The 43,374-nt window shown below is 65.3% G+C and carries 42 protein-coding genes and 2 pseudogenes (1 of these 44 running past the window's edge); 22 read left to right on the forward strand and 22 right to left on the reverse strand.

Annotated features, from left to right (window positions below; all coding sequences use genetic code 11):
* Together AWC27_RS01285 and AWC27_RS01290 are read left to right on the forward strand one after the other, a co-directional pair.
* A protein-coding gene (locus AWC27_RS01285; RefSeq protein WP_085668700.1) for a haloacid dehalogenase-like hydrolase crosses the window boundary here: on the forward strand, window positions 1-147 show its final stretch. It extends 1,131 nt beyond the left edge of the window; 147 of the gene's 1,278 nt are visible here — the last part of the coding sequence; its start codon lies beyond the left edge, outside the window; its stop codon occupies window positions 145-147.
* Between the two features lie 192 nt (window positions 148-339).
* Window positions 340-1,929 (forward strand): stealth family protein, encoded by a 1,590-nt coding sequence (locus tag AWC27_RS01290; protein WP_085668702.1) that lies wholly within the window; start codon window positions 340-342, stop codon window positions 1,927-1,929.
* On the opposite strand, the gene cpdA is transcribed toward AWC27_RS01290, so the two are convergent.
* The 3 genes from cpdA to purL are packed head-to-tail and all read right to left on the reverse strand — an operon-like array spanning window position 1,874 to window position 5,752.
* A complete protein-coding gene (cpdA, locus tag AWC27_RS01295; protein ID WP_085668840.1) occupies window positions 1,874-2,830 on the reverse strand; it encodes a 3',5'-cyclic adenosine monophosphate phosphodiesterase CpdA in 957 nt (318 codons plus the stop codon). The two genes, AWC27_RS01290 and cpdA, sit on opposite strands and share 56 nt — an antisense overlap.
* A gap of 55 nt (window positions 2,831-2,885) precedes the next feature.
* Window positions 2,886-3,479, reverse strand: coding sequence for an Rv0804 family intramembrane glutamic endopeptidase (locus tag AWC27_RS01300; protein WP_139836700.1), 594 nt, complete (start codon window positions 3,477-3,479; stop codon window positions 2,886-2,888).
* Window positions 3,476-5,752: a phosphoribosylformylglycinamidine synthase subunit PurL gene (purL, locus tag AWC27_RS01305; protein ID WP_139836701.1), complete on the reverse strand. Its 2,277-nt coding sequence runs from the start codon at window positions 5,750-5,752 to the stop codon at window positions 3,476-3,478. The genes AWC27_RS01300 and purL overlap by 4 nt, the downstream gene beginning before the upstream one ends.
* Before the next feature lie 152 nt (window positions 5,753-5,904).
* Here purL and AWC27_RS01310 point away from each other — a divergent pair, with 152 nt between their 5' ends.
* Both AWC27_RS01310 and AWC27_RS01315 read left to right on the forward strand, forming a co-directional pair.
* Window positions 5,905-7,509, forward strand: coding sequence for a PE family protein (locus AWC27_RS01310; protein WP_085668704.1), 1,605 nt, complete (start codon window positions 5,905-5,907; stop codon window positions 7,507-7,509).
* A gap of 82 nt (window positions 7,510-7,591) precedes the next feature.
* The gene (locus AWC27_RS01315; RefSeq protein WP_085668706.1) at window positions 7,592-8,236 is read left to right on the forward strand and encodes an acetyl-/succinyl-CoA transferase; all 645 of its coding nucleotides are present in this window, start codon (window positions 7,592-7,594) and stop codon (window positions 8,234-8,236) included.
* Here AWC27_RS01315 and AWC27_RS01320 read toward each other — a convergent pair.
* Entirely contained in the window at window positions 8,230-8,577 is a 348-nt protein-coding gene (locus AWC27_RS01320) for a VOC family protein (protein ID WP_085668708.1), read from the reverse strand. The two genes, AWC27_RS01315 and AWC27_RS01320, sit on opposite strands and share 7 nt — an antisense overlap.
* A 14-nt stretch (window positions 8,578-8,591) precedes the next feature.
* Window positions 8,592-9,860, reverse strand: a complete 1,269-nt coding sequence (locus tag AWC27_RS01325; protein WP_085668710.1) for a M18 family aminopeptidase — start codon at window positions 9,858-9,860, stop codon at window positions 8,592-8,594.
* 42 nt (window positions 9,861-9,902) lie between these two features.
* Here AWC27_RS01325 and AWC27_RS01330 point away from each other — a divergent pair, with 42 nt between their 5' ends.
* Genes AWC27_RS01330 through AWC27_RS01340 form a run of 3 tightly spaced genes read left to right on the forward strand, consistent with a single transcriptional unit; the run spans window position 9,903 to window position 12,469 of the window.
* The gene (locus AWC27_RS01330; RefSeq protein ID WP_169726685.1) at window positions 9,903-10,928 is read left to right on the forward strand and encodes a Dyp-type peroxidase; all 1,026 of its coding nucleotides are present in this window, start codon (window positions 9,903-9,905) and stop codon (window positions 10,926-10,928) included.
* On the forward strand, window positions 10,925-11,728 hold the full coding sequence (locus AWC27_RS01335; RefSeq protein ID WP_085668713.1) for a family 1 encapsulin nanocompartment shell protein: 804 nt from the start codon (window positions 10,925-10,927) through the stop codon (window positions 11,726-11,728). Before AWC27_RS01330 ends, AWC27_RS01335 begins: the two co-directional genes overlap by 4 nt.
* 3 nt (window positions 11,729-11,731) lie before the next feature.
* Window positions 11,732-12,469, forward strand: coding sequence for an SDR family NAD(P)-dependent oxidoreductase (locus tag AWC27_RS01340; RefSeq protein ID WP_308207085.1), 738 nt, complete (start codon window positions 11,732-11,734; stop codon window positions 12,467-12,469).
* A 96-nt stretch (window positions 12,470-12,565) separates the two neighbouring features.
* On the opposite strand, the pseudogene AWC27_RS33085 reads toward AWC27_RS01340, so the two are convergent.
* Both AWC27_RS33085 and AWC27_RS01350 read right to left on the reverse strand, forming a co-directional pair.
* Window positions 12,566-12,670, reverse strand: a pseudogene (locus tag AWC27_RS33085) (hypothetical protein); the annotation flags it as partial.
* Between the two features lie 213 nt (window positions 12,671-12,883).
* Window positions 12,884-14,560 (reverse strand): MOSC and FAD-binding oxidoreductase domain-containing protein, encoded by a 1,677-nt coding sequence (locus tag AWC27_RS01350; RefSeq protein WP_085668717.1) that lies wholly within the window; start codon window positions 14,558-14,560, stop codon window positions 12,884-12,886.
* A 125-nt stretch (window positions 14,561-14,685) separates the two neighbouring features.
* On the opposite strand from AWC27_RS01350, the gene AWC27_RS01355 reads away from it, so the two are divergent.
* The 6 genes from AWC27_RS01355 (at window position 14,686) to AWC27_RS01380 (ending at window position 19,937) form a co-directional block, all read left to right on the forward strand.
* Window positions 14,686-15,552, forward strand: coding sequence for an alpha/beta fold hydrolase (locus AWC27_RS01355; RefSeq protein WP_085668719.1), 867 nt, complete (start codon window positions 14,686-14,688; stop codon window positions 15,550-15,552).
* Window positions 15,553-15,629: 77 nt separating this feature from the next.
* A complete protein-coding gene (locus AWC27_RS01360) occupies window positions 15,630-16,319 on the forward strand; it encodes a TetR/AcrR family transcriptional regulator (RefSeq protein WP_085668721.1) in 690 nt (229 codons plus the stop codon).
* Entirely contained in the window at window positions 16,320-16,955 is a 636-nt protein-coding gene (locus AWC27_RS01365) for a TetR/AcrR family transcriptional regulator (protein ID WP_085668723.1), read from the forward strand.
* A gap of 72 nt (window positions 16,956-17,027) precedes the next feature.
* Window positions 17,028-18,086: a zinc-binding alcohol dehydrogenase family protein gene (locus AWC27_RS01370; RefSeq protein ID WP_085668724.1), complete on the forward strand. Its 1,059-nt coding sequence runs from the start codon at window positions 17,028-17,030 to the stop codon at window positions 18,084-18,086.
* 51 nt (window positions 18,087-18,137) lie between these two features.
* Window positions 18,138-18,812: a haloacid dehalogenase type II gene (locus tag AWC27_RS01375; RefSeq protein ID WP_085668726.1), complete on the forward strand. Its 675-nt coding sequence runs from the start codon at window positions 18,138-18,140 to the stop codon at window positions 18,810-18,812.
* An 18-nt stretch (window positions 18,813-18,830) separates the two neighbouring features.
* Window positions 18,831-19,937, forward strand: coding sequence for a hypothetical protein (locus tag AWC27_RS01380; RefSeq protein ID WP_085668728.1), 1,107 nt, complete (start codon window positions 18,831-18,833; stop codon window positions 19,935-19,937).
* Window positions 19,938-19,954: 17 nt separating this feature from the next.
* Here AWC27_RS01380 and AWC27_RS01385 read toward each other — a convergent pair whose 3' ends face one another.
* Complete coding sequence (locus AWC27_RS01385) at window positions 19,955-21,820, reverse strand: PPE family protein (protein WP_139836685.1); 1,866 nt, start codon at window positions 21,818-21,820, stop codon at window positions 19,955-19,957.
* Window positions 21,821-21,974: 154 nt separating this feature from the next.
* Between AWC27_RS01385 and AWC27_RS01390 the strand changes: the two genes are divergently transcribed.
* Entirely contained in the window at window positions 21,975-23,456 is a 1,482-nt protein-coding gene (locus AWC27_RS01390; RefSeq protein WP_139836686.1) for a dihydrolipoyl dehydrogenase family protein, read from the forward strand.
* Window positions 23,457-23,464: 8 nt separating this feature from the next.
* Here the strand turns inward: AWC27_RS01390 and AWC27_RS01395 are convergent, their stop codons facing one another.
* Window positions 23,465-23,767, reverse strand: coding sequence for a putative quinol monooxygenase (locus tag AWC27_RS01395; protein WP_085668851.1), 303 nt, complete (start codon window positions 23,765-23,767; stop codon window positions 23,465-23,467).
* 72 nt (window positions 23,768-23,839) lie between these two features.
* On the opposite strand from AWC27_RS01395, the gene AWC27_RS01400 reads away from it, so the two are divergent.
* From AWC27_RS01400 to AWC27_RS01415, 4 genes are read left to right on the forward strand one after another with little or no spacing between them, the layout of a single operon-like run.
* A complete protein-coding gene (locus tag AWC27_RS01400; protein ID WP_085668730.1) occupies window positions 23,840-24,649 on the forward strand; it encodes an Rv0792c family HTH-type transcriptional regulator in 810 nt (269 codons plus the stop codon).
* Entirely contained in the window at window positions 24,646-25,650 is a 1,005-nt protein-coding gene (locus AWC27_RS01405; protein ID WP_085668731.1) for a TIGR03560 family F420-dependent LLM class oxidoreductase, read from the forward strand. The genes AWC27_RS01400 and AWC27_RS01405 overlap by 4 nt, the downstream gene beginning before the upstream one ends.
* Window positions 25,638-26,372 carry a transglutaminase-like domain-containing protein gene (locus AWC27_RS01410; RefSeq protein WP_085668733.1) on the forward strand — a complete coding sequence of 245 codons (735 nt, stop codon included), beginning with the start codon at window positions 25,638-25,640 and terminating at the stop codon, window positions 26,370-26,372. The genes AWC27_RS01405 and AWC27_RS01410 overlap by 13 nt, the downstream gene beginning before the upstream one ends.
* 44 nt (window positions 26,373-26,416) lie before the next feature.
* Window positions 26,417-26,884: a YbjN domain-containing protein gene (locus tag AWC27_RS01415; RefSeq protein WP_085668853.1), complete on the forward strand. Its 468-nt coding sequence runs from the start codon at window positions 26,417-26,419 to the stop codon at window positions 26,882-26,884.
* Window positions 26,885-26,913: 29 nt separating this feature from the next.
* Here AWC27_RS01415 and purQ read toward each other — a convergent pair whose 3' ends face one another.
* The 6 genes and pseudogenes from purQ to AWC27_RS01445 all read right to left on the reverse strand — a co-directional run bounded on the left by purQ (window position 26,914) and on the right by AWC27_RS01445 (window position 30,527).
* A complete protein-coding gene (purQ, locus tag AWC27_RS01420) occupies window positions 26,914-27,588 on the reverse strand; it encodes a phosphoribosylformylglycinamidine synthase subunit PurQ (protein WP_085668734.1) in 675 nt (224 codons plus the stop codon).
* Window positions 27,585-27,824 carry a phosphoribosylformylglycinamidine synthase subunit PurS gene (gene purS / locus AWC27_RS01425; protein WP_085668736.1) on the reverse strand — a complete coding sequence of 80 codons (240 nt, stop codon included), beginning with the start codon at window positions 27,822-27,824 and terminating at the stop codon, window positions 27,585-27,587. The genes purQ and purS overlap by 4 nt, the downstream gene beginning before the upstream one ends.
* An 84-nt stretch (window positions 27,825-27,908) precedes the next feature.
* Complete coding sequence (locus tag AWC27_RS01430) at window positions 27,909-28,337, reverse strand: 6-pyruvoyl trahydropterin synthase family protein (protein ID WP_245846757.1); 429 nt, start codon at window positions 28,335-28,337, stop codon at window positions 27,909-27,911.
* A 102-nt stretch (window positions 28,338-28,439) separates the two neighbouring features.
* Window positions 28,440-28,880 (reverse strand): 6-pyruvoyl trahydropterin synthase family protein, encoded by a 441-nt coding sequence (locus AWC27_RS01435; RefSeq protein ID WP_085668750.1) that lies wholly within the window; start codon window positions 28,878-28,880, stop codon window positions 28,440-28,442.
* 104 nt (window positions 28,881-28,984) lie between these two features.
* Complete coding sequence (locus tag AWC27_RS01440) at window positions 28,985-29,737, reverse strand: LLM class flavin-dependent oxidoreductase (RefSeq protein WP_085668760.1); 753 nt, start codon at window positions 29,735-29,737, stop codon at window positions 28,985-28,987.
* 56 nt (window positions 29,738-29,793) lie between these two features.
* A pseudogene (locus AWC27_RS01445) lies at window positions 29,794-30,527 on the reverse strand (ATPase).
* On the opposite strand from AWC27_RS01445, the gene AWC27_RS01450 reads away from it, so the two are divergent.
* Window positions 30,504-31,142, forward strand: a complete 639-nt coding sequence (locus AWC27_RS01450; RefSeq protein ID WP_085668763.1) for an MBL fold metallo-hydrolase — start codon at window positions 30,504-30,506, stop codon at window positions 31,140-31,142. The pseudogene AWC27_RS01445 and the gene AWC27_RS01450 overlap by 24 nt on opposite strands.
* Window positions 31,143-31,164: 22 nt before the next feature.
* On the opposite strand, the gene AWC27_RS01455 is transcribed toward AWC27_RS01450, so the two are convergent.
* A complete protein-coding gene (locus AWC27_RS01455) occupies window positions 31,165-32,835 on the reverse strand; it encodes an FAD-binding dehydrogenase (RefSeq protein WP_085668765.1) in 1,671 nt (556 codons plus the stop codon).
* A gap of 46 nt (window positions 32,836-32,881) precedes the next feature.
* Entirely contained in the window at window positions 32,882-33,586 is a 705-nt protein-coding gene (locus AWC27_RS01460) for a DUF2334 domain-containing protein (RefSeq protein WP_085668767.1), read from the reverse strand.
* Window positions 33,587-33,719: 133 nt separating this feature from the next.
* Between AWC27_RS01460 and AWC27_RS01465 the strand changes: the two genes are divergently transcribed.
* Window positions 33,720-35,276 (forward strand): DHA2 family efflux MFS transporter permease subunit, encoded by a 1,557-nt coding sequence (locus AWC27_RS01465; protein ID WP_139836688.1) that lies wholly within the window; start codon window positions 33,720-33,722, stop codon window positions 35,274-35,276.
* Between the two features lie 16 nt (window positions 35,277-35,292).
* On the opposite strand, the gene AWC27_RS01470 is transcribed toward AWC27_RS01465, so the two are convergent.
* On the reverse strand, window positions 35,293-37,443 hold the full coding sequence (locus AWC27_RS01470; RefSeq protein ID WP_085668769.1) for a S9 family peptidase: 2,151 nt from the start codon (window positions 37,441-37,443) through the stop codon (window positions 35,293-35,295).
* On the reverse strand, window positions 37,440-38,333 hold the full coding sequence (locus tag AWC27_RS01475; RefSeq protein WP_085668771.1) for a phosphoribosylaminoimidazolesuccinocarboxamide synthase: 894 nt from the start codon (window positions 38,331-38,333) through the stop codon (window positions 37,440-37,442). The genes AWC27_RS01470 and AWC27_RS01475 overlap by 4 nt, the downstream gene beginning before the upstream one ends.
* Window positions 38,334-38,385: 52 nt before the next feature.
* Between AWC27_RS01475 and AWC27_RS01480 the strand changes: the two genes are divergently transcribed.
* A complete protein-coding gene (locus tag AWC27_RS01480; RefSeq protein WP_085668773.1) occupies window positions 38,386-39,003 on the forward strand; it encodes a hypothetical protein in 618 nt (205 codons plus the stop codon).
* On the opposite strand, the gene AWC27_RS01485 is transcribed toward AWC27_RS01480, so the two are convergent.
* The 3 genes from AWC27_RS01485 to purB are packed head-to-tail and all read right to left on the reverse strand — an operon-like array spanning window position 38,984 to window position 42,629.
* Window positions 38,984-39,970 carry a tellurite resistance/C4-dicarboxylate transporter family protein gene (locus AWC27_RS01485; RefSeq protein WP_139836689.1) on the reverse strand — a complete coding sequence of 329 codons (987 nt, stop codon included), beginning with the start codon at window positions 39,968-39,970 and terminating at the stop codon, window positions 38,984-38,986. The genes AWC27_RS01480 and AWC27_RS01485 overlap by 20 nt on opposite strands.
* On the reverse strand, window positions 39,967-41,205 hold the full coding sequence (locus tag AWC27_RS01490) for a cytochrome P450 (protein ID WP_085668776.1): 1,239 nt from the start codon (window positions 41,203-41,205) through the stop codon (window positions 39,967-39,969). Before AWC27_RS01490 ends, AWC27_RS01485 begins: the two co-directional genes overlap by 4 nt.
* A complete protein-coding gene (gene purB, locus AWC27_RS01495; protein ID WP_085668778.1) occupies window positions 41,202-42,629 on the reverse strand; it encodes an adenylosuccinate lyase in 1,428 nt (475 codons plus the stop codon). Before purB ends, AWC27_RS01490 begins: the two co-directional genes overlap by 4 nt.
* A gap of 353 nt (window positions 42,630-42,982) precedes the next feature.
* Here purB and AWC27_RS01500 point away from each other — a divergent pair.
* A partial coding sequence (locus AWC27_RS01500; protein ID WP_139836690.1) for a PE family protein occupies window positions 42,983-43,374 on the forward strand: 392 nt, incomplete at its 3' end.

Raw genomic sequence — 43,374 nt, forward strand, 5'->3', positions numbered from 1 at the left:
ATCAATCCGCTTGGCATGAGCCCGCCCTATCCATGCGCGACCCAGGGTTACGACGAGCCCGACGGCGGTCAGTCGCCGCTGCGGATACCCACCGGGCCCGACGGGAAGCTCGTCCCCGACCAGCCGGACCGGGTGTACCGAATGTGACGCAGCTGCGACGGGCGGGTTTCCAGAAGGTGTCTGCCGCACGCTAAATCCACTGTCCTGCAAGAGTTATCGCTATAACCGCATAACTTCTTGTGAATCTTTGTAAATGCCTGGTCGCCGCGGTGCGCGGGCGACGGATGTGTGAGATCCTCTCCGGTGCCGTACTCCCAACTCACTAAGGCGGTGTTCCGAATGCCCAAATTCATGTCGCACGAAGGCGTTCCGCCCGCCATGAATCCCATCATTGTAACTAGGCGCGGCAAGATCGCCCGCCTGGAATCCAGCCTGACCCCGCACGAGGCCCAGATCGAGGACCTGGTGTTTCTGCGAAAAGTATTGACCAAGGCCGACATTCCGTTCCTGCTGATCCGCAATCACAAAGGCCGCCCAGTGCTGGCGATCAACATCGAACTGCGCCCCGCGGTCGAACGCGCGCTTGCCGCGGCATGTGCCACCGAGCCGATGTACGCCAAAACCATTGACGAGCGTGGTCTTTCCCCGGTCCTGGTGGCTACGGGCGGGCTCTCTCGGCTGGTCGATCCGCACATCGTGCGGCTATACCGGCGCCGGATCGCGCCGGGGGGATTTCGCTACGGGCCGGCCTTCGGTGTGGAGATCCAGTTCTGGGTGTTCGACGAAGACTTGATCCGTTGCCCGGTGGAGAATTCGCTCACCCGCAAGGTGCTGCCCCGCGCGGAGCTGGTCCCGGCGACCGTCAAGCTGCACGGGTACAAGTGGGCGACCATCGAGGGGATGTTCACCCCGCATGCCAGCGACGTGACCTTTGACATCGACCTGGTGTTCTCCTGGGTCGACGGCAACGACCCCGAGTTCCGTGCGCGCCGCGCCGCGCAGATGTCCCAGCACGTGATCGGCGAAGGCGACGACGCCGACGCCCGCATCCGCCAGATCGACGAGCTGAAATATGCGCTGCGCTCGGTGAACATGTTCGCGCCGTGGATCCGTCGCATCTTCATCGCCACCGATTCGGCACCGCCGCCATGGCTGGCCGAACACCCGAAGATCACCATCGTGCGTGCCGAGGACCACTTCTCCGACCCGGCCGCACTGCCCACCTACAACTCGCACGCGGTGGAAAGCCAGCTGCACAACATTCCGGATCTGGCCGAGCATTTCCTCTACTCCAACGACGACATGTTCTTCGGGCGACCGCTGAAGGCCAGCATGTTCTTCTCACCGGGCGGGGTCAGCCGGTTCATCGAGGCCAAGACCCGAATCGGGCTGGGCGCCAACGACCCCACCCGCAGCGGCTTCGAGAATGCCGCCCGGGTGAATCGCGGGCTGCTGTACGAGCGGTTCGGGCAGGTGATCACTCGTCATCTCGAGCACACCGCGGCACCCTTGCGCAAGAGCGTGCTAACCCAGCTGGAGCGGGAATTCCCAGAGGAATTCGCGCGCACGCAAGCCAGTGCATTCCGTTCGGGCACCGACATTTCGGTGACCAATTCGTTCTATCACTACTACGCGCTGATGACCGGTCGCGCCGTACCGCAGGAAAAGGCGAAGGTGCTCTATGTCGACACCACCACCTATGCGGGCCTGGGATTGCTTCCCGAATTGCGCAAGGGACGCGGATACGACTTCTTCTGCCTCAACGACGGCAGCTTCCCCGAGGTTTCCGCAGCCGAGCGTGCCGAACTGGTAATCACCTTCTTGGAGCGGTACTTCCCGATCCCCGCACCCTGGGAGAAGGTGGCCGCCGACCTCAGCCGGCCGGATTTTGCGGTCCCGACGGTGTCAACACCATCGGAGGGTGGCTGAACAGCGAATCCCGCCGGGACGGCTCAATAAAGATGCCGCTCTGGGTGATTTCGCGTTTCGACTGCTCGGGCGAGACGAAGGTGCCCACCGTCTGACCCCCGCCAAGCGGAACCACCGAGTGCACGACGGTGTCCTGGTAGACGTGCACCAGGTTGCAGCCCTGGGCGCCGTCTCGGCCGCGGGTACCTCCGGCGGCCACAGTGAGGTCTTGGGTGTAGCAGGTGGCCGAGGCCACCGACACCGGGATGCCGACGAAAGTCGCGTTGGTTGAGTAATGCAGGTGCCCGCCGAGAATCGCGCGGACGTCGCTGCCCTTGAGCACCCGCCCCAGCGCAGCCTGGTCGCGCAACTCCACCGTGACGGCCATGTCCAGCACGCTCGGAATCGGTGGATGATGCAGCGCCAGAATGGTGCCGTCCGGCACCGGCGTCGCCAATTCGGCGGCCAGCCAATCCAATTGGGCCGCCCGGACTTCACCGTAGTGGTGTCCGGGTACCGAGGTGTCCAAGGTGATGATGCGCAGGCCGTCGATCATCCGCACCCGGTCAAGGGGGGCCATCGACGGCGCCTCGTCCAGCAGGAACCTGCGTAGTTCGGCGCGATTGTCATGATTGCCCATCACCCAAACAAGTTCGGCGCCAAGCGCTTCGGCGAACGGCTCGACCAGGTCGCGGAGCTTGCGGTAGGCCTCCGGCTCACCCTGGTCGGCCAGGTCGCCGGTGAAAACGATTGCGTCGAAACGCAGCCCGGAAGCTTTTAACTGGTGAAGCAGGTCGCCCAGCCGGTCGTCGGCGGCTACCGCACCGTAGAGCGGGCGATCCCCTGCGATGAGATGAGTGTCGCTGATATGTAGGAGAACGTAATCCGGCCGCGGATGCTCCGCGGCCCTAAGTCTGTGCACCGGAGGTGCCACACCCTTTCATTGCTTGTTGAAGCTTGTCGATTTTTGACGCGGGCTAACGAGTATAGCGGCGCTGGATGACCAAAGCGGCCATCGCGCCGGTCTCGTTGATGGCCAGGTGCACCAACATCGGTGCGGCCAGGCTGCCGCAACGTCGCGCCAGCCAGCCGAACAACCAACCGGCAATGCCGGTGACCAGGACCGTCGGTAGCAGCGGCTGCCCCGTCGCGCGCGCGTCCGGGATGTGGGAGAGGCCGAACGCGGCGGCTTGCAGCATTTGCCCGCCGGACGAAGCCAGCGCCCCGCGAAACGCGGTCTCCTCGGCCCAGACCGTGCCCAACGGTATCTGCACTGCCAGCCAGCCACGTACCGACGACGGCATTTCGCGCGCCGACATCGCGAGCCGAACCGGCGACATCGACGTCGAGGCCGCGATGGCGGTCACCACCACCGCCGCGACCGCTGACCCCAGCCGCAACCCCGCCCACAGCCGTGGCGGTTTCAGTCCCAGCGGCGCCCGGGTGGCAACTACCAGCGCGGCTCCGAGAGCGGCTTGCAGCGGTGTCCGCCACCCGGTTGGAAGCCGTGGGCTGGCGAAACTCCAAGCGACCAGGCCCGCGGCCAGGCTCAGCGCACTCGGCCGGCTTATCCGAAGAATCGCGGCAGCACCGCCTCGGACGTCGCACGCAGTTCGGCCAGCGACACCGTGAACAGGCCCTGCACTTCGATCTCGTCGGAGGCCTGGTCGACGACACCGATACGGACCGCGGGCAGGCCACGCGCCTCGCACATAGAACGGAATCGACTCTCCTCGGTGCGCGGCACGGCGACCAATACCCGGCCCGCCGATTCGGAGAACAGCAGCACGAACGGATCGTGGTCCTCGGGAAGTACTATCCGACAGCCGGTTTCGCCGGCCAGCGCAGCTTCCACGATCGCCTGGGCCAGGCCGCCTTCGGACAGGTCGTGCGCCGCGGACACCAGCCCGTCGCGCGATGCCGCCGTCAGCACGTCGGCCAATAACTTCTCGCGTGCCAGATCGACCGAGGGCGGCAGCCCACCCAGATGGTCGGCCGTCACCTGCGCCCAGATCGATCCGTCGAACTCGTCGCGAGTGTCCCCCAGCAGTATCAGCGTTTCACCCGGCTCGGTGCCCAGCCCGGTCGGAAGACGTCGGCTCACATTGTCGATGACGCCAAGCACTCCGACCACCGGCGTGGGCAGGATGGCCATAGATCCGGTTTGGTTGTAGAAGCTGACGTTGCCGCCGGTTACCGGAATCCCAAGGGCCGCACAGCCGTCGGCCAGGCCACGCACCGCCTGGGAGAACTGCCACATGACCCCCGGGTCTTCGGGCGAGCCGAAGTTGAGGCAGTTGGTGACCGCGACGGGTGTGGCGCCGGTGGCGGCGACATTGCGGTAGGCCTCGGCCAGCGCGAGCTGGGCACCGGTGTAGGGATCGAGCTTGGTGTAGCGGCCCGAGGCGTCGGTCGACAGCGCAATGCCGCGGCCGGTGGACTCGTCGATGCGCAACACACCGCCGTCGGCATGCTCGGCCAGCACGGTATTGCCACGCACGTAGCGGTCGTACTGATCGGTGATGAACGCGCGGCTGCACAGGTGCGGACTGTCAAGCAGCGCTAGCAAAGTCGCGCGCAGCTCGTCGCCGGTTTTCGGGCGCGGCAACCCGGCCGAGGTATCGGCGTTGAGGGCGTCCTGTGATTCCGGACGGGCCACCGGGCGCTGATACACCGGGCCCTCGTGGGCGACCGTGCGCGGCGGCACGTCGACGACGGTCTCGCCGTGCCAGGTGATCTGCAGCCGGTCGCCGTCGGTGACCTCGCCGATCACGGTGGCCAGTACCTCCCATTTACGGCACACCGCGAGGAAGGCGTCCACGTTTTCCGGCGCGACGACAGCGCACATGCGTTCCTGCGACTCGCTGCACAGCACCTCGGCCGGTGTCATGTCCTTGGCCCGCAGCGGCACGGTGTCCAGCTGGATGGCCATGCCGCCATCACCCGCCGAAGCCAATTCCGATGTGGCGCAGGACAACCCGGCACCACCCAGATCCTGGATGCCGATCACCAGGCCGCCGGCGTAGAGCTCCAGGCAGCACTCGATGAGCACCTTCTCCATGAACGGGTCGCCCACCTGTACCGAGGGCAGCTTTTTGCGGGCCGGCCCCCCGCCGTCTTCAATATCAAAAGTGTCCGACGCCAGTACCGACACGCCGCCGATGCCGTCCAGGCCGGTGCGCGCGCCGAACAGGATGATCTTGTTGCCGGCGCCCGAGGCGAACGCCAAATGCAGGTCCTCCTGGCGCAATACGCCCACGCACATCGCATTGACCAACGGGTTGCCGGCATAGCTCGCGTCGAAGACGGTCTCGCCGCCGATGTTGGGCAAGCCCAGCGAGTTGCCGTAGCCGCCGATACCCCGGACCACGCCGTCGACCACGCGACGCGTATCCGGAGCGTCGGCAGCGCCGAACCGCAACTGGTCCATGACGGCCACCGGACGGGCACCCATGGCCATGATGTCGCGGACGATGCCGCCGACGCCGGTGGCCGCACCTTGGTACGGCTCGACGTAGGACGGGTGGTTGTGCGATTCCACTTTGAACGTGACGGCCCAGCCGTCACCGATGTCGACGACGCCGGCGTTCTCGCCGATGCCGGCCAGCATGCCGGCGCGCATCTCGTCGCTGGTCGTCTCGCCGAAGTAGCGCAGGTGAACCTTGGAGGACTTGTACGAGCAGTGCTCGCTCCACATCACCGAGTACATGGCCAGCTCGGTGTCGGTGGGCCGGCGCCCCAGGATGTCGCGAATACGCTGGTACTCGTCATCTTTCAGGCCCAGCTCGTGAAACGGTTGCGGCTGGTCGGGAGTGGTGGCGGCATGTTCGACGGTGTCGGTCACATGCGTGGGCGCGCTCGTCACGGACACAGTCTAGAGAAGATGTCTGCTGCACTTGCCGGCCAAAGCTGTCATAACGGCCGATCAACACTCCTAGGATTTGCTGGTACCGAATTTTTCCCACGGTGCCTGGACCGGACTCAATGGGAGAAGCAATGTCTTTGGTGATTGCGTCGCCGGACTTGGTGGCGGCAGCGGCCGCAGATCTCGCGGGTATTCGTGCGTCAATCAGCTCCGCCAGCGCCGTTGCGGAAATCCCGACTACGGGTGTCATGGCTGCCGGCGCAGATGCGGTGTCGGCGGCCATCGCGGCGTTGTTCGATACGCACGGGCAGGCGTATCAGATGTTGAGCGCTCAGGCGACGGCGTTCCACGACCAGTTTGTCCAGGCACTCGGCGTGGGCGCCAGCTCCTACGCTGCAGCCGAGGCGGTCAACGCAGCTCCGCTGCAGGCGATACAAGTCGCGGCGCAAAACGTGCTCAATGCGGTCAATGCGCCCGCCCAGGCGGTATTGGGCCGACCACTGATCGGCAACGGCACCGACGGGATGCCCAACAGCGGGCAGCCCGGCGGAGCGGGCGGATTGTTGTACGGCAACGGCGGTAACGGCGGGTCCGGCGCCGCGGGTCAGCCCGGCGGTAACGGTGGAGCGGCCGGGTTGATCGGCAACGGTGGGCGCGGCGGGGCCGGCGGGCCGGGCACGGTCAGTTCAGCACCCGGCAACCCGGGCGGAACCGGCGGGACCGGCGGCTGGCTGTTCGGCAACGGAGGTGCCGGCGGCCCCGGTGGCGTTGGAGCGAGTGCCGTCGGCGCCAACGGAGGGCAAGGCGGCGCCGGCGGCAATGCCGTCGGCCTGTACGGCAACGGTGGCCTCGGAGGTACTGGCGGCATCAGCGGACCCAATGGCGGCAACGGAGGAAACGGCGGCAGCGGCGGCCACGCCGGCTTGTTGGGCCAGGCTGGCGGCGGCGGTGACGGCGGCATCGGTGACGACAACGGCGGATCGGGCGGTAATGGCGGCAACAGCGGGCTGGTGGGTTACGGCGGTGCCGGCGGCAACGGCGGCTTCGGCAGCAATGGCGATGGCGGTGACGGCGGCCATGGCGGCACGAGTGGCCTGATCGGGAGCGGCGGAGGCGGCGGGATTGGTGGGTCTGCCGGCACCATTAACGGCAACGGCGGCAACGGCGGTGGGGGAGGCAACGGCGGGATGTTCGGCGACGCCGGCGACGGCGGCGATGGCGGCTTGGGCTTCAGCGGAGGGCTTGCCGGCAATGGAGGCAACGCATCGTTATGGGGCGACGGTGGTGCCGGCGGCAACGGGCAATTCGGCGCCGGCGGAACCTCCTCCGCCGGAGGTACCGGCGGTAACGGCGGCACCCTCGTCGGCAACGGCGGCGCGGGTGGCTCAGGTGGAGCTGGAATCCCGGGCGGCAAGGGCGGTAACGGCGGCAACGCGATCGGCTTATTCGGGTACGGCGGGGCGGGCGGCGTGGGCGGGGCTGGCCTAGCCGGCGGCATCGGCAGCAACGGTGGTGACGGCGGCAACGGCGGCACCGGCGGGCTGATCGGCGGCGGCGGCGCCGGCGGTGACGCGGGCACGAGTCTGGGGCTGCCGGCGGCCGGGGGTAACGGCGGTAGCGCCCAGTGGATCGGCAACGGCGGAAACGGCGGGGACGGCATCTTCGGCGGAGCTGGTGGTACGGGCGGTAAAGGCGGACAGCAGTTCGGCTCCGACGGCACGCCCGGGGCAAGCTAGCGTACGACCTGGTCTAGGGAGCCGACGAAATTGGACTGACTACCTCAATAGGGCAGCCGATGTAGTCCTGAATAATGATCCGATGTCCCGCCACTGGCCGCTGTTCGACCTGCGGATCACTACCCCGCGGTTGCAGTTGCGGCTGCCCGACGAGGAGCTGACCGACCAGCTGATCGACACCATTCTCGGTGGCGTGCACGACCCGGACCGGATGCCGTTCTCCATTCCGTGGACGCGAGCTCCGCAAGCCGACCTTCCGTTCAACACGCTGTCGTACCTGTGGCGGGAATTGGCTGGCTTCCGATGGTATGACTGGGCGCTGCCGCTGGCCGTCGTCGTCGACGGAAGAGCCATCGGCGTACAGGGGCTGCGAGCGAAGGACTTCCCCATCACCCGCCAGGTCGATTCCGGCTCGTGGCTCGGCCTGAACTATCAGGGCCAGGGCTATGGAACCGAAATGCGGGCAGCCGCCCTGTATTTCGCGTTCACCGAGCTCGGCGCGGCGGTGGCGACATCAGCGTCGTTCGTCGACAACCCGGCCTCTATCGCGGTGTCGCGGCGCCACGGCTACCAGGACGACGGCGCGGACCGATTGGCGCGCGACGGCGTGATGGTCGAGCAGCTGCGGTTTCGGCTAAGCCGCGACGAGTGGCAACGGCACCGTTCGGTCGACGTGCGGGTGGACGGATTCGACCGCTGCCGACCGCTCTTTCGACTCGACTACTGACCCACCACGCAGAACACGTTGCCTTCGGGGTCGGCCAGCACCACCCAGCGGAAGTTCTCGCCGACCTGGTGTCGTTCGACCTCGGTGGCACCGGCCGCGGTCAGCCGCGCCACTTCGCCGTCCACGTCAGCGGCGCTGAAATCGAGGTGCACCCGGTTCTTCCCGGGCGTTGGATCAGCGACCTTCTGGAAACCGAGCCGCGGGCCGTCGGGCCGTGCCACCGCGAAGAACTCGCCGGGCAGTAGCTCGTGCGTGGTACCACCGAAATTCTCGGCCCACCACCCGGACAACTTCGCCGGGTCGCCGGAGTCGAACGTCACCATCTCTACGTTGAGTGCCATGGCCGGATCGTAGGTCAGGCCGGTGACAAGAACGCCTGCAGCGCCGCCGCGTAGGCGGCCACGTCGTGAGCGCCCATCAGCTCACGCGCGGAGTGCATGGCAAGCTGCGCAGCGCCGACATCGACGGTGGGAATGCCGGTCCGCGCCGAGGCGAGCGGGCCGATCGTCGAGCCGCAGGGCAGGTCGGCGCGATGCTCGTAGCGCTGCAGCGCCACCCCGGCCTGCTCGCAAGCCAGTGCGAACGCCGCCGCCGTGCGACCGTCGGTGGCATAACGCAGGTTCGGGTGCACCTTGAGCACCGGGCCCGCGTTCACCTCGATCAGATGGTTGGGTTCGTGCCGCTCCGGATAGTTGGGGTGGGTGGCATGCGCCATGTCGGCCGAGGCGAGCAGCGACTCGGTCAGCTGTCGCAGGTAGTCCTCCCGGGTGCCGCCGGCCGCGAGCACAATGCGTTCCAGCACCGTGGACAGCAGGTTGGATTGGGCGCCATGCGCGGAGGATGAGCCGACCTCCTCGTGGTCGAAGACCACCAGCACCGGCAGGTACTTTTGCGGCTGCGCGGCCAGTAATGCTTCCAGACCCGCATAACAGCTGGCCTGGTTGTCCAGCCGCGGCGCACTGAGCAGGCCGGCATCGGCACCGATCACCGCCGACGGGGTTAAGTCATGGGTCATCAGGTCGGCGGCCAAGACGTCGGCTTCGGCGACTCCGGCCCACTCGGCGACATAGCCGAGGAACGAACCCACCTGCTGGCCCACGCCCCATACCGCGTTGAGGTGTCGTTGCGGATCCAGCGTGACGGACTTGCGGTCGTCCGCCAGATGGATGGCGAGCTGCGGGACGCGCAGGATCGGATCGTCTATCCGAACCAGCAGGTGTCGTACACCCCCGCCCTCGCGCACCGAGAGGCGCCCGCTGATCCCCAGGTCACGGTCCAGCCAGGAGTTCAGCCAGGCGCCGCCGTACGGCTCCAGGGCCACCACCTGCCAGCCGGCCACCGTGCGGTCGGGATGCTGCTTGACGCGCAGGTTGGGACTGTCGGTGTGGGCGCCGATGATCCGGAACGGGCCGGGCGAGCCATCGGACTGCCCGGCCGAATCCCAGGCGACCAATGACCCGGCTCGGACGGTGAAGTAGCGGCCCGGCTCTTCCGGCCAGCGGTCGGCCTCGTTGAGTTCGGTGTATCCGGCCTCGAGCAGCCGCGCGGCCACCGTCAGGCAGACGTGAAAAGGCGAGGGCGATACGTCGACAAATTCGCCCAGGCCAAGGGCGGTGGCCACCATGCACCCATGTTTAGCACCCGCCGGTGTCAAGACGTTAGGGTCGTGGCTGTGCCCGCTGTCCAGCCTCAGCCGGTTCTCGCGCCGTTGACGCCTGCCGCCATCTTCCTGGTGGCCACCATCGACGAGGGCGGTGAAGCGATCGTGCACGACGCGCTACCGGACCTGTCGGGGTTGGTGCGCGCGATCGGCTTTCGTGACCCGACCAAACGCCTATCGGTCGTCGCTTCGATCGGATCAGACGCCTGGGACCGATTGTTCGCCGGACCGCGACCCGCCGAACTGCATCCGTTCATCCCACTGGCCGGTCCGCGGCACGTCGCGCCGGCCACACCGGGTGACCTGTTGTTCCACATCCGCGCCGAAACGTTGGACGTCTGCTTCGAGCTGGCCGGCCGCATCCTGAAGTCGATGGCCGGCGCGGTAACGGTGGTCGACGAGGTGCATGGCTTCCGGTTCTTCGACAACCGGGATCTGCTCGGCTTCGTCGACGGCACCGAAAACCCGGACGGCCCAGTCGCCGTCAGCGCGACCGCGGTCGGCGACGAGGATCCGGACTTCGCCGGCGCCTGCTATGTGCACGTGCAGAAATACGTGCACGACATGCCGTCCTGGGACTCGCTTTCGGTCACCGAGCAGGAGCTGGTGGTCGGCCGGACCAAGCTGGAAGACATCGAACTCGGCGACGACAAGAAGCCGGCGAACTCTCACATCGCACTTAACGTCATCACCGACGATGACGGCAACGAACTGAAAATCGTGCGGCACAACATGCCGTTCGGCGAGGTCGGCAAGGGCGAGTACGGAACGTATTTCATCGGCTATTCGCGCACACCCGAGGTCACCGAACAGATGCTGCGCAATATGTTCCTGGGCGATCCGCCCGGTAACACCGACCGCATCCTGGACTTCTCCACCGCGATCACCGGTGGCATGTTCTTCTCGCCCACCGTCGACTTCCTCGACGATCCGCCGCCACTTCCTGGCCCGCAGGTGACCACTATTGCCGTTACGCCTGCATCTGACGACGGATCACTTTCGATCGGCAGCCTGAAAGGAACCTCCCGATGAACAATCTGTACCGCGATCTGGCACCGGTCACTGAAGCGGCTTGGGCCGAAATCGAATTGGAAGCATCGCGTACCTTCAAGCGTCACATCGCTGGGCGCCGGGTGGTCGACGTCAGCGAACCCGGTGGGCCGATCACCGCCGCCGTCAGCACCGGACGGCTGATCGACGTGGAGGCGCCCACCGACGGCGTCATCGCCCACCTGCGCGACAGTAGACCCCTGATCCGGCTCCGCGTTCCATTCACCCTGTCGCGCAACGAGATCGACGATGTCGAGCGCGGCTCGAACGACTCGGATTGGGAACCTGTCAAGAAGGCCGCCAAGAAACTGGCCTTCGTCGAGGATCGCGGGATCTTCGAGGGTTACGGCCCAGCGTCGATCGAGGGTATCCGGCGCGCCAGCTCCAACCCGACGCTGACGTTGCCCGACGACCCGCGCGACATCCCCGACGTGATCAGCCAGGCGCTGTCCCTGCTGCGGCTCGCCGGTGTCGACGGTCCGTATTCGGTACTGCTGTCTGCCGATGTATACACCAAGGTCAGCGAGACCACCGAGCACGGGTATCCGATCCGCGAGCATCTGAACCGGCTTGTCGACGGGGAGATCATCTGGGCGCCGGCCATCGACGGCGCATTCGTATTGACCACTCGCGGCGGTGATTTCGATCTGCAGCTGGGCACCGACGTCTCAATCGGCTACCTCAGCCATGACGCCGAGACCGTGCAACTGTATCTGCAGGAAACCCTGACGTTCCTGTGCTACACGGCCGAGGCGTCGGTCGCGCTGGGTCCGGCGGAGTAACTGGTGGTGCGACTGGCTGGTTCTGTCGCGCTGGTCACCGGCGCCACATCCGGAATCGGGCGCGCGATTGCGTTGCAACTCGCCGCGCGGGGTGCCGACGTGGTGGTACACGGACGCAGCGCCGAGCGCGGCGGCGAGGTGGTGCGCGAGATCGAAACGGCCGGCGGCAAAGCGCGTTTCGTCGCGGCCGATCTCAACCAGCCCGACGACGTTCGACGGCTGGCCACAGCGGCGGGGCGGGTGGACGTCTTGATCAACAACGCCGGCATCTTCAAGTTCGGCGGGACGCTGGAGACCGACGACGCCGTGTTCGACGAGCATGTGAACGTCAACATGCGCGCCCCGTACATCCTGGTTCAAGAATTGGCACCGGGAATGGTCGAGCGAGGGCAGGGTGCGATTGTCAGCCTGAGCACTATCGCCGCCTCGACGCCAAAACACAAGGGCGGCATATACGGTGCTACCAAGGCGGGCCTGGAACTGTTGACCCGGGTCTGGGCAGACGAGTTCGGCGCGTCCGGCGTTCGGGTGAATGCGGTGGCCGCGGGACCTACCGACACACCCGGAACCGAAGCCACACCGGGCCTTCTCGAAGAGTTGGCGAAGATCACCGCCTTGCGCCGGGCAGCAGATGCGAGCGAAATCGCGAGCGCCGTAGTCTTTCTCGCTTCGGAGGATGCCAGCTACGTCAACGGTGCCATCCTGAACGTAACCGGTGGCGAAAGCTCCTTTGCCCCGTAGTTAGGCTGTGTCGTCATCGTCATCGCGTCGCAGAGCAGTTTCTCTGGATGATGGAAGGTATTCGTTCGGGGTAGGCCGTGGTCAAGATGGAGCGGTGGGATCGGCTAGGCGTTTGGTGTGGTAAAGCGCGACGGCTTCGCCGTTTTCGAAGATGGCCAAGTAATGGTTGGCGTGACGACCCAGGCGGATGACGTCGGACCGGGTACCCGCAGCCGCCGCGCCACGCGTTCCAGGCGTTCCAGCGCCCGCAACCGCTGCGGCGTGGTCAGCACGTCAAACGTCAATCCGCACAAGCGATCCAGGTCATCGTCGAGCGCGTCGAAGACCTCCACGATCTCTTCACGCGTGCTCGAACCCATGCCTGAATGCTATGGGTGGGTACCGACAAGAATCCGGCCGTGTTGAGGCAGCCAGCTAGAGGTCTAGCACGACATCGCTTTCCGGCGCCGCCGAACAGATGAGCACCTCGCCGGCACCCGGCTCCTCCAGCGGCGCGTGAACATAGCGTGTCGCTCCCGCCACGACTCCGGTGACACACACATGGCAAACCCCGCTGCGGCAAGAGAACCGGGTGGGCACGTCGCAGGCTTCAGCAAGCTCGAGAATGCTGTGGTAAGCCGGTGACCAATTGACGGTAAGACCGCTGCGCGCGAAGGTAATTGACGGTCCTGCGCCGGGCTCGCCTACGGGTAGGTGCGGCGGCGTGCACACACCGGTGTTGACCATACCCGGATTGATGGCCGGCAGGGCTCCGAACAGTTCGCTGTGGATGGCACCGGCCGCAAGCCCGATAGTCGTGAGATGGCCGCACATGTCAGACATGAATTGTGCTGGGCCGCAGAGATACACCGTGGCGTCCAGCGGCAGACCTAGTTCGGCGAGTGATTCCAGCGTCAGGCGACCTTCCGCTTGCGTATAGAAGATCCGCAGCACCGCCTGCGGCAACGACACGGCCAGATCCTCGACTTCGGTTGCAAAAACCTGACTCTCGCGGTCGCGCGTGACGTGCACCCACCAAATCCGGCGACTACTACCCGCCGCCGCCAACGCATGCAGCATCGCCAACACCGGCGTGATCCCGATTCCCGCAGAAATCAGCACAACCGGACTAGCCCCGTCCACCAGATAGAAGTCGCCGCGTGGCGCCGCGGCCTCGACCACCGAGCCCGGTCCGATGTGCTCATGAAGCCAACGGCTTACCAATCCGTGTTCTTCGCGTTTGACGCTGATGCGGTAGTCACCCCAGCCTGGATCACCCGAGAGGGAGTAGCTGCGCATCGGGGCGGGGGTGCCGACGTCCGGAATACGCACGGTCAGATACTGACCCGGTAGCGACCCATTGGCGTCGGCCGCAAGCCAGATCGACAACACACTCGCGCTCTCCCGCCGCGTTGCCCTGACCCGCAACGGGCGAAATCCGTTCCAGGCGGGCAAGGCTCGACCCGACGGCACCGCCGTCAGCATTTCGGTGAACGATTGTCGCCACCCCGGGCTCAACGCCGCAACATCGACGATCTTGCGCAATTGTTCGGCATTGCGGTTGGGCAGATACAGCAATGCGTCGACGTCGGCCACACTGAGTTCGTGCTGGCCGCGGCGGGTGCGCACGATCTCGTCGCCGGCGCAGACCTCCCCCTCGGCGATGACGCGGAAGTAGAAGCCCGGACGATGCTGCGCGACAAGCAGATTGGGCATGTCAGGTTCGTCGAGGCGCATGCCGACCCGAAAGCAGGTGACGCGCGGCTGGGTGACTTCGAATTCGGCGTTGCCAATGCGGTAGCGGTCCCCGATGCAGACTTCGTCGTCGCCGAGACCCGCGACGGTGAAGTTCTCCCCGAACTGCCCGGGCTCTAAGTCGTCGCGGTGCAAAAAATCCCGCCAGAAGTCGTAGGACTCCAGCTGATACACCATGACCGCGCGCTGCTCACCGCCATGGCCGGCGAGATCGCCCTGGCCGTCGCCATCAATGTTGTTGCGGCGCACCATCACCGGACCATCGACCGGCATTTTCCATATCCCGGTGTGGATGGTTCTGCCCTGCCATTGCACATCCTTGGGCATGCCGACGTTGACCGAAACGAGCGTGCCCAGTTACGCCTCCTCACCGCGCCGAAAAAATGGGGGAGCTGACCCAGAATATGTGCCCTAGGCCTGGCGGTCAACAGCTGCCGGATGCATAATGGGTTATATAACCCAGAAAACGCGGAGGTTGTCCCATGCCGGCTGTCCATCATCGCTACGCAACCATCGACGGTCGTCGGCTGTTCTTCCGCGAAGCCGGCAATCCCGATGCGCCCGCAATCGTGCTGCTGCACGGATTCCCCACCAGCTCCTACATGTTCCGGCAGCTGATTCCGGCGCTGGCGGACCGCTACCACGTGATCGCACCGGATCATTTGGGGTTCGGCCTCTCCGACGCACCGCCCGTCGAGGAGTTCGATTACACATTCGACGCTCTCGCCGAATTGACCGCCGGCTTGCTGCGCGAACTCGGCATCGACAGGTACGCAATGTACGTCCAGGACTACGGCGCTCCGATCGGATGGCGATTGGCGCTGCGGGATCCGGCCGCCGTCACGGCGATCATCACTCAGAACGGCAACGGTTACGACGCCGGATTCGTCGAGGACTTCTGGAAGAACGTACGGGCGTATCAAGAAAACCCGGACGACGAAACCGCGGTTCGGCAGTTCCTCACCCTGGACGCCACCCGCTGGCAATATCTAACCGGCGTTGCCGACGAGACACTGGTCGATCCCGAATCCTGGTATCACGATTACGCATTGATCTCGCGCCCCGGAAATGACCGGGTACAGCTGAAGCTTTTTCGCGACTACGCGACGAATGCGCCGCTGTATCCGCGCCTGCATGAGTATTTCCGCGACAGCGGCGTCCCGCTGCTGGCGGTGTGGGGCCGCGGAGACGAGATATTCGGCCCGGCCGGTGCGCAAGCGTTCGCCGACGACCTCCCGCGTGCCGAGATCCACCTTCTGGACGGCGGACATTTCCTGCTGGAATCCGCCTTGCCGAGAGTTACCGAACTCATTCGCGGCTTCCTGGCGAAGATCCACGTGCCCGCCTGAAGCAAAGCCCGAGCCGGGTGACGGCAAATGGGCTGGATATCCCATAATCAACACCACCGACGGGTTAGCCTGTCTCGATGGCTCAGCCTGACGATCCCACCGCGAAGCGGTTGACCCCTAAGGGGCGCGCCACCCGCGATCGGATCGTGCTGGCCGCCGCCGAATTGATCGTCAGCCATGGGTTGCGCGCGTTGAATATGGATCGTGTGCGACAGGCCGCGTCGGTGAGCGGCTCGCAACTCGCCCACTATTTCACCGCTAAGAGCGCGTTGATCCGGGCGGTCGTCGCCCGCCAGATCGGCGTGGTGCTGGACTTTCACCAGCAGCCGCAGCTGGGTGGCTTGAATTCGTTCGACGACTTCGAACGTTGGGTCGATCTCAACATGCGCTACCTGCGGCGCGTCGGCAACACCGGTACGCCCACTTACCATGCGCTGGCCGCGCAGCTGGCAAAGTCCGACGACGCGACGCGAGAAGCGGTGGCCACCGGCTACTGGCAGTGGATAGCGTTGCTGGAAGCGGCAATTCGGCAAATGGTGGAAAACGGCAGCCTCGTCGCGGACGCCGATCCTCGCCGAATTGCGATGGTGATCGTGTGCGCGCACCAGGGCGGCGCCACGCTGGCCTACACCTACCGAGCCGAATGGCCGCTCGCAGAGGCCATTCGCTTCGCCGTCAACTACCTGCGCACGTTCGCCGCCGATCCCGCCGAACGACTCCCGCGCCGCCGCCTGCGTCCCAGGCGCCCACGAACGAGAGCCTCCTGAGTGTCCAGGGATTCCCAGCTCACCCGCAAAGGTCTGGCGACCCGGGCACGCATTATCGGCGCCGCCGCCGCGCTGGTGTTCGAGCGCGGCGTTGCCAACGCCAGCATTGACGAAGTGCGGACCGCCGCCGGGGTCAGCGGATCGCAAATCTCGCACTACTTCGGCGACAAACGCGATCTGATCCGCCAAGTAATCGCATCCCGCCGTGCTGACGTGGTGGCGTTTCATACGCAGGCACGGCTGGGCGAACTCGACAGCATTGAAGCGCTGCAGGAGTGGGCCGCGGCCTGCGTTGCCGACATCGAATCCGTATATCGCCGAGGGGGTTGCGTCTACGGTTCGCTGGCCGGCGAACTGATCGACGAGGACGACGAAATCCACGCCGATCTCTCCGCGGGATACGACCAGTGGATCGAGCTTTTTCGCGGTGGACTCGCCGCGATGCGCCGTCGGGGCGAATTGCACCCCGACGCCGATCCCAGGCACCTGGCGGTATCGCTGGTCGTCGCGCACCAAGGCGGCGCCATGCTCACCCATGCCACTGGCGACCCCGAACCACTGCGCGCGGCTCTGGACGCAGCAGTCGCCTATGTGCGCTCCTTCGCGCCGCAATGCACGAAGCACAAGCGTTCTTGACCCTGGACATGTTTGGGTCACAGGGCCCATAATAATGGGACATCTAACCCATTCATTGCGGAAGCCATTGCTATGAGCACAGTTGCGCAGCCGTCCACTTTGCCCAGCGCGCCAGCAGTACTCCGGGAAACCCACCGGGGCGAAACCATGCGGGCGATCGTGCTGGAAAAATTCGGCGGCCTCGACAGCCTGGTCTACACCGAGATCCCAAAACCGTTGCCGAAGGACGGCGAAGTCGTCATCAACATCAAGGCTTTCGGGATCAACCACGCGGAATTGCACATGCGCCGTGGCGAATGGGCGGAAGCGGCCGAAGTCAGCGGCATCGAGTGCGTAGGCGTCGTCGATTCCTGTCCCGGTTCAGAGTTCCCCGTCGGCGCCAAGGTGGCCGCACTCATGGGCGGTCTAGGACGAACGATCAATGGCAGCTATGCCGAGTACACCCGCGTGCGCGCCGCGAACGTCGCGCTCATCGAGTCCGACCTGCCGTGGTCACAGCTGGCAGCACTGCCCGAAACCTATGCTGTCGCATGGACATGCCTGTTCCGCAACCTCGATCTGCAAGCCGGACAGACACTGGTGATTCGTGGCGCGACGTCTTCCTTCGGCCAGGCCGCACTCAAGTTGGCGGTCGCGGCCGGTGCGAACGTCATCGCCACCGCACGTAATCCCAAACGGTTTTCGATGCTCGAAGAGCTCGGCGCGGCGCGCGTGGAGGCGGAAAGAATCGACTTGGCCGGCCACCTACCGGAAGCCCAAGGCGCCAAGCAAGTTGACGCCGTACTCGACCTCGTCGGCAACAGCACCATCCTGGACTCCCTCGACATGCTGCGCCGCGGCGGCACCGCATGCTTGGCCGGGTGGCTTGGCGGCTTGGCGCCTATACCGGATTTCAATCCGTTGCTACGCATGGCAAGTGGTGTGAACCTGACGTTCTTCGGCAGTTTCGTGTTCGGCACCCCGGGGTTTCCACTGTCCGACGTGCCGCTGGCCGAGATCGCCAACCAGGTCGCGGACGGCAGGCTCGATGCACGGCCGTCGCGTGTCTTCGCTTTCGACCAGATCCATGAAGCGCACAGCGTGATGGAAGCCGGAGAAGCCGGTGGCAAAATGGTCGTCGTCGTCGAATGAAGTCCCGGTGGATGGGACCTGCGCGCAACGATTGAAAGCCGAGGCCTATTCGTGCCACCGCCTGTACTGGTGTTTGACGTGAACGAGACACTGCTCGACATCGATTCCATTGCACCGCTTTTCGCGGAGTTATTCGGCTCGCAGCGGGTGTTGCGCGAATGGTTCGGTCAGCTCATCACGTACTCGATGACGGCAACGCTCACCGGCGAGTACGTGGACTTCTCCACGCTCGGACAAGGTGTCTTGAGCATGGTGGCCGATATCCATGGGGTGGACGTCACCGCGAATGACGCGGCTCGACTCAAGTCGGCGATGCGGACGATGCCCGCCCATCCCGACGCGGCTGCGGGGCTGACGGAGTTGCGCGCCAACGGATTTCGACTGGTCACGCTGACCAATTCGCCACCCGGCGAGGGCGCCAGCCCGCTCGAGAACGCCGGGCTGGCAGAATTTTTCGAGCACCAGCTGAGCGTCGATTCGTGCCGGGCATTCAAGCCCGCGCCGGCCGTATATCGGCATGTGTGCCAAGTCATGGACGTGGCGCCCGGCGATTGCATGATGGTGGCCGCGCACGTATGGGATCTGCTCGGGGCGCAACGGGTCGGTTTCAGCTCGGCGCTGATCACCCGTCCCGGCAACCGGCCGCTACCCGTTTGCGATCAGCCCACCCTGGTTGTCCGCGACCTACGCGAGCTTGCCGGGAAACTGGGCAGCCAGCTGCGGTAGAACTGCTACTCTCTCGGAGTGCGGAGCAATTGTTCCATCCTGCTGGCCCTGGTCACGACGCTGCTCGCGTTCGCCGCCCCGGCGGGCTTGCCTGAGCAGAGATACCCGGTCCGGCTGACCGACAGCGCGGTCAAGGAGCCGCTACGGGGACTCATCTCCATGGGCGCCTACAAGTTTGCGCCGGTCCTCGGCGAGCCCGACAACTCCCTCGACACGGTGCGCCGCAAGAGCGGACTACTACAGGGCATCGTCATCCTGGCATCGTGGCGCTCGCTGGTGCCGACGGCCACGTCCGGTCTCGCCGACAACAACGAGATCGACCAGGGTTTGGAAGCCGTCCGGAAATACAACCAGGACAATCCGAAAACGCCGCTCGCCGTGAAGATCCGGGTGTGGGGCGGCTTCTGGGCACCCGACTGGGTGATGGAGGCCAGCGGCGGCAAGGTCCCCGTGGTGCACACCAACGGCCAGGGCAAGTCCAAGGACCGCAACCTGGGCCATGTCTGGAGCGATGCCTACCACAAGGCATGGGCGCACCTGCAGGAGTTGCTCGCCGCCAAGTACGACGGCGATCCGCTGGTCCACGAGGTCGCGGTCACCTCCTGCATGATGTTCACCGCCGAACCGTTCTCCATCGACACCCATCCCGGCGCGCTCGATCCGCTGCGCAAAGCCGGGATGACCGACGCCAACTACAAGGCCTGTCTCAACAACATCGTCGACGACTACGCCCCTTGGAAGACAACGCGTTTCGAGACACCGCTCAACCCCTTCAAGGACACCGACAGCGGTAAGCCGGTGCACGATGTGAACTTCACGCTGTCGTGGATGGACGACTGCCGCAAGCGTGCCGGCGAGCGCTGCGTCTTCGACAACCACGATCTCGACGTACCGGCGAAGGTGGACAAGGACCTGCAGACCATCTACGCGGCGATGAAGCGCAGCGGCGCGGAGGTGGAATTCCAGACCGGCCCGGCGTCACCGCCCGACCTCGGCGGCGTCATCGGCTACGGCCTCTCCAACGGCGCAACCAGCATCGAGCTCTATCAGGATTACGGCGGGTTCACCCTGGTGCCCGACGCGGACCTGCGTAAGTACTCAGCGATGCTGATCAATAACCACTGAGCTATCGGCTGTGCAACTCAGCGGTGGAAGAAACCGGAATGTCCGCTGTCGGTGCCGGGGAAGACACTCACATTGCCGACGCCCGAGTTACGTATGCCGGTGTTGAAGAACCCCGATTGCTGGAAGCCCGCGCCGTCGTTCACGCTGTTGAAGAAGCCCGATCCCCGATCGCTGGAGTTCGAGACTCCCGACCCGCCGAAGCCGGAGTTATTGAGGCCCGATGCAGTGGGAGCCTGATTGCGCGCTCCCGACGTGTCATCGCCGGCATTCGTGAATCCCGAGGCACCGTTGCCGGCGTTGAAGAAGCCCGATGTGCCGGTGCCGGTGTTTCCGAACCCGGAGCTGGGTCCTGTGCCGTCGGACACGTACCCGAATCCGGTGTTGAGGTTGCCCGAGCTGAAGCCGCCGGTGTTGACGTTGCCCGAATTCCCCCACCCGGTGTTCAGTTCGCCGGCATTGGCCCACCCGGTGTTGGCGTGGCCGGAGTTGAAGAAGCCGGTGGCGGTCTTGCCCGAGTTGAACATTCCGGTCACTTCCTGGCCGGAGTTGAAGAATCCGGTTGTGTAGCGGCCGGAGTTGAATGCGCCCGTCACTTCGCCGGCGGTGTTTCCGACGCCGGTGGCCTCCAAGCCGGTGTTCCAGAAGCCGGTGTTGGTGCCACCGGGGTTCCATGAACCGGTGTTGTTGGTACCGGCGTTTCCATAGCCCACGTTCTCGAAGCCGGAATTGAAGATGCCGACGTTGCCGGTACCGGAGTTGAAGAAGCCGATGTTCCCGGTGCCCGAGTTGCCGAATCCGATGTTGCCGCTGCCGCTGTTCAGGCCGCCGATGCCGATTTGGTGGTCGCCGGTGAGCCCAAAGCCGATGTTTCCGGTGCCGGTGTTGGCGAAGCCGATGTTGCCATTGCCCACGTTGGCGAAGCCCCAGTTGGAGTCGCCGATGTTGGCGTTGCCGCGGTTGAAATTGCCGATGTTTCCGCTACCGATGTTGGACTGGCCGGGGGTTTCCGTCGGGCCGACGTTTCCGAAGCCGATGTTGCCATCGCCCTTGTTACCGCCGCCGAAATTCGCTTTTCCTTCGTTTCCGAAGCCGACGTTCTGGTTGCCGCTATTGCCGCCGCCCACGTTGCCGGTGCCGTGATTGCCGCCGCCGACGTTCGAGTCGCCGGTGTTGCCGCTGCCGATGTTGGAATTGCCGAGGTTTCCGCTGCCCACGTTGGAACTGCCGGTGTTTCCGCTGCCAACATTGGTATTGCCGAGGTTGCCGTCGCCGGCATTCTGATTGCCGGTATTGCCGCTGCCGACGTTGCCGTTGCCCTTGTTGCCGATACCGAGGTTCCCGGAGAGGCCGAACAGGTTCTGCAGCGACTGCTGCCACGACGTCAGCTGCGCGGCCGCCGCAGATGCGCCCGAGTGGTAACCGACCATTGCGGTCACGTCCTGGGCCCACATCTCCTCGTAGATGCTTTCGGCTGCGGCGATCGCCGGGGCGTTCTGGCCGAATAGGTTCGACAACACCAGCGACACGATCTGAGAGCGGTTGACCGCCACCGCTATCGGTTGCACCATCGCCGTCTGTGCCGCCTCGAACACGCCGGCGACGGCCCTGGCCTGCCCGGCGGCGCCCGCGGCCCGCCCTGCCGCCGCATCCAGCCAACTCGCATAGGGCCCGGCAACCGCCGCCATGGCCTCCGATGCCGGACCTTGCCACGCCTGACCCGCCAACCCGGAAGTCACCGCATTGAACGAGGACGCCGCCGACCCCAGCTCGGCAGACAACCCCTCCCAGGCCACCGCGGCTTCCAACAAAGGTCCCGAACCCGCACCGGTGAACATCAGCGCCGAATTGATCTCCGGCGGCAACACCGCGAAATTCGCCAGCATCACGACTCCTCGCCTCGCCCCCACCGCGGCAGCCACTCGGCGCGCGGCTGCACATAACCTAGCGGCCCCGGGCTCCGACCGTGAGCAAATCGGCCAATCCCCTTGAACCCCTTGGAGCAATGGTCGTTTGGCGACGCGCGTAGCGTCATTTGTTGTGACTACGCAAACGGATCAACAGGAACACGACTCCGATCTCTCGGTGGACGTCGTGGTGCTCGGCGCCGGGCCGGTCGGCCAGAACGCCGCGGACCGCGCCGCGGCAGCCGGGATGCGCGTCGCTGTCGTCGAACGCGAGCTTGTCGGAGGCGAATGTTCGTATTGGGCTTGTGTGCCGAGCAAAGCACTGCTGCGTCCGGTCATCGCGGTCTCCGACACGCGTCGAGTGGACGGGGCGCGTGAGGCGGTCACCGGTTCTATCGATGCCACCGGTGTCTTCGGCCGGCGCGATCGCTACGTAAGCGACTGGGATGACACCGGCCAGGCCGATTGGGTGCGCGGAATCGGCGCGACGCTGATCCGCGGGCACGGACGGTTGGACGGTCCGCGCCGAGTCAGCGTCACCACCGCCGGCGGAGAAAGACGGCTGCTGACCGCCGAGCATGCGGTCGTCGTCTGCACCGGAAGCCGGCCGGCGCTCCCGGATCTACCCGGCATAGCCGAAGCCCGGCCGTGGACGAATCGCCAAGCCACCGATAGCAGTTCGGTACCACGACGCCTCGCGGTGATCGGCGCCGGCGGCGTGGGCGTCGAAATGGCAACGGCCTGGCAAGGATTGGGCTCCTCGGTAACTCTGCTGGTCCGCGGATCTCAATTGCTACCCCGGATGGAGCCATTCGTGGGGGAATTCATCGGACGCGGACTCGCCGAGGCAGGCGTTGAGGTGCGCACGGGTGTCAGCGTGCGCGCGCTGCGCCGCCCCGACCCCGATGGGCCGGTGGATCTCGAACTGGACGACGGCACCGTATTGCAGGTCGACGAAGCTCTGTTTGCCACCGGCAGGGCTCCGCTGACCGGCGACATCGGCTTGCAGACAGTGGGACTGACACCGGGCGACTGGCTGGACGTCGACGACACCTGCCGCGTGCGGGCCATCGACGACGGCTGGCTGTACGCCGCGGGCGATGTCAATCACCGTGCGCTGCTGACACACCAAGGCAAGTACCAGGCCCGCATCGCCGGCGCCGCAATCGCCGCACGCGCCAGTGGGCGGCCGCTGGACCCCACCCCGTGGGGCACCCATTCGACCACCGCCGACCATCACGCGGTGCCGCAGGCTTTCTTCACCGATCCCGAAGCCGCCGCAGTGGGACTGACGGCGGAGCAGGCCGCGCAGTCTGGTCATCGGATCAAGACGATCGACGTCGAAATCGGCGATGCGGTAATGGGAGCCAAGCTCTACGCCGATGGGTATACCGGGCGGGCGCGCATGGTCGTCGACGTCGATCGGGGCCATTTGCTCGGTATGACGATGGTCGGTCCCGGCGTGACGGAGATGCTGCACTCGGCCACCATCGCCGTGGCGGGCCAGGTGCCCGTCGAGCGGTTGTGGCATGCCGTACCGTGCTTCCCGACGGTCAGTGAGTTCTGGCTGAGACTGCTCGAGGCGTACCGGGATTCGTTCTTCACCGTCGTTTAGCCGCTCGGTCAGCAGGCCTCGTCGACGACGTCGAGGACGTCGACCTCGATTGGGCCGGTCAGCAATTCGGTGACCCGTGCGCGGTAGTCCACATAGTGCGCCGAAGCCCGGTGCGCCTCCAGTGCGTTGCGGTTGCGATAGCGCTCGAACAGGACAAAGCCGCCGTCGTCGGCGCTTTCATAGAGGTCGTAGGTGCGGCATCCATCCTCGGACCGGGTCGGGGCAACCATCGTTTTGAGCAGTGCGCGTAAGGCCTCGCGAGAACCGGGCCGGGGCGCGAATCTTGCGATGACCGCTATCGGGCGGGACAGGACGCAGGACATGGCGGACCTTTCTAAGTGGGACTCTTGACTAACTCGACTTAAGACGTTTTAATACGTCTTATGACCTCTGTCAAGCTGGATCTGAATGCCGCCGATTTGCGGATTTCGCGGGGCAGCGTGCCGGCCAGCACCCAGCTCGCCGAGACACTCAAGGCGCAGATCGTCGCGCAGCAGCTGCCCCGGGGCGGTCGCCTGCCCAGCGAGCGCGAGCTGATCGAACGCTCGGGCTTGAGCCGGGTGACGGTGCGCGCGGCGGTGGGAATGCTCGAGCGCCAGGGCTGGCTGATTCGCCGGCAGGGGCTGGGCACGTTCGTCGCCGATCCGGTGAAGCAAGAGCTGTCTTCGGGTGTGCGCACCATCACCGAGGTGTTATTGAGTTCGGGTGTCACCCCTCAGGTAGAGGTGCTGTCTCATAGCACTTGCGCAGCACCGCAATTCGTCGCCGAGGCGCTGGGGCTGGCCGAGGTGCTGTGTATTCGCCGGCTGTTCCGGGCCGGCGAGGAGCCCCTTGCGTTGGTGACGGCGTACCTGCCACCGTGGGTGGGCCATGCGGTCGAACCGCTGCTGTCGAGTGCGGCCGACACCGAAACCACATACACGATGTGGGAGCAGCGGCTTGGCATCCAAATTGCCAGGGCCACCCATGAAATCCACGCGGGCGCCGTCGCTGCGGAAGTGGCCGAAGCGCTTGGTCTGCAGCAGGATTCGCCGGTATTGGTGCTCGAACGCACCAGCTACGACAAAGACGACAAGCCACTCGAGGTGGTCGTGTTCCACTACCGCCCTGAGCGCTACCGGTTCTCCGTCACATTGCCCCGGACAATGGCCGGTCCGGGCGCCGGAATCATCGAGAAGCGAGAAGTCCAATGAAACCCAGCGAAACCCAGGTCGGCCTCATCCTGGCTCTTACGGTCAATGGTCTGGCGGTGAGCAACTACCCGGATATGGTCACCGTCTCCCAATCGGCGGAGGAATACGGCTTTGATTCGGTGTGGTTGTGCGACCACTTCCTCACCATCAGCCCGGACGACTACGTCAAAGACGCCGGTATCGCCGCTGACTCCGGCCACGGCCCGTCTGCAAGCCCGAAATCAATGCCGTTGCTGGAATGCTGGACGGCCCTGACCGCACTGGCCCGCGACACCACCGTGCTGCGCCTGGGCACCAGTGTGCTGTGCAACTCCTACCGTCATCCCGCGGTGCTGGCCAAGATGGCGGCCACGCTCGACGCCATCTCCGGGGGCCGGCTGGATCTGGGATTGGGCGCCGGCTGGTTTCAGCGCGAGTTCGAGGCCTATGGGATTCCGTTTCCGCCTGTGCGTGACCGGGTGTCCGCGCTTGACGAGGCGCTGCAGGTCATTCGGGCGGTGTGGACCGAACCGAACCCCACCTACTCCGGACAGTTCTACACCCTGGACGGCGCGATCTGCGATCCGCCGCCGGTTCAGCGGCCGCACCCGCCGCTGTGGATCGGCGGGGAAGGCGATCGGGTCCACCGCATCGCCGCCAGGCACGCGCAGGGCCTGAACGTGCGCTGGTGGTCGCCACAGCAGGTGACGCAGCGGCGCGATTTCCTGGCCCGCGCGTGCGAGTCGGCCGGTCGTGCACCGGAGAGCCTGCGGTTATCGGTGACGGCTCTACTGGCGCCGACGGAGTCGGCGCAGGACGAGTCCCGGATCCGGGCCGAGTTCGCGTCCATTCCCGAATCGGGGCTAATCGTCGGCTCGCCCGAGCGGTGTATAGCGCGCATTGAGGAGTACCAGGACGGCGGGATCGGCCAGTTTCTGTTCACGGTCCCGCACGTGGTGAGATCCGATTATCTCCACGTCATCGGACGCGACATACTTCCGGCGATCAAGTGCGCGAGCTAGAGCAATTCCTTTCTCCCACTGCGTATCTCGACTCGGCTCATCCGCTGGTTCGGGCGACGGCCGCAAAGCTGGTGGCCAGCAGCTCATCCGAGATCGATCGCGTCGGGCGGATCTATCACTACGTGCGCGACCTGCCCTACGACATCCTGGCGTCCTTTCGCTACCTGGCGCAGGGACAACATCGTGCCAGCGACGTGATCGGTCATGGCGTCGCCTTCTGCATGGGCAAGGCCAGCTCGTTCGTCGCCCTGTGCCGAGCCGCGGGGGTTCCGGCGCGCATCGCCTTCCAGACCCTGGACTGTCCGGATAAGGAATTCCTATCCCCCGAAGTTCGCACGTTGTGGGGCGCGTCTCGGCCACTGCCGTGGCATTCCCTCGGCGAGGCGTATCTGGGCGGGCACTGGATCAAGCTGGACGCCACCATCGACGCGCCCACCGCTGCCCGCCTCGGCAGGCCCTACCGGCAGACGTTCGACGGCAGCACCCCGATAGCGACTGTGGAGGGCCCCATCCTGCGGGAGAACGGCAGCTACGCCGACTACCCAGCTGAGGTCGCACAGTGGTACGAGCGAATCGCCCGCGCGGTCCTCGCGGCGCTGGAATCCGCCGAGGTGGGCGCGCAGGTAGCCGGTGACAACGAATTGTGGGCCGGTCCCCCGCTCGAGGCGGTAGCGCGTCACTCAGCGAATTCTCAACTGATTCTTCGGCGCCACATTCCTTAGTTCAAAGGATCTGCATAGGCGCAGGCCGCAGCATTACTCGCATGATGACTGAGCCGCTCTCGGCAACCCTGATCGAACGCTATCTGCGCACCCGCGGGCGCCGGTATTTCCGCGGCCAGCATGACGGCGAGTTCTTCTTCGTCGCCGATGTGCACCTTCGCCGGCTACACGTCCATCTCGAGATCTCGCCGGCACACCCCGACGTCCTCACCATCCGGGTCACTCCCGCCTGCTTCTTCCCCGCCGACGACTATGCCTGGCTGGCCCAGTTCGCCGACACCTGGAACGAGAGGCGCCGCGACATCACCGCGATCGTGCACGGATCCTCCGACCCGCGACGCATCGGAGTCGAAGCCCAGCAGTGCCGATGGTTTACCCAAGAGGTCACCTTCGAGGAATTCGCGGAGTTCGTCGACCGCACGCTGACGGCTGCGATCGGTCTCTTCGCAGGCCTGGCACCGGTTCCCGGATTGGCTTCGCCCACCAGGCCTTTGGTGTTAGATGCCGGTTGACAGCGCCGCGCGTGAAGTCTGACGAGCCATCAGGCCGCCAGTACGGCGTCCAGCGCCGAGTAAAACAGGCCGAGGCCGTCCTCGGACGGCCCGGTGAGCGCCTCGATGGCATGTTCGGGGTGCGGCATCAGGCCGACGACACGCCCATTGGCTGAACTGATCCCGGCGATGTCGCGCAGCGAGCCGTTGATGTTCTCGTGGTAGCGGAACACCACCCGGCCCTCGCCTTCCAGTTCGTCGAGCACCTGCTGCGACGCCACATAACGGCCCTCGCCCGATTTCAGCGGAACCAGCAGGTCCGCATCCGGCTCGAAGCGTGACGTCCAGGCAGTCGACGTCGACGCCACCCGCAACCACACGTCGCGACACACGAAGTGCAGCCCCACATTTCGGGTCAGCGCGCCAGGGAGTAGCCCGGCCTCACACAGCACCTGAAATCCGTTGCAAATTCCCAACACCGGCATCCCGCGACCGGCCGCGGCGACCACTTCACCCATCACCGGAGCGAATCTGGCGATCGCACCCGCCCGCAGGTAGTCACCGTAGGAAAAGCCGCCGGGTACCACCACGGCGTCCACACCTTTGAGGTCGGCGTCGGCGTGCCACAGGCTGACCGCCTCCGCGCCCACCCGCCGCGCCGCGCGTGCGGCGTCCACATCGTCGAGCGTGCCCGGGAAAGTGATGACCCCGATGCGTGTCGTCACTGAGCCTCCCGGCTGATGGTCCAGTCCTCGATCACCGTGTTCGCCAGCAGTGACTCGGCGATCTCGGCGAGGGTGGAATCGTCCACGGTGTCGTCGACGTCCAGCTCAAACCTTTTGCCCTGGCGTACATCTGAGATCCCAGGATGGCCGAGGCGCCCGAGCGCACCGACGATCGCCTGACCCTGCGGGTCCAGAATCTCCGCTTTGGGCATCACGTGCACGACCACCCGGGCCACCGGCGTTCCTCCTCAGGGCATAACGGTCGAAGATCGACGCCAACTCTACCGGCGACCCGTTCGCGCAGCGCGCGCTACTCGCCCCTACGCACCGGAGTAAGTGGCCTCAACCGTCTGTTCGCCAAGAACTTTCATCTCTTTGATCCGCAGCTGGTCGGACAGGCCCTTCTCCTCAATGACCGCTTGGAGGCGGTCGTAGAAGTGCCGCACCAGCGCCTCAAAGGTCGGTGAAAAGTCCACCGTGCACAGCTTCAGTCCACCTTTTCGGGTGATCGCAGCGATGTCCTCATAGAGCGGGTCGTTCTTATCGACGACGAATGCGTGGTCGACTTCGTCCAGAATGGGCCGAAATGCGTTCTCCAACAGGTCGGTATCCAGGAGGAAGTACTGGTCGTCAAGAGTGTCACCGGTAAGCGTTACCGATACGAATATCGTGTGGCCGTGCAGGTTGGCGCATTTGTTTGCCACCAATTCCGGGGTAAAAAGCTCACTTCCGCCCCGGCTGGTCCGCATGTCGTGAGTCCATGTCCGATGACCCATTTCGAGGCGAATAGTCTGCTTGATGGTGTAGGCCATACCTGCTCCCTGGATGTATTCGGTTAGGACTGACTTCGCTTAGTTAATGCCATAGCTGGCATTGAGAGTGGATGCGCAACGAAGTTCCGCGCGCTTGAGCACGCAGCCGTCGACATGCAGCTTGCCGCTCACCTGCTCGTATATGTGCTGCACCAGACCCTCGATGGTGGGGTTGAAGTCGACGGGATACACCTTGTCGGCCACGTCTGCGAGCTCACAGAGCTTCACAAACTCGTCAAATATCGGGTCTTCGGTCCAAATGATGAACGAGTGATCCAGAGCGTCGATGATGGGCCGGACAACCACAGCAAGTTCATTGGTATCGAACACAGTCTTCATGCCATCGAGCTCGAGCTCCGACTCAAGAATGAGCTTTAGCTCCCAGGTGTGGCCGTGGATGGTTTCTTCCTTCTTATAGTCGAAACCCAGGGATCGGTGGCCGGCATCGAATCGAAAGGTCTTCTCGATCGTGCGTGTCATAGGTTCTCCACCTCCGGGGCCGACAGCCGAACCCGGACACCGCGGGCTGTTACCGGTTTCGCCTAATGAATGTTAGATCCCCGGCCATGCCCGGCCAAGACCTATTAGCCGGCCAGAATTAACCGGTGACCGCCAAGCTCATCGATTCGCCGCTGTGCTACCCCGTGAGAATCCAGCGAAGCGTCGCTGAGGTCGGTCCACGCGCTGAGATCAAGCGGCGCCGACGGGTTCGCGGACTGCGCTCGCGCATCGCGTGCGGCCTGGAAGAACTCCTCGATTCGAGGGTGTTCGAGCCGGACATTGACGGCCTGGCACCGGGCACCGGCCAGTTTGGCCAGGGCAACGCTGTTTACCCCCAGCAACACCGGGGGGCGCGGCGAAGGTAGTGGAAAGCCGTTCCACTTCGCGTCTCGATTCGGATCCCACAGCACGTCGCACAAGTCGAGAATGCTGACGAGGTGCGCGTGCCGATCCTGCATCGAGTCGTGCAGCGGAATGCCGAGCACCTCGTGTTCTTGCGCCCAGCGGCTGCCCGGGGCGGCGCCGGCGCCCAGACCGAATATGAAACGTCCCTCGCTGATTTCCTGCACCGAGGCGGCGGCAACCGCCGTCATGCCCGGCGTCCGGTTAGCCGCGTTGACCACCAGCGTGCCGATGCCGATCGTGGAGGTGGCCGCCGCCAACGCGCCGGCGAGCGTAAAGCATTCCAGCATACGGTCACTCGACAACACCGAGCCCGACATGTGGTCGTAAACCCATGCGGTTCCGAAACCTTCGCCTTCGGCCCGCAACACGTTCTCCCTCAGCTCCGGCCAGGAGTGCATGGCTCCGCTATAGAGAACGTCGACTGTGACCATGGGCCGAACCTACAGCAGAATGACAGTGCCAGAGCCGATTTCCTGCGCACAGCTCCTCAGCACGAACCGATGTAGGCCTCGCACAGCGGGGCGGTCATGGCGTCCAGGACCGCGGTGTCGGAGATTACCGGCCACTGCACGACCGGCGCCGACGACCACAGCGTGAGTTCGCTGAGCGTGCTGCTGGCTACGTGCGCGACAAGATAGGTATGCATGACAACCGGCCCGCTGATCACCGCGGCCATCCGCGTCGGTTCGTCGTCGGTGACCGACGGCGATTGCGCCGGTGCCCCCAGCTGGCAGGCGCGCAGTGCGGCAACGGCCGCGCCGAATACTCCGGCCGCTATCGCGCCCCCGCGGGCGGTGTCGCCACGCCAGTGCAGAATCTCGGCCTGCAGCTGCCACTGACCGTCGGGGTGGGCCACTGTCACCCGGCCGGCCACCGCTGAGTTGCGGCTGTCCTGTGGAAAGGCCGGCGTGCCACACACCTCCTCGAAGCGGAATCGGGGCGTAGCCCCGGTTGTCACGACGGCCGCTCCGGCCAGCGCGGGCCAGCCGTACACCGAATCCAGTGGGATCGCCCGCTTATGCATCCATGCGGTACGGGGAATCTGGTCACACACCGGCGGGCAGGTCTCCGGCTCCGCGTGCACGGGCGGCACCACCAGCAGAGTGACCACCAAACTGCCGGCGACCAAGATCGCTGCCAGTATCACCCGCATGTGCACCATCTCATTCGGGGCCTCATCAGTGCACAATCGTAAACATGCAACTGACGCATTTCGGTCATTCCTGCCTGCTCGCCGAGTTCGGCGCAACAAAGGTGTTATTCGATCCCGGTACGTTTGCGCACGGCTTCGAAGGCATCACCGGCCTGTCCGCGATCCTGATCACCCACCAGCACCCCGACCATGTCGACACCGCACGACTACCCGCACTGCTGGACGGCAACCCCGATGCCGTGCTGTACGCCGATTCGCAAACCGCGGCGCAACTCGGCGAGCCGTGCCGGGAAGTGCACGTCGGTGACGAACTGCCGGTGGGCGAGGTGACCATCCGCGCGGTCGGTGGCCGGCACGCTGTGATCCATCCGGAAATCCCTGTGATAGAAAACCTTTCGTATTTGGTGGACGACGGCGAGCACCGCGCCCGGCTGATGCATCCCGGTGACGCATTGTTCGTGCCCGACGAACCGGTGGACGTGTTGGCCAATCCGGCGGCGGCGCCGTGGATGCGGATCTCCGAGGCAATCGACTATCTGCGGGCCGTAGCCCCCGCCCGCGCGGTGCCCATTCACCAAGGCATCGTCGCCCCCGATGCCCGGGGAATCTATTACAGCCGGTTCACCGAGATGACCGAGGCCGATTTCCAGGTGCTGCCGGAGGAGACCGCGGTCACCTTCTGAGCGGTCGCGTACCCGCCGCGAGCTAGGAGATGTCGTCGGCGGCCCCGCGGCCGGCGGCCCGGCCCGAGAAGATGCAGCCACCCAGAAAGGTTCCCTCCAAGGCCCGGTAACCGTGGACACCGCCGCCACCGAAACCGGCTACCTCGCCGGCGGCGTACAGGCCGCTCAGCGGCGTCCCGTCGGACTTGAGCACTCGTCCATCGAGGTCAGTTTCGATGCCGCCCAAGGTCTTCCGGGTGATGATGTGCAACTTGACGGCGATCAGCGGCCCGGCCTTCGGATCGACCAGCCGGTGCGGCGCCACCACCCGGCCGAGCCGGTCGCCCAGATAGCCTCGGGCGGCCCGGATCGCGGTGATCTGACCATCCTTGCTGAACTTGTTGACCACTTCACGATCACGGGCGGTGACGGCGGCCTCCACGGTGTCGTAATCCAGCGGAACCACGTCGGGGAGCTCGTTCATGCCGTCCACCAACTCACTCAAGGTGTTCGCGCTGACGAAGTCCACGCCTTTATCGATGAAGGCCTGCACCGGATCCGGTGGGCCCGACCGGAGCCGCGAGCTCACTAATCCGCGCACGCTCTGGCCGGTCAAGTCGGGATTCTGCTCCTGGCCGGACAGCGCGAATTCCTTCTCAATGATTCTGGCGTTCAACACAAACCAGGTGTAGTCGTACCCCGACTGGGTGATGTGTTCCAGCGTTCCCAAGGTGTCGAAGCCCGGATACAACGGAACCGGCAACCGATTGCCCGCCGCATCCAGCCACAACGACGAGGGGCCCGGAATGATCCGGATACCGTGCAGCGGCCAGATCGGGTCGTAGTTGGTGATGCCTTCGGTGTAATGCCACATCCGGTCGGGGTTGATCACCCGCGCGCCGGCCCGCTGCGAGATGCCGATCATCCGGCCGTCGACGTGCGCCGGCACACCGCTGAGCAATTGCCTTGGGACACGGCCCATCCGCTTCGGCCAGTTCTTACGCACCAGATCATGGTTGCCGCCGATGCCGCCGCTGGTCACGAGCACCGCCGAGGCGCGAAACTCAAATTTCCCCAGTGCTTTTCGTGAGGATGGCGCACCCCGCGGCTCGTCCGAGGGTTCCAGCACGGTGCCCCGAACACCCGTCACCGCATCACCCTCGACGATCAGCTTGTCGACCTGGTGGCGGTGGGCGAACCGCACGTTGGGCCGGTTGCGCAGCCGGCGCGCGAAGATCTCGACCAGCGCCGGCCCGGTGCCCCAGGTGATGTGAAATCTCGGCACCGAGTTGCCGTGTCCCTGTGCGTCGTAACCACCGCGCTCAGCCCAGCCCACCAACGGGAAGATCTTCAGTCCTCGCGCACGCAGCCAACTGCGCTTCTCCCCCGCCGCGAAATCGACGTACGCATGTGCCCACTGCTCAGGCCAGTAATCCTCTGGGCGATCGAAAGCCGCTGTCCCCAGCCAGTCCTGCAAGGCGAGTTCATGACTGTCGCGGATGCCCAACCGGCGCTGCTCTGGGCTGTCCACGAAGAACAGTCCACCGAAGGACCAGTAGGCCTGGCCGCCCAGATTGGCACTGTTCTCCTGGTCCACGATCAGCACCCGCAAGCCGCGGTCGGTCAGTTCGCAGGCGGCTACCAGGCCCGAAAGGCCGGCGCCGACGATAATCGCGTCGGCGGTGAACCCGTCCGGCACAGCAGAATCGCTCATGTCGGTACAGGGTAGTGGTACCGGTTACCCCGGCGATCGCAAGGTTTTAGGCAGCGTCGAGGATCGCCTTGTCACGCCGCCATTGGTAGACCGTCGGCGCGCAGCCGTGCATCAAGGCCAGATCGACGGCATCCAGCATCGCCTGACGCGGCCCGGGCTTGCGCAGATGGTGGGCGGCCACCGCGATCCGCACCACACCCTCGCGCCGGGCGATGCGCTCGGCCGACATGACCACCATCCGGCACCACCAGGGCTCTGCCAGAAACCCCTCCCCGATGCCGAGCACCCGGGCGCGCACCGTGGACTGACGGACCAGATCGGTGATCCCGTGGAAATCGGCCAGCATCCGAAAACCGTTGCTCGGCAAGGCCTTCACCACCCCGGGCGAGACCAGCCAGCCCGGTGCGGCAAACAGCCGGGTACGCAGCCCGAGATGCTCAAGGACCCGGTCGGCGGCCATCAGCCGCAGGTTCGCCTCATGGGCGTGCAACGTCGCGAACTCGCCACGCCGCCTCTTGGTCGCGGCCTCGTCGTACCCGTGCAGCACCAGTGCATCGCCGCCGGAACGCCGCCCGGCCAGCCAGTCAACGGTCTGCGCGTCCCGGTCAAGCCGGTACTCACCGCGCAGGCGCGGAGACACCAACAACGAAACGGGTACCGAGCGGGCATCCATCTCCCCGCAGAATGCGTCGACTTCGGCCAGGGTGTTCACGCCTATCCCCGATACCGAAACGATCAGTTTTCCAGACACGCTTGTAGTTTGCCGATCCCAGGTTTCGGGACGGTGAAGTACATGCAGACAATAGACGTATATCCAGCCCATCTGACCAGCGCAAAGAGCGGCCCTGCGCAGGGTTGGGCCGGTAGCTGCCGCCCCTCCCGATATGCTCAGCAACGCCATGAAAGAGGCGCGAGCCGCAGCAGCAGATTCCGGGCTGCCCACCAGCACGGGGCAGTCGCACCCCGGCGAAGACACCCATCCCGACAAGCTCGACGCCGGGACACTCCGGGTCGCCGGGGTATGCGTGCTGGCCGCGCTGATGTCGATCTTGGACACCACCATCGTCAACGTCGCGCAACGCACGTTCATCGTCCAGTTCGGTTCCACTCAGGCCGTTGTCGGCTGGACCATGACCGGCTACATGCTCGCGATGAGTACGGTGATCCCGATAACCGGTTGGGCGGCCGACCGATTCGGTACCAAACGGATCTGGATGGGTTCGGTTCTGGCGTTCGTCCTCGGCTCACTGTTGTGTTCGTACGCGCCGAACATCCTGCTGCTCATCGTCTTTCGGGTGGTGCAGGGAATCGGTGGTGGCATGTTGATGCCACTGGGCTTCATGATCCTGACTCGGGTGGCCGGACCACGACGGTTGGGCCGCATGATGGCGGCCGTGGGCGTCCCGATGCTGCTCGGGCCGATCTGCGGACCGATCGTGGGAGGCTGGCTGATCAGCGCATTCAGTTGGCCGTGGATCTTCCTGGTCAACGTGCCGATCGGGATCACCGCGCTGATCCTGGCGACATTCGTGTTCCCCAAGGACCAACCCGTGCCGTCCGAGACGTTCGATCTGGTGGGAGTACTGCTGTTGTCGCCCGGTCTGGCCACGCTGCTCTTCGGCGTGTCGTCCATCCCGGGTCGCGGCACCGTGGCCGACCGGCATGTCTTGATCCCGATAGCCGTTGGCCTGGCGTTGATCATCACGTTCGTCCTGCATGCCTGGTACCGCGTGGATCATCCGCTTGTGGATCTGCGGCTGTTCCGCAATTTCGTGTTCACCCAGGCGAATGTGACGCTGCTGGTGTTCGCGACCGGGTTTTACGGAACCGGCCTGCTGCTGCCGAGTTATTTGCAGCAGGTGCTGCACCAGACGCCGTTGCAGTCCGGGCTGCACCTGATCCCTCAGGGGGTTGGCGCGATGCTGACACTCCCCTTCGCCGGTGCCTTCATGGACAGGCGCGGTCCGGGTAAGAGTGTGTTACTCGGCCTCACCCTGATAATCATCGGGCTGGGCACGTTTACCTTCGGTGTGGCCAAGCACGCGGACTATCTGCCGACGCTGATGGTCGGGCTGGGAATCATGAGCATGGGTATGGGCTGCACGATGACGCCGCTTTCCGGAGCCGCGATGCAGACGCTGGCTCCGCGAGAGATCGCCCGCGGTTCGACGCTGCTCAGTGTTAACCAGCAAGTGGGCGGCTCAATAGGAACCGCGTTGATGTCGATGGTGCTGACCAATCAACTGAATCGCAGCGAAAACATCGCCGCGGCGAACAAAGTGGCCTCGGAAGTACCGCGACGTCCCGTCGACCCGGAATTGGCCAGTGCTGCGCTGCACGACCTGTCCCACGCCTACACGGTCGTGTTCGCGCTCGCGGTCGTGCTTTTGGCGCTGAGCATCATTCCGGCGACGTTCTTGCCCAAACGGCCGGCCGGCTGATCACCGCCCACGGAGATCAAAGACTCAAGCGATTCGTCCACAGGCCGCCTTCCCCGCTATCGCAGCCCGCGGTAGCGAGCAGCCAGGCATATTGGAAAGCGGTTTCCTTCCAGCGTTCATAGCGGCCGCTGATGCCACCGTGACCGGCGTTCATCTGGGTCTTCAACAGCACCGGGCTGCCTCCAGAGCTGATGTCACCGTTGGTGTGCCGCAGCGCCGCAACCCATTTGGCCGGCTCGACGTAGTAGACCCGGGTGTCGTTCAGCGACGTCATCGCCAGGATGGCCGGATACCTTCTGGCCGCCACGTTTTCGTACGGCGAATACGACTTCATGTACTCGTAGACGTCGCTGTCGCTCAACGGGTTTCCCCACTCGTCCCACTCCGTGACGGTCAGCGGCAACGACGGGTCCAGGATCGTGGTCAGAGGGTCGACGAACGGCACCTGGGCGAGAATCCCGGCGAACAGATCCGGCGCCATGTTGGCCACCGCACCCATCAACAGCCCGCCGGCACTGCCCCCGAGAGCCACCAGCTGCTGCGGCCGGGTGAGGCCCGTCTGCACCAAATGCCTTGCCACCGCGATGAAATCGGTGAACGTATTCTTCTTTTCCAGCATCTTGCCGTGCTCATACCACAGCCGGCCCATCTCGCCGCCGCCGCGGACATGGGCGACCACACACGCCATGCCGCGGTCCAGCAGCGAAATCCGGGCGATGGAGAACCTGGGATCTTCGCACATCTCGTAGGCGCCGTAACCGTAAATCATTACTGGAGACGGGAATTCGAGACCCGCACGGTGCACGATAGAAATGGGGATCCGGGCGCCGTCGTCCGCGTGGGCCCAATCGCGGCGTTCGACGTAGTCCTCCCGACGGTAGCCGCCGAGCACCGGCTGCTCTTTGAGCAAGGTGCGCTCACCGGTTACCAGATCGATGTCGTAGATCCGCATCGGAGTGATGAAAGATCCCGCGCCCACCCGCAGCTTCGGCGCAATCCAGTTCGGATTGGGCCCAAGGCCCGCCGACATCAGCTCGGAGTCGAACGAAACCTCTTCGGGCGCACCGTAACCGTCATCTGTCAAGGGCCACAACTGAATCCGGGGCAGCGCCTCGCGCCGGTAGCTGACCACCAGATGCTCGGCGAACGCATCCATGCCGTCCAGCCGGACATCGTCACGGTGCGGAATCAGGACGCGTTGCCGCGTCGGGTCGTCGACGGGAGCGTCGGTCAGCGTGAAGTTCACCGCGCCGTCATTGTGCAGGATCAGGAATCGGTCCTGCCCGCCGACGACGGCGTGCTCGACGGAGTACTCGACACCCTCCCGCCGGGGCAGCACGACGGTGAACTCGGCATCGGAATCTGCCGCGTCGGCGTAGCGGACCTCGGAGGTGACTGACGAGCCGGCCGCGATCATCACGTAAGCGTTGCTGCGGGTGCGTCCGACCGCGAGCCAGAACCGTTCGTCGGCTTCGTGGTAGACCTGCTCGGAGGAGTCGGCGGCGCCGAGCCGGTAGCGCCACACCGTGTCCGGGCGCCAGGCCGCGTCCACGGTGGTGTAGTAGACAGTGCGGTTGTCGGCGGCCCACGTCGCCCCGGCGCCGATGCCGACGATCTCGTCCGGATACTGCTCGCCGGTGCGTAAATCCTTGAACCGCAAGGTATATCGTTCGTCACCGACCACATCGACCGAATAGGCCAGCAGGTTGCCGTCCAGGCTGATGCCGGCCGCACCCAGGGCGAAGAAGTCGTGACCCTCGGCTTCCACGTTTTCGTCGAGGACCAATTGTTCACCGGGTATTTCGGTGTGCTGGTCGAACTTCGGCGGATCCCAGTCGTCGGGATCGGCCACCGGGCAACGGCAATGGACGGCGTACTGCTTACCCTCGAAGGTGCGGCCGTAGTACCACCAATCGCCGCGCCGGCTCGGAACCGACAGGTCGGTTTCCTTGGTGCGGGCCTTGATTTCGTCGAAGATCTTCTGCCGCAACGGCTCCAAGTGTGCGGTCAGCTGATCGGTGTAGTCGTTTTCGGCCTCGAGGTAGGCGATGACTTCCGGGCTGTCCTTATCGCGCAGCCATTCGTAGGGATCGATGAAGACATCGCCGTGATGCTCGCGCCGGGTCTGCACCCGTTTCGCCTTGGGCGGAGTCGGATTTGCCGTCATGCGCCCGGCCCGATCCAGCTGCCGAAGCTCAGGCCCGAGATACGTTCGTAGGCATTGATGTAACGGTCGCGCGTGGCTTCGACGATGTCGTCCGGGAGCGGCGGTGGCGGCACAGTGCCGTGCCGGTCCCAGCCGGACGCGGGACTGGTGAGCCAGTTGCGGACGAACTGCTTGTCGAAGCTGTTCTGGACCACCCCGGGCCGGTACTCGTCGGCCGGCCAGTAGCGAGACGAGTCGGGGGTGAAGATCTCGTCGGCCAGCAACAGGTTTCCGTCGCGGTCGCTGCCGAATTCAAACTTGGTGTCGGCGATGATGATTCCCTTGGTCAGCGCGTGGTCGGCGGCCTGGACGTAGATCTGCAGGGTGCGGTCGCGCAGTTGGTTGGCAGCCACCACGCCCACCATCTCGATCACCCGGTCGAACGAGATGTTCTCGTCGTGGTCACCCAGTTCGGCTTTGGTTGCCGGGGTGAACAGCGGTGTGCTGAACTTGCTGGCCTCGACCAGTCCGGGCGGCAACGGGATGCCGCATACCTTGCCGGTTGCCTGATAGTCCAGCAACCCAGACCCGGTCAGGTAGCCACGCGCCACACACTCCACCGGGAACATCTCCAGCCGGCGTACCACGAGCGCGCGGCCGAGCACGTCGTCGGGGATGCGCGGGTCGTCCGGTGGGCCGGCCAGGTGGTTGGGCGCGTCGACCAGGCCGAAGAAGAACACGCTCATCGCGGTCAAGATGCGGCCCTTGTCCGGGATCGTGCTGTCCAGGACGAAGTCGTACGCCGAGATCCGATCGCTGGCGACCAGCAACAGGTGCTCGTCATCGACGCGGTAGATGTCACGGACCTTGCCGCTGGTCAGATGCCGGTAATCGGACAATGCGGGACGCATCGGGTCAGCCTATCGGGCGGGATTAGACCAGCACTGTGCTGGGATCAGCACTATGACGCGGTACTTGCCCTACTCCACCAGACCGGTTCGACTGTTCATCCAACTGATGAGCGACGTCATCGTTGCCGTGTGGACCACCATATGGGTGTTCGTCGGGCTCGCCGTGCACAGCGCCATCTCGACGATCGCCGAAGCGGGCCGGCAAGTGGAGATCGGCGCGCACGGCGTCGCGGGCAATCTGGGCTCGGCGGGCCACGGCGCGCAACAGGTGCCGTTGGTCGGCGATGCGCTCAGCAAGCCGCTCACCGCGGCGGCCGACGCGGCCCTCGACATCGCCGGGGCCGGCCACAGCCTGGACACCACCGCGAGCTGGCTCGCGGTGGTGCTGGCGATCGCGGTATCCGCGACGCCGATTCTCGCTTTCGGCGGGCCGTGGCTGTTTTTGCGGCTGCGGTTCTTCCGGCGCAAGTGGACTGTGACGGCGCTGGCCGCGACGTCGGCCGGTCAGCAGCTGCTGGCGTTACGCGCGTTGGCGAACCGCTCGCCGGCCAAGCTCGCCGCCGTCAGCGCGGATCCCGTCGGCGGGTGGCGCCAGGAGGATCCGGCGATCATTCGCGGGCTGGCCGCGCTGGAGCTGCGGGCGGCCGGGATCAGCCTGCGGCGTTATTGAACGCCCGCAGCAGTCCGGCGCTGGCCACGATGACCCAGGCCGCCAGTGCGACCCAGAAGAACACCAGCGACACCGTGCTCAGCGAGCGTTGACCGATCTCGGCCGCCGTCGCAGCGGTGGCTGCCGAGTACATGCCCAGCGGGAACACCATCGCCCACCACACACCGCCGAAGTGCAACATGCCGGGCCGCCGGTTGATCCGCTGCAGGCCGAAATAGACCAACGCCGGTATCCACAGCGTGGCCACCACCCAGGTAGTCACGGTGACCACTCGCACCGTCGGCGCCAGCCAGCTCGTGGCCAGGTTATGGATGTTGTCACCGGCCAGCGTCGCAATCGCCAACCCGCCCATCAGAATCCAGGAATCAGGCTCCAGCTCTTTGGCGCGCTCGGCGATCGCCCGCCACAGAATCAGCCAAGTCATCAACCCGTACAGGCATAGGCCCACAACCCAGACCGGCACGGCCACCCACAGCGCCGGGTGATGCGGAGTATGCAGGTCAACCTGGGTGGCCACGATCGCCAGCCCCGAGGTACCCACGCTGGCCAGCTCCCAGGCGCCGTGCGCGCGGTCGCGCAGCGCCGCCCAGGGACGACCTCTCGCCATGTTCCGCGCGCTGAGCAGCATCAGCGCCAACCACGACGACAACGCAACGGCGCCAAGCACATACATCACTGCGGCATAGGATGCCAGCCGGCTGTCCAGCACCGCGCAAGCGGCAACGAAGGTGAACAGTCGCAGCGTCACGTCGGGATCGGTCAAGTCCCACAATGCATTTTGTCTGGCGAGCGCGAGGACGATCACCAATCCGGCCAGGGCAACCAGAGCGGCTGTGGCCAGCACGCCCAAAGCGTCACTGATCCGGGTGTACTCATGCTTGCCCGCGGCGATCGACAGAATTCCGGTGGCCATCACCGCAGCGAACACGTCGGGTGCGGGCTCGAGTTCAGCGAGCCGCCTTCTCACCGCAGTTCGACGACTAGATGCCGGATTCCAGTGTGCCGGTTGCTGCGTGTCCATTCGACGGGCTGCGTCACCCGCACGTCGCCAAAGCGCGTCAGCAGTTCCTCATAAAGCACCCGCAGTTCCAGGCGGGCCAGATTGGCACCCAGGCAATAGTGCACGCCTTGTCCGAAACCCAAGTGTGGATTGGGTTTTCGGCTGATGTCGAACTCGTCCGGGCGGTCGAACACATTGGCGTCCCGGTTGGCCGAACCCTCCCAGATCTGCACCTTCTGCCCCGCCTCGATCGACTGGCCGCCGAGCGTGACGTCGCGGGTGGCGGTGCGCCGCTTCGACGGCGAGGGTGACGTCCAGCGGACCATCTCCTCGACGGCCGTCGGCAATAACTCGAGATCGGTTCGCAGCGCACGCAATTGCTCTGGATGCTCGGCCAGCGCCAGCAGGCCACCCGCCACCGCGTTGCGTGTCGTCTCGGCCCCGGCGCTGAACAGCAGGCTGAAGAACAGGTACACCTCGAGGTCCGACAGGGCGGGAGCCTGGGCATCGTCGAGCATCGCGTTGGCGACCACCGATAGCATGTCGTCGGTCGGGTTGGCCCGCTTCGCCGCGATCAGCTCCTGGCCATAGCTGTACATCCGCGACCCGGCTTCTTCGATAGACAGCTGCGATAGCGCGGCCTTGCGGGAGCCGCCGAAATCGAATTGCGGCTCGATGGCCTCGAACAGCCAATGCCGTTCGGATTCAGGCACTCCCAGCAGGATGCAGATCATCTGCATCGGCAGTTCGGCGGCGACCTCGACGAGAAAGTCGAACGGCTCACCCGGCCGCACAGCGTCGAGCAGCCGGCGCGTGCGGGCGCGCAGGTCGTCCTCGACGCGACGGATCATCCGCGGCGTCAGCCCGGAGCTCACGAGCCGCCGGATGTATGAATGCCGTGGGTCGTCCATCATGTTGAGCACCTGGCCGGCGATCGCCAGGTCTTGCAGCAGCGTGCCGCCGAACGGCCGGTCACCGCCGGTAACCGACGAGTATGTCGCCGGATCACGAAGAACCTCAAGGGTTTCCGCGTGGGTTGCCACCGACCAGAAGCCTTCGCCGTCGGGTGTGTTGTCGGTCGGCTCGTGCCAGTAGACCGGCGCCTGGCGGCGATGGACGGCGAACAATTCGTGCGGAAAACCATTCGCGAAGTTGTCCAGGTCGGTGAAGTCGATATCCGCGAGAGCGCCGGCGAGAGTCACAGGATCGCGCCCGCAGTGTATTTGGCCGCGTCGGGATAGCGGCCCACCAACGCGTCCACCATCGCGGCGACCTCGTCGACCTGGTCGCCGGCGGCTCCGGTGAACGCCTTCCTGTCGGCCAGTGCGGCGTCCAGCGCGTCGCGGCTCAGCGGCAGCCGCGGATCGGCGGCCAACCGGTCCAACAGGTCGGGCTCTGCGCCCTGTTCGCGCATGGCCAGCGCGGTGGCCACCGCGTGCTCGCGGATAACGTGGTGCGCGGACTCGCGGCCCATGCCCGCTCGCACCGCCGCCATCAACACCTTGGTGGTGGCCAAAAACGGCAGGTAGCGGTCCAGCTCGCGCTGGATCACCGCGGGGTAGGCGCCGAACTCGTCCAGCACCGTCAGGAACGTCTCGATCTGCCCGTCGACGGCAAAGAAGCTGTCCGGCAACGCAACCCGGCGCACCACCGAACAGAAGACGTCGCCTTCGTTCCACTGTGCGCCGGCCAACTCGGCCGCCATCGAGGCGTAGCCGCGCAGCACGACCTGCAGCCCGTTAACCCGTTCACAACTACGGGTATTCATCTTGTGCGGCATCGCCGAGGAGCCCACCTGGCCCGGCGCGAAACCCTCGGTGACCAGTTCGTGCCCGGCCATCAGCCGAATGGTGTGGGCCAGCGAGGACGGTCCGGCGCCCAGCTGAACCAGTGCGGACACCACATCGTGGTCCAGCGAACGCGGATACACCTGCCCCACGCTGCTGAAAACTAATGCGAAGCCTAAAAAGTCGGCGACGCGACGCTCCAGCTCGGCGAGCTTGGCCGCCCCTTGCGGTCCGCCGCCGAGCAGGTCGAGCATGTCCTGGGCGGTACCCATCGGACCCTTGATGCCGCGCAACGGGTAGCGCTCGATCAACTCGCGCAGCCTGGTCAGCGCGACCAGCGTCTCCTGCGCCGCGGAAGCGAACCGCTTGCCCAGCGTGGTGGCCTGCGCGGCGACATTGTGACTGCGCCCGGCCATGACCAGATCGCGATAGACCACCGCGCGCTCGGCGAGCCGGGCCACCACGGCCACTCCGTGCGAAAAGACCAGATCCAGCGAGCGCCGGATCTGCAGCTGCTCGACGTTCTCGGTCAGGTCGCGACTGGTCATTCCCTTGTGCACCTGTTCGTGACCGGCCAGCGCGTTGAATTCCTCGATGCGGGCCTTGACGTCGTGGCGCAGGGTGCGCTCGCGGGCCGCGATCGAACCCAGGTCGACGTCCTCGAGGACGCGTTCGTAGTCGGCGATCGCCTTGGCGGGGACGTCTACGCCCAGCTCGGCCTGTGCCTTGAGGACGGCCAACCACAGGCGCCGCTCGGCTACCACTTTGGCCTCCGGCGACCAGATGGCGACCATCTCAGCGCTGGCATAACGGTTGGCCAGCACGTTCGGAATGCTCACAGACACACAGCTTACGGTCGGGCAGAAACCTGACTCGATTTTCCTGCTCGCGAGTGACCTGTCCTCGCTGGTCAACCAGCGGCCGCTGATAACCCGACTTCGCTATGCGGCGGGCGCGACGGACCCACCCTGATCCCAGGAAACTCGCGTGCCTGACCACCATGCCAACCCGTGGTGGCGCATAACTCATCGAGGATCTGAGCTGCGTGGGCATTTTGGGTGGTCACGACGAAATCCGGGATTTCATTCGCCATAGGGCGATATGATTCTCTCCTGCCCGAGGGTCGACTCTGACCTGGGCGCTTCCCAGGTCGTCCTGGCTTTGTGGGCCATGACCTAATGGGAGGTGTCCGATGTGGTTGGTGATTGCGGCCCCGGAGTGGATGGCCGCGGCGGCTGGGGATATGGCTGGCATCGGGTCGACGATCGGGGCGGCCAACGGCGCGGCGGCGGCCAACATCGAGGCGGTGCTGGCCGCGGGCGCTGACGAGGTATCGGTGGCCGTGGCCACGGTGTTTGGCGCGCACGCCCAGGCCTATCGGGCGGTGAGTGCGCAGGCTGCGGTGTTTCATGACCAGTTTGTGCAGGCGCTGACCGCGGGTGCGGAGTCTTACGCGGCCGCCGAGGCTGCCAGCGCCGCGTCGATAACCAGTCCGCTACTCAATGCGATCAACGCGCCCTTCCTGGCGGCTACCGGGCGTCCGCTGATCGGCAACGGCGCCAACGGGGCGGCGGGGTCCGGGGC

This window comes from Mycobacterium szulgai (assembly GCF_002116635.1).
Lineage (GTDB): Bacteria > Actinomycetota > Actinomycetes > Mycobacteriales > Mycobacteriaceae > Mycobacterium > Mycobacterium szulgai.

Bases quoted from the DNA above. Each gene is read 5' to 3' on its own strand.
- AWC27_RS01470 (WP_085668769.1), bottom strand. From the start codon at position 37,443: ATGACGGCAAATCCGACTCCGCCCAAGGCGAAACGGGTGCAGACCCGG.
- AWC27_RS01405 (WP_085668731.1), top strand. From the start codon at position 24,646: ATGAAACCCAGCGAAACCCAGGTCGGCCTCATCCTGGCTCTTACGGTC.
- AWC27_RS01435 (WP_085668750.1), bottom strand. From the start codon at position 28,880: ATGACACGCACGATCGAGAAGACCTTTCGATTCGATGCCGGCCACCGA.
- AWC27_RS01310 (WP_085668704.1), top strand. From the start codon at position 5,905: ATGTCTTTGGTGATTGCGTCGCCGGACTTGGTGGCGGCAGCGGCCGCA.
- AWC27_RS01400 (WP_085668730.1), top strand. From the start codon at position 23,840: ATGACCTCTGTCAAGCTGGATCTGAATGCCGCCGATTTGCGGATTTCG.
- AWC27_RS01320 (WP_085668708.1), bottom strand. From the start codon at position 8,577: ATGGCACTCAACGTAGAGATGGTGACGTTCGACTCCGGCGACCCGGCG.
- AWC27_RS01325 (WP_085668710.1), bottom strand. From the start codon at position 9,860: ATGGTGGCCACCGCCCTTGGCCTGGGCGAATTTGTCGACGTATCGCCC.
- AWC27_RS01455 (WP_085668765.1), bottom strand. From the start codon at position 32,835: ATGAGCGATTCTGCTGTGCCGGACGGGTTCACCGCCGACGCGATTATC.
- AWC27_RS01450 (WP_085668763.1), top strand. From the start codon at position 30,504: ATGCAACTGACGCATTTCGGTCATTCCTGCCTGCTCGCCGAGTTCGGC.
- AWC27_RS01370 (WP_085668724.1), top strand. From the start codon at position 17,028: ATGAGCACAGTTGCGCAGCCGTCCACTTTGCCCAGCGCGCCAGCAGTA.
- AWC27_RS01290 (WP_085668702.1), top strand. From the start codon at position 340: ATGCCCAAATTCATGTCGCACGAAGGCGTTCCGCCCGCCATGAATCCC.
- AWC27_RS01315 (WP_085668706.1), top strand. From the start codon at position 7,592: ATGTCCCGCCACTGGCCGCTGTTCGACCTGCGGATCACTACCCCGCGG.
- AWC27_RS01360 (WP_085668721.1), top strand. From the start codon at position 15,630: ATGGCTCAGCCTGACGATCCCACCGCGAAGCGGTTGACCCCTAAGGGG.
- AWC27_RS01385 (WP_139836685.1), bottom strand. From the start codon at position 21,820: ATGCTGGCGAATTTCGCGGTGTTGCCGCCGGAGATCAATTCGGCGCTG.
- AWC27_RS01415 (WP_085668853.1), top strand. From the start codon at position 26,417: ATGACTGAGCCGCTCTCGGCAACCCTGATCGAACGCTATCTGCGCACC.
- AWC27_RS01430 (WP_245846757.1), bottom strand. From the start codon at position 28,337: ATGCGGACCAGCCGGGGCGGAAGTGAGCTTTTTACCCCGGAATTGGTG.
- AWC27_RS01440 (WP_085668760.1), bottom strand. From the start codon at position 29,737: ATGGTCACAGTCGACGTTCTCTATAGCGGAGCCATGCACTCCTGGCCG.
- AWC27_RS01480 (WP_085668773.1), top strand. From the start codon at position 38,386: ATGACGCGGTACTTGCCCTACTCCACCAGACCGGTTCGACTGTTCATC.
- AWC27_RS01355 (WP_085668719.1), top strand. From the start codon at position 14,686: ATGCCGGCTGTCCATCATCGCTACGCAACCATCGACGGTCGTCGGCTG.
- AWC27_RS01465 (WP_139836688.1), top strand. From the start codon at position 33,720: ATGCTCAGCAACGCCATGAAAGAGGCGCGAGCCGCAGCAGCAGATTCC.
- AWC27_RS01335 (WP_085668713.1), top strand. From the start codon at position 10,925: ATGAACAATCTGTACCGCGATCTGGCACCGGTCACTGAAGCGGCTTGG.
- AWC27_RS01475 (WP_085668771.1), bottom strand. From the start codon at position 38,333: ATGCGTCCCGCATTGTCCGATTACCGGCATCTGACCAGCGGCAAGGTC.